Below are 48,576 nucleotides of genomic sequence, written 5' to 3' on the forward strand. Positions count from 1 at the left end.
GCCACCGTCAGCACCTACACGATCCGGACCCACACCACCCGGTCGCACACCGCCCGGACCAACACCATCCGGGCCAGCGCTCTCCAGGCCGCCACCGTCAGCACCTACACGATCCGGACCCACACCACCCGGTCGCACACCGCCCGGACCAACACCATCCGGGCCAGCGCTCTCCAGGCCGCCACCGCCCAGACCAACACCATCCGGGCCAACACCGTCAGGACCCACCCGATCAGGACCCAAAGCACCGAGCCCCACACCACCCGGCCCCACCCCACCGAGCCTCACACCCCCCAGCCCCACACCCCCCGGGCCAACCCCATCCGGCCCCCCGTGGGCCAGGCTCACGGGGGCCAAGCCCACGCGGTCCAGTCCCCCGGCATCCCGCGCCACGGCACCCGCCCCCACGCCGTCCGGTCCGGGGCAGGGCTCCGGGCTGCGGCAGCCGTCGCCGTTCTGGCAGGGCTCGTTCTCCCGGCACGGGGTGAGGCCGGCGTGGAACTCGCCGCACTGCTGCGGCGCGGCGCACGGGCCGGGGACGCCGTGCGGGACACCGGGCGCGACGACGGTACGGGTCGGCGGCGGGACGCCGGGGGCGTTGTCGGCGGAGGCCGCGGACGCGGCGGGCCCCGCCAGGGCGAGCGCGGCACCGGCGGCGAAGGCGACGGACAGGGCGCGGGCGGTGCGGCGCATGGGACGGACTCCTCGGCGGGCACGGCGGGACGGTCGACGGTGGTGGGTGGGTGGGTACGCCGGACACCGGTACGGCGATGCGCTGGCACGGTCCGGCGGCGTCGCGGGTACGGGGCACGGGGGCGTGCCCTCGCTGCCATCACAGCCCGCCCGGCGGCGCGGCGCGCGCGGCCGGGCCCCATTCGCGGGACATCGGCGGCCGCCCGGGTGAAGACACCGGGCGGATGCGTTTCGTGCCGGGTCGCGGGGCGTTTCCGAGGTTTTCCGTGCCCCGCGCAGGTGACTCGGTAGGCGCTGACCCAATCGTGACCGGACAGTTCCGTTCGTACCGCACCGGGAGGTCTCTCCATGAGCACCAAGGTCGCCGACCACATCCTCGAGCGCCTGCGCGCCTGGGGGGTGGACCAGGTCTTCGGCTATCCGGGCGACGGCATCAACGGGCTGCTCGCCGCGTGGGGCCGTGCGGAGGACCGGCCGCGGTTCATCCAGTCCCGGCACGAGGAGATGTCCGCGTTCGAGGCGGTGGGGTACGCGAAGTTCAGCGGCCATATCGGGGTGTGCGCGGCGACATCGGGGCCGGGCGCCATCCATCTGCTGAACGGTCTGTACGACGCCAAACTCGACCACGTGCCGGTGCTGGCGATCGTCGGGCAGACCGACCGGACCGCGATGGGTGGCTCCTACCAGCAGGAAGTCGATCTGCACACGCTGTTCAAGGACGTCGCCTCGGAGTTCGTGGAGACGGTGACGGTGCCCGAGCAGCTGCCGAACGTGCTGGACCGGGCGATCCGCACCGCCCGTGCCCGACGCTGCCCGACGGCCCTGATCATCCCCGGTGACGTGCAGGAACTGGACTACTCGCCGCCGACGCACGAGTTCAAGATGGTGCCGTCCAGCATGGACATGAGCGACTACACGGCGACCCCGACGGACGAGGCGCTGCGCCGGGCGGCGGATGTGCTGAACGAGGGCGACAAGGTGGCGGTCCTGGTGGGGCAGGGCGCGGCCGGTGCTGTCGCGGAGGTGCGGGAGATCGCCGAGCTGCTCGGCGCGGGCGTGGCGAAGGCGCTGCTCGGCAAGGACGTGCTCAGTGACGAGCTGCCGTATGTCACGGGGCCGATCGGGCTGCTGGGCAGCCGGCCGTCGTACGAGCTGATGCGGGACTGCGACACGCTGCTGACGATCGGCTCGTCGTTCCCGTACACGCAGTTCATGCCGGACTTCGGCAAGGCGCGGGGGGTGCAGATCGACATCGACCCGCACATGATCGGCATGCGCTTCCCGTACGAGGTGAATCTCGTCGGTGACGCGAAGGCGACGCTGCGCCGGCTGATCCCGTTGCTGAGCGGTGACCGGGGCGGGCGCGAGTGGTACGACACGGTGTGCGCGAACGTGCGGCGCTGGCACGAGGTGATGGACCGGCGGGCGGGTCTGTCGGCCGATCCGATCAATCCGGAGTACGTGGCCCGGGCGCTGGATCCGCTGCTGCCGGAGAACGCGATCCTGACCTCCGACTCCGGTTCGGTCGCCAACTGGTACGCGCGGCACATCACGATGCGGCCGGGCATGCGCGGTTCGCTGTCCGGGACGCTGGCGACGATGGGGCCGGGCGTGCCGTATGCGATCGGTGCGAAGTTCGCGCATCCGGACCGGCCGGTGTTCGCGCTGGTCGGCGATGGCGCGATGCAGATGAACGGCCTGACGGAGATGATCACGGCGGCGAAGTACCAGGACCGCTGGTCGGATCCGCGGCTGGTGGTGGGGGTGTGGAACAACCAGGACCTGAATCAGGTCACGTGGGAGATGCGGGCCATGGAGGGCGCCCCGTCGTTCCTGCCGTCGCAGGAGATCCCGGACGTGCAGTACGCGGCGTTCGCCCGCTCGCTGGGACTGACCGGGATCCGGGTGGAGAAGCCGGGGGACGTGGAGGCGGGCTGGCGGGCGGCCCTGGAGGCCGACGGGCCGTGCCTGATCGAGTTCCTCACCGACCCCGCCGTACCGCCGGTTCCGCCGCACGCGACGTGGGAGCAGATGGAGGCGACGGCCGCGTCGATCCTGAAGGGCGACGCCGACCGGGGGTCGGTGATCAAGCAGGGGCTGAAGGCGAAGATGCAGGAGTTCCTGCCGGGCAAGGACAAGGGCTAGCCCCCTGTGGAGGAAGTCATGCAGCGAGGCAGTGACCGGCTGAGCGTCCACCGGGACGACGAGATGAAGCACGAACTGAAGGGACTGCTGAGGTCCGGGCATCCGACGCGGGTGGAGGAGTGGCACGACCCGGAGCCGGCGGCCGACGACGATCCGGAGGTGTGGAGCGGACCCGTGGGCGGCCTGGGGTCGCCGGCGTCGCTGGAGCGGGTGCGGTCGGAGCTGACCCGTGTGCTCAGCCGTGGCTCGTTCCCGGCGACCGCCCGTGACGTGGCGCGGATGCTGCGCCGGCACAATGCGCCGGCCGGAGTGGTCGACGCGGTGGCGAGGCTGCCGCACTCGGCGCGCTACGAGAATGTGCAGCAACTGGCCGAGGCGCTGGCGGGCGGCGCGTGAGGCGGGGCCAGGCGGCGGAGATCGCGCGGGACGCCGGTTGCGACGTCGACGTGGCGACCACGCGGTTTCTGCTGTACGGGCTGCTGCCCGGCTGGTTCGTGCCCGGGCTCGCGGACTGGGTGATGCACCGGCACACCCGGATCGAGGACACCGCGGGCACCAAGGAGTCCCTGCTGCACGCGCTGATGATGGCCGAGGTCGGGCTGCCGATCGCGCTGACCCTGCGCTACCGGATCAATCCGCGGCTACTGAGCGTGTTGCTGGGGGCCGCGGCGGTACACGAGACGACGGCGTGGTGGGACGTGCGCACGGCCGTCGCCGGCGACCGGCAGGTCAGGCCGGCCGAGCAGCACATCCACAGCTTTCTGGAGTCGCTGCCGTTCGGCGCGCTCGCCTCGCTGATGTGCCTGCACGCCGACCAGGTGCGCTCGCTGGTGCGGGGAGGGCGCGGGGATCCGGACGCCTGGCGGCTGCTGCCGCGCCGGCGTCCGTTGTCGCCCGGCTATCTGACCGGCATCGGCCTCGCGATCGGCCTGTGCGTGCTGCTGCCGTACGGCGAGGAGCTGCTGCGCTGCCGGCGGGCGGCCCGGGAGAGGCGGAAGGAGAGTGAGGAGTCATGCGTGTCGCGTTTCTCATGGCGCCCGAGGGTGTCGAGCAGGTCGAGCTGACCGAGCCGTGGAAGGCGGTCTCCGACGCCGGGCACGAGCCGGTGCTGGTGTCGACGAAACCGGGGAGGATCCAGGCGTTCGACCATCTCGACAAGGCGGACGCCTTTGACGTGGACGAGGTGGTGGGCGAGACGTCGGCGGGGGCGTTCGGCGGTCTCGTGCTGCCGGGCGGGGTGGCCAACCCGGACTTTCTGCGGATGGACGACAAGGCCGTCGCGTTCGTGAGGGACTTCTTCGACCGGAGCCGTCCGGTCGCCGCGATCTGTCACGCGCCGTGGACGCTGGTGGAGGCGGACGTCGTACGGGGCCGGGTGCTGACGTCCTGGCCGAGTCTGCGGACGGACATCCGCAACGCGGGCGGCACCTGGGTGGACGAGCAGGTGAAAATCTGCGACCGGGGTCCCAACCAGCTGGTGACCAGCCGCAAGCCGGGCGATCTGAAGGCGTTCTGCGACGCGTTCCTGCACGTGTTCGCCGGGGAGCCCGGCTGACCTGCGGCGTTGCGCGCCCGGGCCGGGTGGTTCGTCTCAGGTGCCGGACGCCTCCGGAGTCGCCTCCTCGCCGCACCGCCGGTCGCGGGCGCCCTCCCGGGTGCGGCCCGCGCTGACCAGGCGGCGCGGGTTGCGGCGCAGATACTCGCCCTCCAGCTGCGCCATGCGCTCGTTGTGGGTCCGCAGCGCGTCGTTCGAGCCGTACAGGAGGGTGTCATGGCGCGTGCGGTGGATCGTCTCCAGCTCCTTCATGAGCTGCTGGTCGTCCAGTCGGCTGGGGTCGACTCCGGTCATGTGGTGCCCCGCTCGTCGTATCCGTTCAGTCCATGGAGCTCGCGTTCCTGATTCCACTGTACGAACATCCCGGGTCCCGGGCCTCCGCATACGCCGACACCTCGTCGCACACGGGGCTCACGGGCACAGCGGGAGCACCACGACGGACGGCCACACGCGGAACGACCCGCGCCCCCCGGGGAGAGGCGATCCGGCCAAGCCGGCCGGCAGGCCCTAGCGGGCCCGCTCCACCCTGCGTTCGTCCCAGACCGGTTCCGCGGTCTCGCGGACGCGGCCGTCGCTGCCGAAGACCAGGTAGCGGTCGAAGGAGCGGGCGAACCAGCGGTCGTGGGTGACCGCGAGGACCGTGCCCTCGAAGGCCTCCAGGCCCTCCTGCAGGGCCTCGGCCGACTCCAGGTCCAGGTTGTCCGTCGGCTCGTCCAGCAGCAGCGCGGTGGCGCCCGCCAGCTCCAGCAGCAGGATCTGGAAGCGGGCCTGCTGGCCGCCGGAGAGCCGGTCGAAGGACTGCTCGGCCTGCAGGGTCAGCTCGTAGCGGCGCAGCCGGGACATGGCGGCGCCGCGGTCCTGGGAGTGCTCCTTCCACAGGATGTCCAGCAGGGTGCGGCCGCGCAGTTCGGGGTGCGCGTGGGTCTGCGCGAAGTGGCCGGGTACGACGCGCGCGCCCAGCTTCCACTCCCCCGTGTGCGCGACGTCCTCGCCGGCCAGCAGCCGCAGGAAGTGCGACTTGCCGGAGCCGTTGGAGCCCAGGACGGCGACCCGTTCGCCGTAGAAGACCTCCAGGTCGAACGGCCGCATCAGGCCGGTCAGTTCAAGTCCCTGGCAGGTGACGGCCCGCACGCCGGTACGGCCGCCCTTCAGGCGCATGGTGATGTCCTGCTCGCGGGGCGGCTCCGGGGGCGGGCCGGCCTCCTCGAACTTGCGCAGGCGGGTCTGGGCGGCCGCGTACCGGGACGCCAGCTCATGGGAGACGGAGGCTGCCTGTCGCAGGCTCAGCACCAGCTTCTTCAGCTGGGCGTGCTTCTCGTCCCAGCGGCGGCGCAACTCCTCGAAGCGGGCGAAGCGTTCGCGGCGGGCCTCGTGGTAGGTGGCGAAGCCACCGCCGTGCACCCAGGCGTCGGCGCCGGCCGGGCCCGGCTCCACGGAGACGATCTTCTCGGCGGCGCGGGCGAGGAGTTCACGGTCGTGGGAGACGAACAGGACCGTCTTGCGGGTCTCCTTGAGCTGCTGTTCCAGCCAGCGTTTGCCGGGCACGTCGAGGTAGTTGTCCGGCTCGTCCAGCAGCAGCACCTCGTCGGTGCCGCGCAGCAGCGCCTCCAGCACCAGCCGTTTCTGTTCACCGCCGGAGAGGGTGCGCACCTGGCGCCACTGGGCGCGCTCGTACGGCATGCCGAGGGCAGCGGTGGTGCACATGTCCCACAGGGTCTCGGCCTCGTAGCCGCGCGCCTCGGCCCAGTCGGCGAGGGCCTGCGCGTAGCGCATCTGGGCGGCCTCGTCGTCGACGGTCATGACCGCGTGCTCGGCCTCGTCCACCGCCTTCGCCGCCTCGCGGATGCGGGGCGGGGCGACGGACACGAGCAGGTCCCGTACGGTCGTCTCGTCCCGTACGGAGCCCACGAACTGGCGCATCACGCCGAGGCCGCCGCTGACGGTGACGGTGCCGGCGTGCGGCTTCAGCTCGCCGGAGATCAGCCGCAGCAGGGTCGTCTTGCCGGCGCCGTTCGGCCCGACCAGCGCGACGGCGGCCCCTTCACCGACCCGGAAGGACACGTCCCCGAGCAGCGTCCTCCCGTCGGGGAGGTGGTACTCGAGATGTGCGGCTTCCAGATGTCCCATGGTGCGGCATTCTCCGGGGTGGCGTGCGGCGGCGGCAAACGGATATCCAGCGGTTCCGGTCGCGCGCCGGCCGACAGCGTCCGCGGCAGGGTCCTGTTCGGTGGCTCGGAGGCGGGCTGATCCGGGAGGGAGACCCTAGCCCGCCGTGTCCACCCGCTCCCCCGTCGGGCCCGGCTCGCCCGCCGGTTCCACCACGGCGCCCTCCCAGGACAGGGCCTTCCAGCCGTCGGACGGGGAGCCCTCCAGGGCGACCACGCCGGTGTTGGACAGGGGGTGGGCGGCGGCGAAGGGGACGTCGACGTTGTCGGCGCGGGCGGCGGTCCACAGGCGGATCGCGGCGCCGTGGCTGACCATCGCGACGGTGCCGGCGCCGCTCGCGGCGGCCTCGGCTATGACGGCGTCGTACCGGGCGAGCGCCTCCTCGCCGCTCTCCCCGCCGGGGATGCGCAGCGCGGTGTCGCCGGCCGCCCAGGCGAAGATCGTGCGCATGTACGCGCGGCCCTCGGGGGACTCGCCGGGCAGCATCTCCAGGTCGCCGGCGGACACCTCGCGGATGCCGTCGCGGACGATCACCTCAAGGCCCCGGGCGGCGGCCAGCGGGGCGGCGGTGAGCCGGGTGCGCCGCAGTGTGGAGGCGTAGAGGGCCTCGATGTCCTCGTCGGCGAGCGCCTGCGGCAGTGCGGCGGCCTGTGCCTCGCCGAGCGGGGTCAGCGCGGGGCCCGGCACGGCGGTGTCCAGAAGGTGGTGCAGGTTGGACGGGGTCTCACCGTGACGGACGAGGAGCAGGCGCATCCGGGGGAACTCCTTACGCGCCGGTCGGGCACCCGGCGCAGACAGGCACAAGAAACGGGCACTTCAGGGTAACCGCACCCCATGAGCCCAGACCTGGACCTCACTGCCCGCCCGACGGGCCACGACCCGCTGCGCCCGCTGCTGGATCTGGACGGCCGGCTGTTCGAGGCGGCCGCCGCCTGGCACTGGCCCGGCGCCGAGCGGGTGCTGCCCCGCCTCAGCCGCGGCGCGAACCACGGGGTGCTGTGGTTCGCGACGGCCGCCGCGATGGCCGTGACCCGCACCCCGAGGGCCCGCGGGGCGGCCGCCCGGGGTCTGGCCTCCCTCAGCGTGGCCTCGCTGGCCATCAACACCGTCGGCAAGCGCTCGGTGCGCCGGGCGCGGCCGGTGCTGGACCCGGTGCCGCTGGTGCGGCAGCTGAAGCGGCAGCCGATCACCACCTCGTTCCCGTCCGGGCACGCCGCGTCGGCCGCCGCCTTCGCGGCCGGGGTGGCGCTGGAGTCCCCGGCGTGGGGCGCGGCGGTGGCGCCGGTGGCGTTCTCGGTGGCGGCCTCCCGGGTGTACACGGGGGTGCACTTCCCGAGCGACGTGCTGGCCGGGGCGGCCCTCGGGGTGGGCGCGGCCTTCCTGGTGCGCCGGCTGATGCCGACCCGCGCCCAGGTACGCGGGCGGGCCCGGCAGTATGCCGAGGCGCCCGCGCTGCCGGAGGGCGACGGTCTGGTGATGGTCGCCAACGAGGGCTCGGGCACTGCGGACCGGGTCCGGGCGCTGCACAACGCGCTGCCGAGGGCGGAGATCGTCACGTGCGCACCGCAGGAGGTCGGCGACGAGCTGGCGAAGGCGGCGGTCCGCGCCCGGGTGCTGGGCGTGTGCGGCGGCGACGGCACCGTGAACACGGCCGCCCGGATCGCCCTGCGGCACGATCTGCCCCTCGCGGTACTGCCCGGCGGCACCCTCAACCACTTCGCCTACGACCTGGGCGTGGAGGACGAACGTGATCTGGCCCGCGCGGTCCGGCACGGCGAGGCGGTCCGGGTGGACGTGGTCCGGTACCGGACCGGCGACGGCGAGGGCCTGTTCCTGAACACGCTGAGCCTGGGCGTCTATCCGGAGCTGGTGCGCGAGCGGGAGCTCCCCCATGCTCGGCTGCGCTCGCGCGGGGGGACCCCCAGGTCGCACCGGATCGGCGGCTGGCCGGCCGGGCTGCTGGGCGCGCTGCGGGTGCTGCGCGCGCACCGGCATCCGCTGGAGGTGGAGCTGGGCGGCGAACGGCGTCCGCTGTGGCTGCTGTTCGTCGGCAACGGCGTCTACCACCGCATGGGTCTCGCCCCGGGCCGGCGTACCGATCTCGCGGACGGGCTCCTGGACGTGCGGGTGGTGCACGGCAGCCGCCGGCCCGCGCTGCGGCTGCTGGCCGCGGCCGCGGCGGGCCCGCTGACCCGGTCACCGGCGCACGCCGCGGTGCAGGTCGAGCGGCTCCGGCTGACCGGGCTCGCACCGGGCACCCCGCTGGCGTACGACGGCGAGGTCACGGCGGTGTCGGGCGAGGTGACCCTGGAGAAGCTGCCGGAGGCGCTCACGGTCTACCGCCCTCTGCGCAGCGCACCTTGACGGTTGGTCAGGCACTCTCGACTGACGCAGCGTCAGTCCAGTATTCAAAACGCGGGTCTCATCATTCGGCATGCGCGCGTACGGTGGAGGCGTACCGGCGGTGACGAGGGTCGACGAGGGTGAAGGGGAACAGCCATGCCGAAAGCGCGGGAGACGGCCGTCTACACACACGGGCACCACGAGTCGGTGCTGCGGTCGCACACCTGGCGCACCGCCGAGAACTCGGCGGCCTATCTGCTGGGTTCCCTCAAGCCCCACATGCGGATCCTGGACATCGGCTGCGGTCCCGGCACCATCACGGCCGACCTGGCGGCTCTGGTCCCGGACGGCCGGGTCACCGGCGTCGACCACGCGCCGGGCATCCTGGAGCAGGCCCGGGCCACCGCGGCCGGGCGCGGTCTGGCCAACGTGGACTTCGCGGTCGCCGACGTGCACGCGCTGGACTACCCGGACGACACCTTCTGCGTGGTCCACGCCCACCAGGTGCTGCAGCACGTCGGCGACCCGGTGCAGGCGCTGCGCGAGATGCGCCGGGTGACGAAGCCGGGCGGGTTCATCGCCGTACGCGACGCGGACTACGCGGCGATGACCTGGTACCCGGCGGTGCCGGGCCTGGACGACTGGCTGGACCTGTACGAGCGGGTGGCCCGTGCCAACGGCGGTGAGCCCGACGCGGGGCGCCGGCTGAAGGCGTGGGCGCTGGCGGCGGGGCTGACCGACATCACCGCCACCTCCAGCACCTGGACCTTCGGCACCCCTCAGGAGCGGGCCTGGTGGAGCGGTCTGTGGGCCGAGCGCACCCTGGCCTCCGCCTATGCGGAACGGGCGGTGCAAGGGGACCACGCGACCGAGGAGGAGCTGCGGGCCGCGTCGCGGGCGTGGCGGGAGTGGGGCCGGTGTGCGGACGGCTGGTTCGCGGTCCTGCACGGGGAGATTCTGTGCCGTAAGGAAGCCTGATCCGCGGATTTCGGGAAACCCGGTCAGCAGGAGGTTCGAATTATGGTTCCCATCCTGCTCGTACTGCTTCTGGCACTGATTCTGTTCGGGGTCGGATTCGCGGTGAAGATTCTCTGGTGGATTGCCCTGGCAGTGCTGGTCGTCTGGCTGCTGGGCTTCCTCGTCCGCAGCACGACCGCCGCCGGCGGCAGGGGCCGCTGGTACCGGTGGTGAGTCCCATGGTCACGGAGTGACTCCCATGATCACGGCGCCACTTCCACCGTGAACGAATAGGCGGCCCAGGGTCCGGTGAGTTCCACCCGGATTCCGGGTGCCTCGCCCTTCGTGTGATCCACCAGTTCCACGAATTCCTCGGAATGGGCGCGGGGCACCAGATAGGCGGCGTTGAGAAGGTTCCGGCCGGGCACGGAATTCTGCGGGGCGTGCAGCCGGGAATCCTCGGCGTGCCGGGAAAGCCGCTCGTGCAGCTGCCGGGCGTACGCCTCGGCCTGTTCCTCTTCCGGGGCCGAGGGTGCGGTCTCCGCGGGCTCCAGATATACCTGCACACCCCACTCAACCCGGCCCTCCAGCCGGTCCAGGGCGCTGCGGAAGTCGTTCTCGCGCGCCTCGATCATCATCCGGACCCCGCAGTCGTCGGGGGAGACGGTCGCGAGCCGGAGCGGCAGCGGGGTGGTCACCGTGGTGAGCGCGTCGATCACGCCCTGGTGGGCGCGGGCGGTCGCGGCCCGCCAGTCGGGGTCCTCCAGGTGGGCCTGCAGCGCCTCCTCGTCGAAGTCGGCCGCCGGGACCGTACTGACGACCGCGATCAGGTCGCGGTGGCGCAGCAAGGCCGGCGGCGCGCCCCCGACGCCCGTGAGCTCGGCCTGCAAGGGCGTCCCGAAGGGGCGGCAGACGGCGTAGACGTAACGCAGTCCGGTCATGGTGCCTCCTTCGGCGTGCCTAGACCCGGTCCTCCTGCGGCCCCCATCCAGCCTGGCCCGTCGACCCCGCGCGCGCCACAGGTTGCCGGTCCTGTCGGACAGGCCGGACGTTCAGGTGCGGGTGTCCGCGAGGCGCCGCCGGGCCGGACCCAGCGCGCGGCCCCGGCCCGGCAGGCCGCCCCAGGGGTCGGTGCGGGCCTGCTCGACGGCGTCGGCGATGGTCCAGCGGCGGGCGTCGAGGCCGGGGTCGTCCAGCTGGTCCCAGGCGAGGGGTACGGCCACGGGGGCGCCGGGGCGGGCGCGGACGGTGTAGGGGACGACGGCGGTCTGCGCGTAGGCGTTGCGCTGCACATCGAGGTAGAGACGGTCGCCGCGGTCCTCCTTGCGGGCGGCGGTGGTCAGCCGGTCCGGATGCCGGGATTCCGCCGACTCCGCGACGTCGCGGGCGAATTCGCGGACCTCGTCGAAGTCGTGCCGGCCGTTCAGCGGGACGACGAGGTGCAGCCCGCGCGAGCCGGTGGTCATCGGGAGGGCGGGCAGCCCCAGTTCGTCCAGCAGCTCCCGCAGCCACAGGGCCGCCTCGCGCACCTGGGAGAAGTCGTCGCGGGGCGGGTCGAGGTCGAGGACCAGCCGGTCGGGATGGTCGACGCCGCCGGCCCGGTCGGTGCGCGACAGCCAGCGGTGCAGGGTGATGCACGCCTGGTCGGCCAGGTAGAGGAGGGTGGCGGTGTCGTCGCACACGGCGTGCGTGACCGTACCGCCCTCCTTGGCGACCTCGGCGCGCGTGATCCAGTCCGGATAGTGCTCCGGGACGTTCTTCTGCATGAACCGCTCGCCGTCGATACCGTCCGGATGCCGCTCCAGCATCAGCGGACGGCCCCGCAGATGCGGCAGCATGTGGGGAGCCACGGACCGGTGGTAGTCGGCGAGATCGCCCTTGGTGTACTCCTTGGCGCCCCCGCCGCCGGGGAAGAGGACCTTCCCCGGCCGCTGGATCCGCACCGTGCGGCGGCCGGCCCGTATGGGCCGCGTGTCGTCGCTCATCGCACGACCGCCTCCTCGACCAGCAGTTTCGCCGCCGCCGTGATGCCGGCGGCGTCGATGCCGGCCGCGTGCAGCTGTTCGTCGGGCGCGGCCGAGCCCGGCATGGTGCGCACCGCGAGCCGGACCAGCCGGGGCACGGGCCGGCCGTCGCCGAAGGCCTCCGCGACCGCGTCCCCGAGGCCGCCCTCGGCGTGGTGGTCCTCCACGGTGAGCAGACAGCCGGTGTCCTCGGCGGCCCGGTGCAGCGTGTCCGCGTCGACGGGCTTGACGCAGTACAGGTCGATCACCCGCACCGGGATGCCGTCCTCGGCGAGCCGGTCGGCCGCGGCCAGCGCCTCGGGCACGGTGACCCCGGCCGCGACGACCGTCAGCCGGTCCTCCTCACTGGTGCGCAGCGTCTTGCTGCCGCCGACCGGGAACTCCTCGTCGGGGCCGTAGAGCACCGGTGTCTTGCCGCGGGAGGTGCGCAGATAGCGGATGCCGTCGAGGCCGGCCATGGCCGCGACCAGCCGGGCGGTCTGGTTGGCGTCGCACGGATACAGCACGGTCGAGCCGTACACGGCACGGAACATCGCCAGATCCTCCAGGCCCATCTGCGAGGGCCCGTCCTGCCCGATCGCGACACCGGCGTGCGAGCCGACCAGGTTGACACCGGCACCGCTGATGGACGCCATGCGCACGAAATCGTGGGCGCGGGTGAGGAACGCGGCGAACGTCGAGGCGTATGGCAGCCAGCCCCGCGTGGCCATGCCGACGGCCGCGGCGACCAGCTGCTGCTCGGCGATGTAGCACTCGAAGAACCGGTCGGGGTGGGCCTTGGCGAACTCCTCGGTGCGGGTGGAGTCACCGACCTCGCCGTCCAGGGCGACGACATCGCCGCGGGCGGTGCCCAGCGCGGCGAGGGCCGCGCCGAAGGCGTCCCGGGTCGCGACCTCGTCGTCCTTGTCGTAGCGCGGGAGCTGGAGCACCTCGGTGGTCAGGTCGCGCAGCGCGGCGGCGGCCGGCGGCTCGTTGACGCGCACGTGCAGCGCGCGCGGTCCGCCGAGTTCGGCGATGGCCTCCTCGGGGTCCGCCAGCGGCTTGCCGTGGTGGCCCTCGAGGTCCTCGACGGCGGCGACGCCCTTGCCCTTGAGGGTGCGGGCGAGGATCACGACGGGCTGCCCGGTGGTGGACAGCGCCTCGCCGTAGGCCCGGTCGATCTTGTCGACGTCATGGCCGTCGATCTCGATGGTGTGCCAGCCGAAGGCCTGGAAGCGGCGGGCGTAGGCGTCCAGGTCGTGGCCGTGCCGGGTGGGACCGCGCTGGCCGAGCCGGTTGACGTCCACGATGGTGATCAGGTTGTCCAGGTGCTCGTGCCCGGCGTGCTCGGCGGCCTCCCACACCGAGCCCTCCGCCAGCTCGCTGTCGCCGCACAGCACCCACACCCGGTAGCCGACGCGGTCCAGGCGCTTGCCGGTGAGGGCGATGCCGACGCCGACGGGCAGGCCCTGGCCGAGGGATCCGGTGGCCGTCTCCACCCAGGGCAGCCGCCGGGGCGTGGGATGTCCTTCGAGCCGGCTGCCGAGCTTGCGGAAGGTGAGCAGCTCGCCGTCCTCGATGGCGCCGGCCGCCTTGTACACGGCGTACAGCAGGGGTGTGGCGTGGCCCTTGGACAGCACGAAGCGGTCGTTGGCGGGGTGTTCGGGGCGTTCGAAGTCGTAGCGCAGATGGTTGGCGAGCAGCACGGCCATCAGATCGGCGGCGGACATCGAGGACGTGGGGTGCCCGGATCCCGCGGCAGCGGAAGCCCGCACACTGTCCACGCGCAACTGCTGTCCCAGTTCGGCGAGTTCGTCGGCGTTCATGAGTCTCCTTGCACAGAGTCGGTGCGGTCACGGCCCGCGGGGTCACGTGGCGGCGGGGTCCGGGGGGTCGGTGCGCTTGACGGGGCCGGGGGCGGGATGGTCTGCGCGCCCGGCGGCGGGGAGTGCGCTCGCGCGTCCCGGTTCTTCCGTCCGTTGCGGCTGTTCCGGCCCGCCCGGTACGCGTGGCAGCTCCGGGGAGGCCGTGTCCAGCGGGACCGACCAGGCCCGTACCAGGCCCAACTGGACGCCCTGGCGCGGTAGTACGGCGTCCAGCAGCCAGTCGGCGGCCACCCGGACGCGGTTGCCGGGCAGCGCGGCCAGGTGGTAGCCGCGGGTGACCGCGCCCGCCGCGGGGCCGGACAGCGGAATGCCGAACGGGTTGGCGGCGGCCCGCACCCCGCCGAGGTCGACCGCGAAACCCAGGTCGCGATGACGGTACGGCCGCCGGCGCCGCCCGAGGCCGAGCGAGGCGGCCACGTTCTCCCCGGCCACCTTGCCCTGCCGCCAGGCGTGCTGGGCCGTCATCGGAGTACTGCGCCTTTCCGGGGGAGACCCCCCGGCCCCCCCGCCACCCGGCCGGTCCAGGTCGGGTACGGCGGCCGCGTCCCCGCAGCCGAACACCTCGGGCCGCTCGGGCACCCGAAGATACGGGTCCACGATCAGGCGGCCCCGCTCCAGGGGCTGCCCGACCGCCTCGACCAGCGGATCGGGACGCACCCCGACACACCACACCAGGGTCCGCGAGGCGACGAACTCGCCGTCGGTGAGCAGCACCCCGTCGTGCGTGGCCTCCTTCACCGACGTGCCCATCCGCACATCGACACCGCGGGCGCGCAGCACCCGGTCGGCCGTGCGGGACAGCCGCTCGTCCATCTCCGGCAGCACGCGCCCGGCCACGTCCAGCAGCAGCCAGCGGGGCCGCACGCCGCCGGGCAGCGGGTCGCGGTGGGCCAGCCGGTCGGTGAGCAGCTGCATGTGCGCGGCCACCTCGGTGCCGGTGTAGCCGGCGCCGACCACGACGAAGGTGCAGCGGGCCGCGCAGACCTCCGCATCGTCCTCCGTGGCGGCCAGCTCCACCTGCCGGGTCACGTGGTCGCGCAGATACAGCGCCTCCGGCAGCCCGCGGAACCCGTGTGCGTGCTCGGCGACCCCGGGGATGGGCAGCAGCTTGTTGACGCTGCCGACGGCCAGCACCAGCCGGTCGTAACCGAGGGTGCCGGTGCCGCCCTCGGGGTCGGTGTAGTGGACCGTACGGCCGTCGAGGTCGACGTGGTCCGCCTCGCCGAGCACCAGCCGCACCCCGCGCAGGGTGCCCGGCAGCGACACGGTGACTCTGCGGGCCTCCAGGATGCCGGCGGAGACCTGGGGCAGCAGCGGCAGGTACAGGAAGTAGTCGGTCGGGTTCAGCAGGGTGATGTCGGCCCGGTTCCGGGTCAGGCGGGCCAGGGTGCGGGCGGCCCGGTACCCGGCGAAACCGGCGCCGACGATCACGACGTGAGGTCGGCTCACGGTGCGCCTCCGGCGGTGTGGCTCGTCCGAGGCTTTCCGCGTAACCGGGGCCGGGGCACCCAAACGCCCGGCGGGTCACCCGTACGCCGGTCGGAGCACCCGAACGCCGCGCCGCGCCCGCGGCACCGGCTGTCCGACCCGGACCCGGTCGCACCGGACCGGTGAACGGCGCCCTGTCCCGGGCGGCGGAACCGCCGATCGAGACGGCGGTGACCCGCCCGGCCGTGCGGATGCACCCGGCGGTGCCGACGCGGGGCCGCGTCCGTGACGCCGGAGGAGGAGATGGGGCGGGTCCTGGTACGTCGCTCGGTCGGCCGAGGGCTCAACTAGGCTCGGCCGCATGGAAATTCTGGGCGCCTCCCTGCGTATCTGCGTCGACGACCTCGACAGCGCGGTCCCCTTCTACGAGCGTCTGGCCGGTGGCAGAGCCCTGCGGTTCGAGCGCGGTGGGGTCCAGGTGGCCGCGATCGGCTCCTTCCTGCTGATGAGCGGGCCGCAGGAGGAGCTGGAGATCCTGCGCAAGGTGGCCGCGACCATCGCGGTGGAGGACGTCGAGGAGGCCCACCGGCTGCTGACGGAACTCGGCGCCCGGATCATCGCGGGGCCGGTGCCGACGCCGGCGGGCCGGAATCTGCTCGCGATGCATCCGGACGGGTCGGTCTTCGAGTACGTCGACCAGCGGGCCTGAGCCGGCAGGTCAGGCCGGGTCCGGCCGCATCCGGAAGTCGTAGCCGGCGGGCAGTGGCTCGTCGGTGAGCCGGGACCACAGCCGGCCGAGCACCTCCTCGCCCTCCCGCAGGTCGGCGACCTCGAACCCCGCGTCGAAGACGGCCCGCGCCGCGGCGGGCCGTCCCTCGGCGAGCAGCAGTTCGGCCTCCAGGAGCCGGAACCGGCCGCGCCGGCGGACGGCGGGCAGCAGCCTGTTCCACACGGCGCGGGCGTCGGCCGTCCGCCGCACCCGCAGCAGCGCCCGCAGGGTTTCCCGGCCGAGTGCGGCCATGGCGGCCGTCCAGGTCTCGCCGTCGTCACGCCGCTCGCGGCACAGGTCGTCGAAGGCGTCCGCGTACCGTTCGGCGGCTCGCTCATGATGGCCGGACTCCTGGTCGGCGACGGCCAGGCAGCGCAGCAACGGCCACAGGGAGGGGGCGAGCGGGAGAGCCCGCTCCCAGCTGCGGACGGCCTGGGCGCGGTCGCCGGTGTGCCACTGGGCGACACCGAGGTGGTACTCGGTATACGGGGTGGCCGGGGCGGTCTCCAGCATGTCCCGCCAGTGCGGGGCGACGAGGGTCTCGCCGGGCGGCCGTACCCGGCGCGGTTCGGGCAGGGAGCCGGTGCGCAGCAGGGTGCGCCAGGGCGCCTGGGCCTCGCCGAGGGTGGACTCGGGGAACGGGGTGCCGGGCAGTTTCCAGTCGGCGCGCAGGACTTCGAGCGCGCCCCAGCCGGAGCCGGTGGCCAGGACCTCGCCGGGTTCGGTGTCGGCACACGGCCGCCAGGCCGCGTGGGCCTCGTCGACGCGGGCGCGGGGCAGGGCGGACTCCAGGCGTTCCTCGGCGCCCCGGACCACCTGGGCCCACTCCCCCTCGGGGAGCGCGTCGAGCGGGCCGTACGCCTCCAGCCAGGACACCTCGCTCTCCGCCTCCAGGCGGACGTGTTCCAGCTGGGTGCGGGCGAGCCCGGCCTGGATCTCGCAGTAGCCGCCGCTGCCGGGCTCGGTCAGCCACTCCTGCCAGCGCCGTCCGCCGGGCCGGTGGCCCCACACGAAGAGCTTGCGGCCGCGCAGGGTGTCGGTGGAGGTCTGCACCAGCCCGTGCCCGTCGGCGTCCAGCGCGGCGATCCAGCGGCGGCGGCCGTCCGGCACCTCGTAGAAGTAGTCGGCGGCGTAGGGGCTGTTGAGGGGGTGGGTGCGGTCGATGCCGTCGTACGACGGGACGGGCACGCGGCGCAGGCGGCGCTCGTAGCCGAAATGCCAGGCGTGCTCGGCGGGGGCCAGGACCCGGACCTCCTCCGGCACCGCGATGTTGGACCACCAGTACGTCGGCACCGGCCGCTCGTGCGGGTTGCGGACGCGGACGCCGACGTAGAGGAAGTCGGAGCCGTCGGGCAGCCACAGGTCCACCTGGAAGGGCAGGTCGCGCAGCCGCTCCCACTCCCACAGGCGCAGCATCTCCCCGCCGTCGGGGGCGGAAACGCGGGCGGCGTGCAGGGGTGCGCAGGAGAGGGTGGTGTGGCCGGTGGCGCCGATGTTCCATTCGATGCCGCCGGAGTACCAGGCGCCGTTGAGGGCGAAGTTGGCGGGCTGGAACACCGGGTTGCGGTAGAGGAGTTCGCGTCCGGTGGGCAGGTGGAGCAGGGAGGCGATACGACCGCCGAGGCCGGGCAGGACGGTGGCCCGCAGCCGGTCGTTCTCGATCACCAGGGCGTCGAGGGCGCGGGGCTCGCGGGTTCTGTCGTAGCCGTCGCGGACGCGGACCGGGAGCAGGCTGTGCAGCGGCTCGTACCCGAGCTGGCGGGCCATGTCGCCGGGCATGCCGTCCCGGTCGCGGTCGTCGATGCGGTGGACCTCGTCGAGGGGGCGCAGCGGTGGCAGGGGGTTGTCCGAGCCCAACCGCGCGGCGGGCAGCGTCAGTACCTCACGTCGGATCCTCGTCACGATCACCATGGAACCCGGGGTGCGCCGAGTCGGCCAGGGGATGCGCCGGTCAGGATTGCGCAAAGGGTGTGTTCAGGCTTGGGTGCTGCGCATCTCGGCGGTGAGGGCCCAGCGTTCGTGGTCGCGCCAGGCGCCGTCGATGTGGAGCATGGCCGGGGAGAAGCCCTCCAGCCGGAAGCCGGCGCCGCGTGCCAGGGCGACGGAGGCGGTGTTCTCGGGCTGCACGTTGATCTCCAGCCGGTGCAGCCCCAGCGGTCCGAAGGCGTACCCGATGACGAGGTCGAGGCCCTCGCGCATCAGGCCGCGCCCGGCGGCGTGCGCGAAGGCGCCGTAGCCGAGGGCACCGCACTGGAAGCCGCCGCGCACGATGTTGTTGATGTTGATGAAGCCGGCGATGTCCCCGCTGTCCTTCTCGCACACCAGGAACCCGGCCTTGGTCGGGTCCTCGATCAGCCGGCCCGCGTAGGCGGCGTAGGTCTCGTCGGTGTCCGGCGGGAACAGCCAGGGCCGGTGCAGGTCCTTGCTCTCCCGGGTCCGCGCGGTGAACTCGGGGCCGTCCTCGAGGGTGAAGTGCCGGATGGCCACGCGGGGGCCCTCGGCGAGGTAGTGGGGTGCGGTGTGCGGCATCCGGTCAGCTTACGGCGCCCCGCCGGTGCCGTCTCGTGTGAAACGGCCCGGTCGGGGGCGCCGTCCGGGCAGGGCGGTCGGTGTCCGGAGCCGGTTCAGCCGCCGACGACCGGGAGCCGCAGCACCCCGGTGTCCCCGGGCGCGCTGACCACGGTCACCGGCTTGATCCCCCGGTTGCCGACGTAGGCGTCGTCGCTCGCCGCGATCACGAACCGCAGCCGGTGCCCGGGCGCGTACCGGTGCACGATGCCCGGCAGGGTGACGGTGAACTCCTTGGTCACGTCGGGCACCCGGACCGGTGCGACCAGCCGGTGCACCAGCGTCTGGGTGCCGTCGGGGGCGACGTCGTAGAGCTTGGCGAACAGCACCAGCTTGTCCGCGGCGTCGGAGGATTTCTGGGTGCGCTCGGCCGTCGGGGAGACGACCCTGAGGGTGACCTGCGGGGCGCCGACGACGTCGAGGTTCCGTGTCAGCGTCGCGCCGGTCCAGGCGAGACAGGTGCCCGAGGTGTCGTACGGCGCCGGATCGGGCAGGCCGGCGGTTTGGGCCAGGGAGCTCTCCGAATGGCTCGTGGGGAGGAGCTGGTTGGTGTATCTGCGGCTGCCGCGGGCCACTTTGGCGCGGGTGTCGACCAGCTTGCCGTCTCCGGAGAGGTAGAGGGTCCGGCTGAGGGCGGGGACCCGGTCGGCGGTGGCGTAGGTGTGGGCGGGGTCGGTGATCCAGTCCCGGTAGTAGGCGAAGGCGGGGCCGGTGCCGGTGCTCCCGTTCTTCCTCAGGTAGCGGTCGAACCAGGCGAGGATGCGCCGGCCGACATAGCTGGCCTCCAGGTTGCCCCGGGAAAGGTCGAGTTCACCGGCCGCGGGGTCGGTGAGGCCGCCGCTGTGGCCCCAGGACTGCCAGATCAGCGCGGCCGGGGTGCCCTGGGCCCTGAGCGTGCGGTAACTGGCCGTCGCCTCGTTGAGGTTGAACAGGGTGTCGGCCTGGCCCTGGACGAGCAGGGTGGGCGCCGGCACGCGGGACAGGTAGCTCGCCGGGGAGACGCGGCGGGCGTAGGCGAGCAGCCGGGCGGTGCGATCGGCCGGGTAGCTGCCGGAGTTGAGCGTGTGCACGGTGTCGCAGGCGTCGGAGACGAAGTGCAGACAGGTCAGCGAGTTGATCCGGGACGGGTCGAGGTTCGGCGTGGTCAGTGGCTGGGTCTCGCCGATCAGGTAGAAGCCGTTGGTCCACTGCCATTTGAAGGCGCCGGGGACATCGCGGGCGCCGACGGCGTTGTTCGGGTCCAGGGAGTAGGCGAGGTCGTTCCAGGTGATGATCGGCACCAGGGCGTCAAGCCGGGGGTCGGCCGAGGCGGTGGCGGTCTGGACGGCGCCGCCGTAGGAGCCGCCGATCATGCCGACGCGGGGGTCGCCGGGGGCGTCGAGGGTGACGAAGTCGGCGCGGGTGCCGTCGTCGGCGGAGCGCTTCCCGCCGAGGAAGTCGACCAGCCGGGAGGCTGCCGCGCCGTCGATGCGAGGGTCGTCGAGGGAGATCAGGCAGCCGGTGTGGCCGAAGCCCAGGCCGGAGTAGACGAGGAAGACGTAACCGCGCTCGGCGAAGGCCTTGCCGATGACGTCGGTGGAGCCGTCGGACTTGCTGCCGCCGAAGCCGTTGGTGGCGAGCACGGCGGGCGCGGGGTGCGCGTGGTCCACTCCGGCGGGCCGGTACAGGTCGGCGTCGACCCCGCAGCTGCGGCCGCCGGCCCGCACGCTGAACGTCAGCGGGGTGACGGTGTACCGGCCGCCGGCCTGGACCGGGCCGGCGGTGAGGGCGAGGGACGCGGTGAGGGCCGCGCCGAGGAGGGCGGCGAGGGCGGCACGGGATCGGGGCACGCGGCGGGGCACGGGGACCTCCACACTGAGGCACGCGGATACCGACCAGTAGGTACTGGCCGAGAGCATGCTCTGACATGTGTCAGGTGCTGGTCAATCACCCGCATGTGTGGTTTCTTGACGGGGACTCAGTAGCCGCCGGTCAGCGCAGCGCGGGCTCGTCCAGCGTCAACGTGCCGGAATCGGCATCCAGTTCGGCGGCTATCCCGAACGGGACCGTCAGCGCGTCGTCACAGTGCCCGAACCCCAGTTCCTCGACGACGGGCACACCGAGTCCGCCGAGCCGGTCGGCGAGGACCGCGCGCAGTCGCTCGTACGGGCCGCAGTCGCGCCAGGATCCGAGCCCGATCCCGGCGACCCCGTCGAGCCAGCCGGAGCGCAGCAGCTGGGTCAGCAACCGATCCACGCGGTACGGCGCTTCGCCCACGTCCTCCAGGAGCAGCAGCCCGCCCCGGGCGCCGGACCGGCCGGACGGGGTGCCGAGGTCGGTGGCCAGCAGGCTCAGACAGCCGCCCAGCGTCACCCCCCTGGCCCGTCCCGGTGCCAGCGCCGCCCCGGCCGAGGCGAGCGTCCGCACCGTCTCCGGAGCGAACAGGGTCGCCCGCAGATGCTCCTGCGCGCGGGCGCTCTTGATGAAGTCGACCCCGGCGGCGGCCGGTCCGTACAGGCTGACCAGGCCGAGCCGGGTGGCGAACGCCTGGTGCAGGACGGTGATGTCGCTGAAGCCGACGAACACCTTGGGTCCGGCCGCGCGCATCGCCTCCCAGTCGAGCAGGTCGACCATGCGCTGGGCGCCGTATCCGCCCCGGGCACACAGCACCGCGGCCACGGACGCATCGCACCAGGCCCGCTGCAGATCGGCCGCGCGGTCGGCGTCACTGCCCGCGAGATGGCCCAGCTCGCCGTGTGTGTCGAGCGCGTGGGGTGCCACCACCGGGTCGAGGTCCCAGCCGCGCAGCACGTCGAGCCCCGTCTGGAGCCGTTCCTCGGGCACCGGCCCGCTGGTGGCCACGACGGCCACCCGGGCTCCCGGGGCCAGCCGCTCGGGCCGTGTCGGTTCCTTCACGTGTGCAGCTCCAGTCCGGGGGCACCGGGCACATCCAGCCCGAACACCTGGGCGTACAGGGAGAGTTCGGCCTCCAGGGCGCGCACCATGGTCTCGGCCCGCCGGAACCCGTGCCCCTCCCCCTCGAAGGTCAGATAGGCGTGCGGCACTCCCCGGCCCTGGACGCGGGCGAGGAAGAGTTCGCACTGCGCGGGCGGGCAGATCACGTCGTCCAGGCCCTGGAGCAGCAGGAACGGCACGGTGATCCGGTCGGCGTGCGCGGCCGGCGAGCGCTCGGCGTACCGGGCCGGCACCTCGGCGGGCGGTCCGATCAGCGACTCCAGGTAGCGGGACTCGAAGTCGTGGGTCTCCGGGCCCCAGGTGGCCAGGTCGAGCACCGGGTACTCGATCGTGCCGCAGGCGTAGACGTCGGTGGTGGTCAGGGAGGCGGCGGTGGTCCAGCCGCCCGCGCTGCCGCCGCGGATCGCGAGCCGGTCCGGGTCGGCGGTGCCCTCCTCGGCGAGGGCGCGGGCGACCGCCGCGCAGTCCTCGACGTCGACCACGCCCCACTGCTCGCGCAGCCGCTCGCGGTAGGCCCGGCCGTATCCGGTGGAGCCGCCGTAGTTCACCTCGGCGACCCCGATGCCGCGTGAGGTGAAGTAGGCGATCGTCAGGTCCAGCACGAGCGACGCCCGGCCGGTCGGACCGCCGTGCGCCCAGATGACGTAGGGCGCAGGCTCGCCGTCGGGCGCGGTCCGTTCGGGATGGTGCGGCGGATAGACGTGGGCGTGCACCTCACGGCCGTCCGGTCCGGTGAAGGTGCGGATCCGCGGCTCGGGATAGTACGCGGGGTCGACGGCGTCCCGGTGCCGTGCGCCGATGGCGCGGGCCCGGCCGGTGGCGGTGTCCAGCTCGACCACTTCGCCCGCGGAACGGGGGCTGGCGCCGACGCCGACGACCCTCCCGCCGTGGACGGCGAGGGTGGAGCCGAACTCGGTCCACGGTCCGGCGATGTCGACGATCTCTCCGGATTCCGTATCCAATATCCCGAGTACGGTCGACCCCCGACCGTGTACGACCGCCACCAGACCGTTGTCCAGCGGCGCGAACCAGCGCAGCCCCGGCTTCCACAGCGGGCCGGCGAACTCCTCCTCGCGGGGGCACAGCGGGGTGCCGTCCCGGTACAGGTTCCACCAGCCGCTGCGGTCGCTTGCATACAGAAGACGGTTGTCCGCAGACCATTCGGCCTGCGCGATCGACTCCTCCGGCCCGCCGGCCACCGTGTGGACGGTATGCAGTGTGCCGTCGGCACCGATCTCACCGACGAGCAGTTCCGTCCCGTCCCACGGCATGCGCGGGTGGTCCCAGCCGAGCCAGGCCGCCCGGCGGCCGTCGGGCGAGACCCGGGGACCGGTGACGAACCGGTGCCGGCCGTCGGTGAGTTCGCGTACGGCGGATCGGTCCTCGGCGGCGGATCCGTCCAGCGGTACGGCCGCCAGGACCCGCCGTACGTCCGAGGGGCCGTCCCCGGTGAACTCCTCCAGCACGCACCACACCTCGCCGCGCGCGAGGTCCAGATGGGGGTCGGTCCAGCGTAGTCCCCCGCCCACGGCGGAGACGGGGGTCAGCGGGCGCGGCTCGCCGCCACCGGGCTCGTACCGGTACAGCCGCTGGTCGGCGAAGTGCGTGAACACGACGAGTGGTTCGCCGCCCCGCACCGCTCCGGTCCAGGGGCGGCCGCCGTACTCCACCACCCGGTTGCGCACGTTCCACGGCGCGGGCAGGACGGCCTCCTCGGCGCCCTCGGCCGTGCGCCGCACCAGCGCCCGCCGGCCGCCCTCGGCCGGGCGGGGCTCGGTCCACCACACCTCGTCCCCGACGAAGCCGACCCACTCCGGCTGTCCGTCGTGCGCGGCGGCCATGGCCGCGTCGACCGGCGACGGCCACGATCCGTACGGCGACGTCCGCACCTTCTCCCCCATCCCCTAGGCCGTGCGCAGGAAGCGGTCGAGCACCCGGACGCCGAAGTGCAGCGCCTCGACGGGCACACGCTCGTCCACGCCGTGGAACAGCGCCTGGTAGTCGAGGTCCTCGGGCAGCTTCAGCGGGGCGAAACCATAGCCGGTGATACCGAGCCGGGAGAACTGCTTGGCGTCCGTGCCACCGGACATGCAGTACGGCACCACGTGCCCTTCCGGCGCGAACTCCCGCACGGCGGCCCGCATCTTCGCGAAGGTCGGCGAGTCCACCGGCGCCTGCAGGGCCACCTCGCGGTGTGCGAACTCCCAGCTCACATCGGGGCCGGTCAGCTGGTCGAGGGTGGCGGTGAACTCCTCCTCGGAGCCCGGCAGACAGCGCCCGTCGACGTAGGCGACCGCCTCGCCGGGGATCACGTTCAGCTTGTAACCGGCGTTCAGCATGGTCGGGTTGGCGCTGTTGCGGACGGTCGCCTCCACCAGCGCCGCCGCCGGGCCGAGCTTCTCCAGCAGCCGGTCCACGTCCCGGAAGTCGGGTTCGATGCCGTACAGGGCGGCGAGTTCGGTGAGCGCGGCCCGGACGGTCGGGGTGAGCCGGAGCGGCCACTCGTGCGCGCCGATGCGGGTGACGGCGGCGGCGAGCCGGGTCACCGCGTTCTCCTTGTTCACCTTGGAGCCGTGTCCGGCCCGGCCCCGTGCGGTGAGCTTCAGCCAGCCGGTGCCCCGCTCCCCCGCCGCGATGGGGTAGAGCTGCCGGCCGGCGCCGTCGTGGAAGGTGAAGGCCCCGGACTCGCTGATGCCCTCGGTGCAGCCCTCGAACAGCTCGGGGTGGCTGTCGGCGAGGAACCCGGAGCCGTCCTCGGCGCTGGCCTCCTCGTCGGCGGTGAACGCGATGACGAGGTCCCGGCGGGGCCGTACGCCCTGCCGGGCCCAGGAGCGGACGACGGCGAGGATCATCGCGTCCATGTTCTTCATGTCGACGGCGCCCCGCCCCCACACCACCCCGTCGCGGATCTCGCCGGAGAACGGGTGCACGCTCCAGTCGGCCGCCTCCGCCGGCACCACGTCCAGGTGACCGTGCACCAGCAGCGCGTCGGCGGACGGGTCGGTGCCCTCGATCCGCGCGACGACGTTGGTGCGCCCCGGCGTCCGCTCCAGCAGCACCGGTTCCAGGCCCGCGCCGGCCAGCCGCTCCGCCGCGTACTCCGCGGCCGGCCGCTCCCGGCAGTCCCCGCCGCCCCGGTTGGTGGTGTCGATGCGGATCAGTGCGGAGGTGAACTCCACGACCTCGGCCAGGGCCGTTTCGTCGGCCTGCTGGTCAGCCATACTGCTCCTCCACGGCGGCGGAGACGATCGTGGTGACCGCCTTGAACGTCCTGATCCCCTCGTACATGGTGGCGCTGGTGTACGCCACTTTCCGCTCCCCGATCCGCGCGACCCCGGGCACCACGGTCGCGGCCATCGCCAGGTGCTCGGCGTCGAACTCCACCACGACCGTGAACGGCCCGGCCTCGACGGGTGCGTGACGCACCGCCAGCCGGGCGGCCTCCTTGGCGGCGGCGCGGATGTCGGACGCGGTACGGGCCGGGGTCCGGCACACCGCCGCATACCGGGACACATGATCCTTGACGGCGACCTTCAGCGCCTCGGGCGCGTACCCGAGCGCGTCCTCGCAGGCGAGGTCGTCGCCGGTGACGAGGACGACGGGGACGCCGTACTCGGCGACGACGTGCGCGTTGAGCAGCCCCTCGCTGGCGCGTACGTCGTCGAGCCACACCCCGGTGATCTGGTTGGCGAGGTAGGTGTGGGCGAGGACGCCCTCCATGCCGGCGCCCGCGTGGTAGCCGACGAACGCGATGCCGTCGACGTCACCGTGCTGCACGCCCTCCACCATGGACAGCGTCTTGTGCCGCCCGGTGAGCATCTCGACCCGCTCGTCGAGCCGCTCCAGCAGCAGGTTGCGCATGGTCCAGTGGGCCTCGTTGACGAGCACCTGGTCGGCGCCGCCGTCGAAGAAGCCCTGCACGGCGGCGTTCACGTCCGAGGTGAACATCGCCCGGCACCGCTCCCACTGCGGCGTCCCCGGCAGCACATCGGCCGGCCAGGTGACACCCGTGGCACCCTCCATGTCGGCACTGATGAGGATCTTCATGCTGGGTCACGTTACGCGCCGAGCCGGACACCGGCCAGGAAGAGGGCCGCAAGCCCTGGCCGGAAGTCGGCGGCGGTGCGGCCGCCGGTCCTAGAGTCGAAGGCCCAGGTGATCTCTGCGAAAGGACTCGACTCCAGTGGCGGACAAGCGGGTTGTCATCGTGACCGGCGCGGGCACGGGCATCGGGGAGGCCACGGCCCGGCTGCTGTGCGAAGGGGGGCACCACGTGGTCGTCACCGGTCGCCGAGCCGAACCGCTGCACCGCCTCGCGCGGGAGACGGGGGCGCTCGCTTATCCGTCCGATGTCGGTGAGCCGGACGCGGCCGAGGGGCTCGTCCGGGCGGCTCTTTCCGCACACGGGCGCATCGACGGGGTGGTGCTGAACGCGGGGATCGGGCGCGGCGGAGCCGTGGGGGACCTGACGCTGCGGGACTGGGAGGAGGTGATGCGCACCAATGTCACCGGCCCGCTGCTCCTGCTGCGTGCGGCGATCGGGCATCTGCTGGAGTCCAGGGGGGCGGTGGTCGCCGTCGCCTCGGTCTCCGCACTGCGCAACGGCACGAGCAACGCCCCGTACGCCACGTCCAAGGCGGCCCTGCTCCAGCTCTGCCGTTCCGTGGCCGTGGATTACGGGCGCCGGGGAGTGCGGGCCAACATCGTGTGCCCCGGCTGGGTACGGACCGAGATGGCCGACCGGCGCATGGCGCGCTTCGCCGAGCAGGCGGACCTGCCGGGCGGGGGCGTGGACGCCGCCTATGCGGAGGCGACCCGGCCGCTGCCCCAGGGACGGCCGGGTGAGCCGCGCGAGGTCGCGGAGGCGATCGGCTGGCTGCTGTCCCCGGCGGCGTCGTACGTCAACGGAGCGGTGCTCACCGTGGACGGCGGTGCGACCGCCCTGGATCCGGGGACCCTCGCGTTCGACTTCCACATCGCACCACGCGCCGACGAGGACTCCGCAGCTCCCCGGTGAGCGGCCCCGACGGCGAGGTCCCCCCTCGGGGCCGCTTGTCCGCAGGCCTATGCGCCGGCGAGGACGAACCAGCGGGCCGGCAGGTCGATGCGGGTGCCGTCGGCCAGGTTCTCGGTCTGCGGCAGGGTCGTCCCGCCCTCGGCGAGGACCTTCAGACCGGCCTCGCCGAGCAGGCGCGGGATCTCCTCGTCGTCGGCGTCGGCGGGCTTGAGCCCGTGGTGGAAGACGCGCCGCAGCTTGGGCCCCGGGCCGCCCTCCTGGGATGCGGCACGCCTGAGCACGTCCCGGGAGCCGGAGGTGAGTTCGACGACGAACGCCCGGCCCTCGGTGCCGATGATCTCGGCGACGGCGGCGGCGACCGCTGGCCGCGCCTCGGGTTCGCTCTGGTGGATGACGGCCCGCATGTAGACGTTGGCGTCGCCGAGCCGCTCGTGCAGGGCGCGTACGGCGCCGGAGTCGGTGAGGTCGAGCTGCTGGAACTCCACGACGTCGTCCGCCGTGGTGCGGCGGGCGTGCTCGACGGCGGCGTGCGAGAGGTCGACGCCGACGGCGCGCGCGAACCGGGTGGCGAGGAAGCGGGTCTGGGTGCCGTTGCCGCAGCCGAGGTCGACGATGGTGCGCGCCGGGTCCGCGTGGGGCAGCAGCAGGGCGCTGTGCGGTTCGGCGGTCAGGGCGGGATCGGAGTCCCAGATCGCCTCGCCCGTCTCGTCGGATGTCTCGCTCCAGTAACTCTCCCAGGCCTTACGGTAGTTGTCCGAGACGTTCATGGTGATCTCCCCACGGTTCCGGTTCCGTGATCGGGATATCGCGGGGGCATGCGGCGGGGCAAGGGGCGGGAGGCCACCTTCACCGGATGTACGGACCTCCGGCGAGGGCCTGTTCGAACCAGACGGTCTTGCGGTGCCCGCTGGCGCTGGCGCCCCATTCCCGGGCCAGCCGGCTGACCACGCGCAGGCCGCGGCCCGACTCGTCGTAGGGGCCGGCGCTCAGCATCGCGGGCAGGGCGGGTTCGTCGTCGGTGACCTCGAACAGCAGCGCGTCGGTGCGGACCACGCGCAGCCCGACCGGCTCGCTCACGGCGTGCCGCACGGCGTTGGTGACGACTTCGCTGACCAGCAGCTCGGCGGTCTCCACGGCCTGCGGCAGGCCCCACTGCAGCAGCTGTTCGCGGACCAGCCGGCGGGCCCGGGAGGCCTCGCGCGGGTCGGTGTCGAGCCGCCATTCGGCCACGTGGTCGTCGGGGATGCCGTTGAGGCGGGCCATGAGCAGGGCGACGTCGTCCTTGCGGCCGCCGCGGGTGTTGAGGGCGCGGATGATGGTGTCGCAGGCGTCGTCCATGGAGGCGGCGGGGTGTGCGGCGGACTCGCAGAGCGCGGCGAGGCCCTCGCCGATGTCGGAGCCGCGCACCTCGACCAGTCCGTCGGTGCACAACACCAGCCGGTCGCCGGGCGAGACCGTGACCCGGGTGGCTTCGAAGGGGACGCCGCCGACGCCGATGGGCGCTCCGGTGGGCAGGTCGAGGAGTTCGCTGCTGCCGTCCTCGGCGCGGACCAGGACGGGCGGGATGTGGCCGGCGTTGGCGAGGTGCAGCTCGCCGCGGATCGGGTCGTAGACGGCGTACAGGCAGGTGGCGAGGTAGGCGTCGCCGAGCCGGCGGGCCAGGTCGTCCAGGTTGCGCAGGAGCTGGGCGGGCGGGGTCTCCATGGTGGCCATGGTCTGCACGGCCGTGCGCAACTGGCCCATCATCGCGGCCGAGTTGAGGCCGTGGCCCATGACGTCGCCGACCACGAGGGCGGTGCGCGAGCCGGGCAGTTTGATGGTGTCGAACCAGTCGCCGCCGATCCGGCCGAGCCGGGTGCCGGGCAGATAGCGGGTGGCGACGTCGCAGCCTGCCATCCGCGGGGTGACCTGCGGGAGCATGCTGTCCTGCAGGGTGTCGGCGACGTTCTCCTGGTAGGTGTACATGCGGGCGTTGTCGAGCACGAGGCCGGCCCGCGCGGCGAGTTCGGCGCCGGTGGTGCGGTCCATGTCGTCGAAGGCCGGGCGGTCCGGGCGGCGCATCAGCACCATGAAGCCGAGGACGACGTTACGGGCCTTGAGCGGCACGATCAGCAGGGAGCGGCCGCCGATGAGCGGCCTCAGGTCGCGCTTCTCGAACTCGCCGGAGATGCGGTTGGACAGCTCCTCGGTGACCCGCGGGATCAGGACCGGTTCGCCGGTGCTCATGCACCGGTAGAACGGGGTGTGTTCGGGGAAGGCGAAGGCCTCGCCGACGGGCACGGTGTCGTCCCAGCGGCCCGGTTCGTCGTTGTGCTCGACCCACACCCGGAACATCACGGTCTGCTCGTCCGGCGGGCCGTCCGGGAAGCCCTCGCCGGCAAGGACGGCCGCGCGTAGATGGGTGCCGGCGAAGTCCGCGAACCGGGGCACGGCGGCGCTGGTGACCTCGCGGATGGTCTCGCCGAGGTCGAGGGAGGAGCCGATGGCGGAGCTGACCTCGTTGAGGAACTCCAGCCGCTCGCGCACGGCGGCGTACTCCAGGTCCTGCTCGGCGCCCTCCGGGACGAGCACGGCGGCGGCCGGCGGCGCCTGCGCTGCGACGGCCTCGGTGCGCCCCCGCCCGGGGCGGCGGGGCACGCCCCAGTACGGAGTGACGGGCACTCGGTCGAACTGGCTGAACTCCAGGACCGGATAGCCCAGTTCGAGCACCTGGGAGACGATGCGGCCACTCAGGCCCGGGCCCATGTTGGGCAGGATCTCGGGCAGCCGCCGTTCGAGTTCCTCGGAGGCGGGCAGTTCGGTGTGGCGGGCGAAGCCGGGCGAGATGCGTTCGGCGGTCTCGTCGTCGTAGCCGCGTTCGTCGCGCAGCCGGGTGGCGTCGGCGGCCAGCACGAGCAGCCGGGAGGGGCCCGGGCCGACCAGCGGGTAGGCCCACCACAGCACGTCCAGCCGCTCGCCGTCGGGGGCCGGTTCGTGCGGGAAGAGCCGGGCGCGGCCCGCGGTGGCGTAGGCGGTGCGGCCGCCGAGCGAGGCCTCCAGGTCGGGGCCGGGCCCGTCGTACTCGTCGTGGGCGCCCGGCATCGGATCGCCGTGCGGGTCCTCCGGGAGGGCGCCTGAAACGGGCAGCAGATCGGCCGCGGCACGCCCGACGGCCTCCTCCCGGCCCGCGCCGAACAGGCGCCGGGCACCGCTGCTCCAGTGGGACACCAGTCCGTCGCGGTCGACGACGACCACGGCCAGCGGAATCCGGCCCGCCGCCGCGTCACCGACGCCGCGCCCGGGAGGTGTGCCCCGCTCGCTGCCACGGTCCATGGCCCAGGCCCTCTCTCCCCAAGGCTGTACGCAAACGATCTGTGCCGCCCGCCACTACGGTACGGCGACGGCCGGTCGCGATGTGTGGCAATCCTGGAATTGGTTTCACCGGATCGCGCCGACGCGCAGCTCAGCGCCCCGCGGACGCCACCGCTCGGTCCCCGCTCAGTCCTCGTGGCCCAGTTGCAGGTCCCGTTCGGTACGGCCGCCGCCCGCGACCTGGAGCACGGTGGCGACCGGCGGGTAACCGGCGGCGATGACCGTGTACTCGCCGGAGGAGAGGTCGACGAACCGGAACGCTCCGTCCGCTCCGGTGGTGAGGGTGTCGACGACGTTGCCCGCGGCGTCGAGGAGCGTCACGCGCGCGTCCTCCACGGGCCGTCCGCCGCTCGCCCGGACGGTGCCCCGGAGCACGGCGCCGCCCGCGAGTTCGATGTCCTGCCGGGCCTCCCTGGCGGCCTGCACGGTGACCGGGAGGGCGGCGGGCCGGAAGGCGGGCGCGCTGGCGGCGAGGGTGTACTCACCGGCGACCAGTTCGGTGATGACATAGCCGCCCTCCCGCCCGCTGCGGGTGGTGGCGACGACCTCGCCCTGCACATTGGTGAGGGTGACGGTGGCGTCCCGCACGGGGCTGCCGTCGGCGGTCAGCACGCTGCCGGCGAGGCGTCCGGCGCCGCCGAGGACGACGTCGAGATCGACGGGCCGTTCGCCGACGGTGACCGAGACGGCCTGCGGCTGGTGGCCGCCGGCGGCGGCGATCAGCACGTACGACCCCGAGCCCGGCGTGCTCAGCGCGTACCGCCCGTCCTCGCCGCTCGCACCGCGCCCGATCTGCTGCCCGGCGACGTCGATGAGGGTGAGCGCCGCGCGGGGCACCACGGTGCCGTCGGGGTGCTGGACCATCCCGCAGACGGGGATCTGGGCGGCGTAGGGGGAACGGGCCTGCGGGATGGGCGCGTTCACGGTCTCGGGCTCGGTTTCGGCGGTGTGGTGGGACACCAGGGGTTTCTCCTTGAGGAAGAAGGCGATGAGCAGGCCGAGGACGAGCACCGGGACGAGGTAGAGGAAGATCCGGGGCATCGCGTCGGCGTAGGCGCGGATGTAGGCGTCGCGCAGCGCCGGGGGCAGCGCATGGACGAGCTGCGGGGTGAGGGAGTCCGGATCGGGCAGCGTCGCGCCCGCGCGCGGGGGCAGCTCCTTGTGCAGCGAGGAGGTGAGCCGGTTCGCGAAGAGGGTGCCGAAGACCGCGGCGCCGACGCTGCCGCCGATCTGCCGGAAGTAGTTGTTGGCGCTGGTGGCGGTGCCGAGGTCGGCGGGCCGTACGGAGTTCTGCACGGCGAGGACGAGGACGGGCATCACCATGCCGATGCCGGCGCCGAGGACGGCCATCCAGATGCTGTAGTGCGGCCGGGGTGTGTCGACTTCGAGGCGGGAGAGCAGCCACATGCCCACGGCGGAGACGGCGCCGCCGAGGACGGGGAAGATCTTGTAGCGGCCGGTGTGGCTGATGAGCTGGCCGCCGATGACGGAGGCGCCGACGATTCCGGCCATCATGGGCAGCATCAGCAGCCCGGACTCGGTGGCGCTGGCCCCGTCGACCATCTGCAGGAAGGTCGGCAGATAGCTGGCGGCGCCGAACAGGGCGACGCCGATCACGAGGCCCACCAGGCCGCTGACGTTGAAGACGGAGTCGCGGAACAGCCGGAGCGGGATGAGGGGTTCGGCGGCGAAGCGCTCGGCGACCAGGAAGAGGACGACGGCGGCGAGCGCACCGGCGCCGAGGCCGAGGATCTGCCGGGAGCCCCACGCGTACTCGGTGCCGCCCCAACTGGTCAGCAGGACCAGGCAGGTGGAGGCGGTGGCGAGCAGCAGCGCGCCGAGGACGTCCAGGCGGCCGCGGGTGCGCGGCTTGGGCAGTTTCAGGACGACGGTGATGACGGCGAGGGTGACCAGCCCGAAGGGGACGTTGATGTAGAAGCACCAGCGCCAGGAGAGGTGGTCGGTGAAGTAGCCGCCGAGCAGCGGCCCGGCGACGGAGGCGAGACCGAAGGCGGCGCCGATCAGGCCCATGTAGCGGCCGCGCTGCCGGGGCGGGACGATGTCGGCGATGATCGCCTGCACGCCGATCATGAGGCCGCCCGCGCCTACGCCCTGGAGCGCGCGGAAGGCGATCAGCTGGTCCATCGACCCGGCCCGGCCGGCGAGCGCGGAGCCGAGGACGAAGACGGCGATGGCGAACAGGAAGACGCCCTTGCGGCCGACGAGGTCACCGAGCTTGCCGTACAGGGGCAGGCCGATGGTGGAGGTGAGCAGGTAGGCGGTGATCGCCCAGGACATCCGGTCCAGGCCGTGCAGTTCGCCGACGATCTTCGGCAGCGCGGTCGCGACGATCATCTGGTCGAGCGCCGCGAGCAGCAGGGCGAGCATCAGCCCGAAGAACACCAGCCGCACGCGGGGCGCGCCGAGCTCGGCCGCCGGTGCGGGAGCCTGCGGTGCGGCGACGGAGTCTTCCTCGGCCGGTGTCACCACCGGCTCTTGCTCCGCGAGTGTCGTGCCGCCCACGTACCGCTCCCCTCGTCACACCTGTCACAATTCCCGCGTAAGCCGTCAACTGTGAGCAACTGCGGCGAGTTACGGAATCGTTCCGGGCGAGAGGGAGATCCACTCGAACCGGTGAAGGGGCACAACACCCCCTCACCGGCGGGGGCTTGGGCCTACTTCTCGACCTCGGTGGCGAGCTTGGCGAGCACGGCGTCGTAGATCCGGCCGAGTCCCTTGGGCGCGAACGTCTTCTCGAAGAAGCCGCCGATGCCGCCGGCACCCTTCCAGGTGGTGGTGACGACGACCCGGGACTTCCCCTCACCGGCCGGGGTGACACGCCAGGTGGTGACCATGGAGGAGTTGCGGTCCTTCTCGACCAGTTCGCCGTCGGTGGGCTCACTGACCTCCAGCAGGCAGTCGCGCACCCGCTTGCTCGTGGCCTGGAGCTTCCAGTGGACGAGGGTGCCCTCGCCGTCGCCGCCCTCACGGACCTCGTACTCGCTGAAGTGGTCGGGCAGCAGCTTCTGCCGCGTGCCGCGGTAGTCGGCGAGGGCGTCGAACACCTTCTCCGCGTCCGCCTCGACGACCCGCTCCGTAGTGGCCTCGACCTGCGCCATTGCGTTCCTCCAGGACCTGATTTCTCGGGGTTGGGGAAAGCCAACCACCCCGGTGCCCGGCCGCCCAAATCGGGGGGCACCTCCAAGGCTCCCCACCAGGGATCGCACGATCATGGGAACGCATGTTCTATTCTCTGCCCAGTGCTAGCGAGGAGGGCGTCATGCGCTGGGAGAACCTCACAGGGGAGAGCGAACACGGCCGGGCCGAGGCCGCGCTGTTCGGCGCGGACGCCGTGACCACGCGCACCTTCGACACGCCCGAGTTCCGCGGGATCACCTTCCACGAGGTCCGGGCCCGGTCGGTGCTGAACCGGGTGCCGGGCGCCTCGCGCATGCCCTTCGAGTGGACCGTCAATCCCTATCGGGGCTGCACGCACGCGTGCGTGTACTGCTTCGCCCGCAAGACGCACAGCTATCTGGACCTCGACACCGGCATCGGCTTCGACACCCAGATCGTGGTCAAGGTGAACGCGCCCGAGGTGCTGCGCCGGCAGCTGGCCTCCCGCCGCTGGCAGGGCGATCACGTGGCGATGGGCACCAACGTCGACTGCTACCAGCGCGCCGAGGGCCGCTACGGGCTGATGCCGGGCATCATCCGCGCCCTCACCGAGCACGCCAACCCGTTCTCGATCCTCACCAAGGGCACGCTGATCCTGCGCGATCTGGACCTGTTGGTCCGCGCGGCCGAGGTGACGGACATCGGCATCTCGGTCTCCGTCGGCTTCCTCGACACCGAGCTGTGGCGCACGGTGGAGCCGGGCACGCCCGCACCCGAGCGCCGCCTGGACGTCGTACGCACCCTGGGCGAGCACGGCATCGGCTGCGGGGTGCTGATGGCGCCGGTCGTCCCGTTCCTGAGCGACCATCCGGACCGGCTGCGGGCCACGGTACGGGCGATCGCCGCGGCCGGGGCCACCTCCGTCACGCCCTTGGTGCTGCATCTGCGGCCCGGCGCACGGGAGTGGTTCATGACGTGGCTCGCCCAGCACCATCCGCACCTGGTGCGGCGCTACGAGCGGCTGTACGCGGAGGGCGCCTACGCACCCAAGTGGTACCAGCGCCGGATCACCCGTCAGGTGCACGAGCTGGCGCAGGAGTACGGTATCGGGCCCACCCACCCGGGCCTGGCCCGCCGGATCACCCCGGCGGAACCTTCCAGCGCGTCCGAACCGACCCAGCTCACGCTCCTGTGAGAAGGCCGCCCGCCTTCGAGTGAGAGTGCCGCCCGCCCTCGAGTCAGGGCGTTCGAGGGCTTCGGGCAACCCAAACGGGTCAACTCTGCCTATAAGGCGTTCTTCAGGGCGCCGATTTCGGGACGATGCGGCGAAAGACACGACCCTCGCGGTCCGCCGACACCTCCGTCCCGGGAGAACGCATGAGAACACGCGCAGCCGTGCTGTGCGCAGCCGCCGCCGTGCTCGCGGGCTCGGTCACGGCCCTGCCCGCGCGGGCGGCCCCGGTCGCCCCCGCCGCCCGGCTCGCCTGGACGAAGTGCGGCACGATCGACAGTCCGTCGCTGCAGTGCGCCTCCGTGACGGTGCCGCTGGATCACGCGAACCCGTCGGGCCGGCAGATCACGCTCGCCCTCACCCGCGTCCCGCACACCGCGCCGACCTCCCAGGGCCCCCTGCTGGTCAACCCCGGCGGGCCCGGCGGCAGCGGCCTGACGCTCGCCGGATTCGTCGCCTCGGCGCTGCCCAAGAGCGTCGCCGCGCAGTACGACGTCATCGGCTTCGACCCGCGCGGGGTCGGCCGGAGCAGCCCTGCCCTGGACTGCGCGCCCGGCCACTTCAAGACCGTGCGCCCGGACACCGTGCCCGCCACGGCCGCGCTGGAGCGGACCAACCTCGCGCGCGCGCAGTCCTTCGCCGCCGCCTGCGGCCACAAGTACGCCGACCTGCTGCCCTACATGGACACGGTCAACGCCGCACAGGACCTGGACGCCATCCGCGTGGCCCTCGGCGCGCCGCGCATCAGCTACTTCGGCTACTCCTACGGCACCTATCTCGGCGCGGTCTACGCGAAGCTGTACCCGCAGCGGATCCGGCGCCTGGTGCTGGACTCGATCGTCGACCCGACCGGCGTCTGGTACACGGACAACCTCGACCAGGACCAGGCCTTCAACGACCGCCACCGCGCGCTGATGGCCTGGATCGCGCGGTACGACTCCACGTACCACCTCGGCACGGACCCCGCGAAGATCGAGGCCGCGTGGTACGCGATGCGGGCGGCGCTGGCGAAGAAGCCGGCCGGGGGCAAGGTGGGCGCCTCCGAACTGGAGGACACCTTCATCCCCGGCGGCTACTACGACGGCTACTGGCCCTACCTCGCCGAGGCGTTCGCGGCGTACGTGCGCGACAAGAACACCGAGCCGCTGGTGGCGGCGTACGAGAAGTTCGGTGCCGCGGACGGCTCGGGCGACAACGGCTACAGCGTCTACTCGGCGGTGCAGTGCCGTGACGCCTCCTGGCCCGTCAGCTGGAACTCGTGGCGCGCCGACACCTGGGACATCTACCGCAAGGCACCCTTCATGGCCTGGAACAACGCCTGGTACAACGCGCCGTGCGCGTTCTGGCCGGCCGAGAGGCGCCAGCCGCTGAGCATCGCCAACGCCGAGCTGCCGCCGGTGCTGCTCTTCCAGGCGACGGACGACGCGGCCACGCCGTACCCGGGCGGTGTCACGGTCCACCGGCTGCTCGCCGACTCCAGCCTGGTGGTCGAGGAGGGCGGCGGCAACCACGGCATCACGCTGAGCGGCAACGCCTGCCTGGACACGTACCTGGCCTCGTATCTGACGAACGGCAGTGTCCCGCGCAGTGCGGGCACGAGCGTCGCGGACGCGGTCTGCGAGAAGTCACCGGATCCCAAGCCGCTGGCGGCGAAGGCGTCGCCATCGTCGACGCGCGGCGAGGACCTGCACGCCCTGCTGGGCTTCCGCCGGTAGGACGGTCCTGGGCCGGCAGGACGACTCCGCGACCCGTCGGGGGCGTTGTCAGTGGTGTGCTCCACCATGGAGCCATGACCGAACCGACGCGCATCCCCGCCCCCGACGGCGTGGCCCCCGCCGCCCAGTACAGCCACGTCGTCTCGGCGACCGGCCGCTTCGTCGCCGTCTCCGGCCAGCTCGCCCTCGACGAGCACGGCAAGCTGGTCGGCGAGGGCGACCCCGCGGCCCAGGCCCGCCAGGTGTTCGAGAACCTCCGGCGCTGCCTGGCCGCGGCCGGGGCCGGCTTCGAACACGTGGTGAAGCTGACGTACTTCGTCACCGACACCGCCCACCTCCCGGCGATCCGCGCGGCCCGGGCCGCCCACATACCCGACGACCGTCTCCCGGCGTCCTCAGCCGTGCGGGTCGCCGGGCTGGTGGCACCGGAGTTCCTGATGGAGATCGAGGCGCTGGCGGTGGTGGGCGAGTGACCCCCACCGCCAGGGGCTGACGCCGGCTGCGGGCTGACCGGCCGTCACATCACCTCCTTGTGCTGGTCCTTCTGCCGGCCCTTCTGTTGGTCCTTCTGCTGGGGGATCCGCGCCAGCGCCCGTACCGCCGCCTCCGCGAGGGTCGGGTGGGCCAGGGCCTCCTTCAGGACGCGGCGGGCGCGGGGGTCGCCAAGGGTGCCGAGGCCCTCCACGCAGGCGAGGGCGACCCGGCGGTAGGGGTCGTGCGGGCGGAGCCGGCGCTCCAGGGTGGTGATCAGCGCGGGCACGGACTCGGGGGCGCGGAGGTCGGTCAGGAGCCGTACGGGGTGCAGGGCGTAGGCCACGCGGAGTTCGTTGGTGGCGAGGGCCGCCGCCGCGCGGGCCGTGCGGGGGTCGCCCAGGCGGGCGAGGGCGTAGGCGGCGGAGGCGCAGCGCGGGGGGTCGCGGTGGTTGAGGAGGAGCACCAGGGACTCGAAGGCGCGCCGGTCGCCGGTGAGGCCCAGCCGGAACGCGGCCAGTTCCCTGGCCCACAGCGGCTGTCCGGGCACGGTGAGCACCTCCGCGAGTTCGTCGTGGTCCTCGGTCGCCAGCAGCCGGTCGAACGCCGCCGAGCCGCGCGACTCCTGCCGTAAGCGCTCCGTGAGTGATCGCAACTCTTCGTCCACAACGTCCAGCGTAGGCGGGTGGCGAGGCCGGGGGGAGCTACATCACAAAGTCCGGTCGGACTCAGGTCTGGCGCGCTCGTTACTCGCCGGTTAAGCTCAGACGAGCGAGTTACCCACTCGCGTTTCCGCTGACGACGGTTTGGTGACGCAGCCGTCGTCGGGGGTCCCTCCCACGCCGCCCTTGAGGCAGTGGGGGAGCGGTCGGTTCGGTACGACGTGTACCGCTGTTCGACCCGGCTCCGGGACAGGGCCGGTCGGTTTCCCTGCCGTTCGCGGGCGTGTGCACGCCCGTGGCACCGGCAGCACCGGGCGTGTGCGCTCGCAGCCCGGCAACACCCGCACTCCTTTCCGCCCCGCGGTGCGCCCCTCGGCGCACCCGGCGCGCTCCTCGTCGTCACCCTCATTCCTGGAGTCCCGCGATGGCCACTCCCCTGTCCCCCCAGTCCGGTACCTCTCAGTCCCCGCTCAAGACGATCGCCGTCGTCGGCCTCGGCACCATGGGCACCGGTATCACCGAGGTCCTCGTGAAGGCCGGCCGCGAGGTGATCGGCATCGACATCAGCGAGGCCCGGACCTCGCGGTCCGTCGCCGCCCTGGAGGCCTCCACCGCCCGTGCCGTGGCGCGTGGCCGGCTCACCGAGCAGGAGCGCGCCGACGCCCTCGCCCGGGTGCGCACCGGCACCGACCTCTCGGCGGCGGCCGACGCCGACCTCGTCATCGAGGTGGCTCCGGAGTCGTACGAGATCAAGCAGCAGATCTTCCGCGAGCTGGACGGCATCGTCCGCCCCGAGACGATCCTCGCGACCGGCACCAACGCCCTGTCCGTCACCCGTCTCGCCGCCGACTCCGCCCGCCCCGAGCGCGTGCTCGGGCTGCACTTCTTCAACCCGGCGCCGGCGATGCGGCTGGTCGAGGTGGTCTCCTCCGTGCTGACCTCGCCGCAGGCCGTCGCCGCGGTCACGGACCTCGCGATCGAGCTGGGCAAGGAGCCGGTCGCGGTCGGCGACCGCCCCGGATTCGTCGCCGACGGCCTGCTCTTCGGCTACCTCAACCAGGCCGCCGCGATGTACGAGGCGCGGTACGCCTCCCGCGAGGACATCGACGCGGCGATGCGGCTCGGCTGCGGCCTGCCGATGGGCCCGCTCGCCCTGCTGGACCTGATCGGCATCGACACCGCGCGTACGGTCCTGGAGGCCATGTACGCCGAGTCCCGCGACCGGCTGCACGCCCCGGCCCCCATCCTGAAGCAGCTCAGTGAGGCGGGTCTGACCGGCCGCAAGTCCGGCCGCGGCTTCTACACCTACGAGGCGCCGGGCAGCGCCACGGTCGTGCCGGACGCGCTGACCCCGGCGGCGGACGGCGCGGCGGCCCAGGGCCGCGAGGTCCGCTCGGTGGGCGTCGCCGGCTCCGGCACCATGGCCTCGGGTATCGCCGAGGTGTTCGCCAAGGCGGGCTACGACGTCGTCCTGGCCGCCCGCAGCGAGGAGAAGGCCCAGGCCGCCAAGGCCCGGATCGGCAAGTCCCTCGCGCGCTCCGTGGACAAGGGCCGGCTGACCGCCGAGGCCGCCGCGCAGATCCTGGACCGGATCGCCCCGGCCGGGTCCTACGACGCCTTCGGCGACGTCGACCTGGCCGTCGAGGCGATCGCCGAGGACCTGGAGATCAAGCGGCAGCTGTTCACCACGCTGGACAAGGTCTGCAAGCCCGGCGCGGTCCTCGCCACCACCACCTCCTCGCTGCCCGTCGTCGCCTGCGCCCGCGCCACCTCGCGCCCGCAGGACGTGATCGGCATGCACTTCTTCAACCCGGCGCCGGCCATGAAGCTGGTCGAGGTCGTCCGTACGGTGCTGACGGCCGACGACGTCCACGCGACGGTTCGCGAGGTCTGCGCGAAGATCAAGAAGCACGCGGTGGACTGCGGCGACCGCGCCGGCTTCATCGTGAACGCGCTGCTGTTCCCGTACCTGAACAACGCCATCAAGATGGTCGAGGAGCACTACGCGTCGCTGGACGACATCGACGCGGCGATGAAGCTCGGCGGTGGCTACCCGATGGGTCCGTTCGAGCTCCTGGACGTCGTCGGGCTCGACGTCTCGCTCGCGATCGAGCAGGTCCTGCACCGCGAGTTCCGCGACCCCGGCCTGGCCCCGGCCCCGCTGCTGGAGCACCTGGTGGCCGCGGGCTGCCTCGGCCGCAAGACCGGCCGCGGCTTCCGCGAGTATGCCCGCCGCTGACGGCGCCGGCGACTGGTCCCGCACGGAGACGGACTGGGGCGGACTGCTCGACCCCGCGGACGCACCCCCGCCCTCCTGGGGCGGGGGAGGCTCCCTGGGCGGGGGAATCCCCTCACCCGCGCACCGAACTGCGCACATGCAGTACGTTCGGGTCATGTCCCAGCCCGCCAAGTCCTCCCGTACACCAGCTACGCCCGACGCGCCGGAAAGTGCCGCAGGCAGTCGCGCCGCCGCCCAGCGGCTCAAGATGCGCCGAGAACTGGCGGCCGCAGCCATGGAGCTGTTCGCGACCAAGGGGTACGAGGCGACCACCGTCGACGAGATCGCGGCCGCCGCCGGGGTCGCCCGCCGCACCTTCTTCCGCCACTTCCGCTCCAAGGAAGAGGCGATCTTCCCGGACCACGACGACACATTGATCCGCGCCGAGGCCGTCCTGAACGCCGCCCCCGCGCACGAGCACCCGCTCGACACCGTGTGCCGGGGCATCAAGGAAGTCATGAAGATGTACGCGGCCGCGCCGGAGATCTCGGTCGCCCGCTACAAGCTCACCCGCGAGGTGCCCACCCTCCGGGAGGCCGAGATCGCCTCGGTGGCCCGCTACGAACGCCTCTTCACCCGCTATCTCCTCGGCCACTTCGACGAGCATGCGCACGCCGACGACGCCAATGACGACCCGCTGCTGGCCGAGGTGGCCGCCTCCGCCGTCGTCACCGCCCACAACCATGTGCTGCGGCGCTGGCTGCGGGCCGGCGGCCAGGGGGACGTCGAGGCGCAGCTGGACCACGCCTTCGCGATCGTGCGGAAGACCTTCGGCACCGGCATCGGCGCCGGGCGCACCTCCACGTCGCGGCCGGCCGGCGCCGCGGCCCCGGCGACGGTCTCCGCGCACGGCGAGGTACTGGTCACGGTAGCCCGGACCGATGCCCCGCTGGACGAGGTCATGCGGACCATCGAGGAGGCGCTGAAGGAGCGCTGAGCGAGGTTCCGAGCGCTCCGAGCCCGCTCCCCCGCTGTGATGACGGCCACCCCACGGGGTGGCCGTTTTGCCATGTCAGGGCCCGTTTTCGAGCAGATTTCAGAGCCCGTTCGATCGATCATCGCTCATTTGTTACGTAAAGATTTCACCTGAGCCAAACTTCTGGCACTCAGTGCCTTGTCACCTGACACGCGGTGTCATACGTTGATGGTGTCCGGGCGGCCGGCGAGCAGAGACCGTTCGCTCGCCGGCTGTCCCCAAGGGGCTCACGGCCCCAGCGCCCGGACGCCTGCGTCACAGGCAACCTCCCGCGCCACAAAGCGCTGCCGAAGCACCACCGCCGAACCGACGGCACCAACCAAAACCCTCAGCAGCACTCATCGCAGCACCGACGAACCCTCAGCGCCCCCTCCCTCAGGGGCGCTCACCGCCGGAGGCAACACCGTGACCGTGAAGGACATCCTGGACGCGATCCAGTCGAAGGACGCCACGTCCGCCGACTTCGCCGCCCTGCCGCTCCCCGAGTCGTACCGCGCGATCACCGTGCACAAGGACGAGACGGAGATGTTCGCGGGCCTCGCGACCCGCGACAAGGACCCGCGCAAGTCGATCCACCTCGACGAGGTGCCCGTGCCCGAGCTCGGCCCGGGCGAGGCCCTGGTGGCCGTCATGGCCTCCTCGGTCAACTACAACTCGGTGTGGACCTCGATCTTCGAGCCGCTGCCGACGTTCGGCTTCCTGGAGCGCTACGGCAGGGTCAGCGAGCTGACCAAGCGGCACGACCTGCCGTACCACATCATCGGCTCCGACCTCGCGGGCGTCGTCCTGCGCACCGGCCCCGGCGTCAACGCCTGGAAGCCCGGTGACGAGGTCGTCGCCCACTGCCTGTCCGTCGAGCTGGAGTCCTCCGACGGCCACAACGACACCATGCTCGACCCCGAGCAGCGCATCTGGGGCTTCGAGACCAACTTCGGCGGCCTCGCCGAGATCGCGCTCGTCAAGTCCAACCAGCTGATGCCGAAGCCGGCGCACCTCAGCTGGGAGGAGGCCGCGGCCCCGGGCCTGGTCAACTCCACCGCCTACCGCCAGCTGGTCTCCCGCAACGGCGCCGGCATGAAGCAAGGCGACAACGTCCTGATCTGGGGAGCGAGCGGCGGCCTCGGCTCGTACGCCACCCAGTTCGCCCTGGCCGGCGGCGCCAACCCGATCTGTGTCGTCTCCAGCGACCAGAAGGCGGACATCTGCCGGTCCATGGGCGCCGAGGCGATCATCGACCGCAACGCCGAGGGCTACAAGTTCTGGAAGGACGAGCACACCCAGGACCCGAAGGAGTGGAAGCGCTTCGGCAAGCGCATCCGCGAGCTCACCGGCGGCGAGGACATCGACATCGTCTTCGAGCACCCCGGACGCGAGACCTTCGGCGCGAGCGTCTACGTCACCCGCAAGGGCGGCACCATCACCACCTGCGCCTCGACCTCGGGCTACATGCACGAGTACGACAACCGCTACCTGTGGATGTCCCTGAAGCGGATCATCGGCTCGCACTTCGCCAACTACCGCGAGGCCTGGGAGGCCAACCGCCTCATCGCCAAGGGCAAGATCCACCCGACCCTGTCGAAGGTCTACTCGCTGGAGGAGACCGGCCAGGCGGCCTACGACGTCCACCGCAACCTGCACCAGGGCAAGGTCGGCGTGCTGTGCCTCGCGCCCGAGGACGGCCTGGGCGTGCGCGACGAGGAGATGCGCGCCAAGCACATCGACGCCATCAACCGCTTCCGCAACGTCTGAGAGCCATAGATGACAGAGCGTCAGAAGGACCGTCCGTGGCTCATGCGGACGTACGCCGGCCACTCGACGGCGGAGGCGTCCAACGAGCTGTACCGGCGCAACCTCGCCAAGGGGCAGACCGGTCTGTCGGTCGCGTTCGACCTGCCGACACAGACCGGCTACGACCCCGACCACATCCTCGCCCGCGGCGAGGTCGGCCGGGTGGGCGTGCCGGTCGCGCACGTCGGTGACATGCGCCGTCTCTTCCAGGACATCCCCCTGGAGCAGATGAACACCTCGATGACGATCAACGCCACCGCCATGTGGCTGCTGGCGCTCCACCAGGTCGTCGCCGAGGAGCAGGGCGCGGACATCACCAAGCTCCAGGGCACGACCCAGAACGACATCGTCAAGGAGTACCTGTCCCGGGGCACCCATGTGTTCCCGCCGGGGCCGTCGCTCCGCCTGACGACGGACATGATCGCGTACACGGTCTCCCACATCCCGAAGTGGAACCCGATCAACATCTGCAGCTACCACCTGCAGGAGGCCGGGGCCACGCCGGTGCAGGAGATCGCGTACGCGATGTCCACCGCGATCGCCGTCCTCGACGCCGTGCGCGACTCCGGCCAGGTGCCGCAGGAGCGCATGGGCGACGTGGTCGCCCGCATCTCCTTCTTCGTGAACGCGGGCGTCCGCTTCATCGAGGAGATGTGCAAGATGCGGGCGTTCGGCCGCATCTGGGACAAGGTCACCCGCGAGCGGTACGGCATCGAGGATCCCAAGCAGCGCCGGTTCCGGTACGGCGTGCAGGTCAACTCCCTCGGCCTGACGGAGGCCCAGCCGGAGAACAACGTCCAGCGGATCGTGCTGGAGATGCTGGCCGTCACGCTGTCCAAGGACGCACGCGCGCGTGCCGTGCAGCTGCCCGCCTGGAACGAGGCGCTCGGCCTGCCCCGGCCCTGGGACCAGCAGTGGTCGCTGCGCATCCAGCAGGTCCTCGCCCACGAGAGCGACCTGCTGGAGTACGCGGACATCTTCGAGGGCTCGCACGTCATCGAGGCGAAGGTGAACGCCCTGGTCGAGGAGTCCCTCGCCGAGATCGACCGGATCCAGGAGATGGGCGGCGCGATGGCCGCCGTGGAGTCCGGTTACCTCAAGGCGCAGCTGGTCTCCTCGCACGCCGAGCGGCGGGCCCGGATCGAGTCCGGCCAGGAGAAGATCGTCGGCGTCAACATCTTCGAGACGACCGAGCCGAACCCCCTGACGGCCGACCTGGACACCGCGATCATGACGGTCGACCCGGCCGTCGAGGCCCGGGTCATCGCCTCGCTGCGGAACTGGCGCGACACCCGCTACCAGCCACCCTTCAACCACCCGCGCCCCTGCAAGGCGCTGGAGCGGCTGAAGGAGGCCGCCAAGGGCACCGAGAACCTGATGGAGGCCACGCTGGAGTGCGCCCGCGCCGGGGTCACGACCGGCGAGTGGGCGGCCGCGCTGCGCGAGGTGTTCGGCGAGTACCGGGCGCCCACCGGGGTCTCCTCCGCGCCGGTGGCGGTCGCCGCGGAACCGGGCTCCGCGCTCGCCGAAGTCCGGGCCAAGGTGGACACCACCGCCCGCGAACTGGGCGTCGCCCGCTTGCGCTTCCTGGTCGGCAAGCCGGGCCTGGACGGGCACTCCAACGGCGCCGAGCAGATCGCCGTACGCGCGCGTGACGCCGGCTTCGAGGTGGTCTACCAGGGCATCCGGCTGACGCCCGAGCAGATCGTGGACGCGGCCCTCGCGGAGGACGTGCACGCGGTCGGACTGTCGATCCTGTCCGGCTCGCACGCCCAGCTGGTGCCGGACGTGCTCCAGCGGCTGCGTGTGGCCGGTGCCACAGATATACCGGTGATCGCCGGTGGCATTATCCCGAATGGTGATGCCGAGCAGCTCAGGGCCGCCGGAGTGGCTGCCGTCTTCACCCCGAAGGACTTCGACATCACGGGAATCATCGGCCGCATCGTCGACGAGATCCGGAAAGCGAACAAGCTCGACCCTCTGGAGGTCCCCGCATGACCACCCCTGTCAACCGCCTTCGCCCGCGGCGCTCCTGCCTGGCCGTACCGGGCTCGAACCCCCGCTTCCTGGAGAAGGCGCAGGGCCTCCCCGCCGACCAGGTCTTCCTGGACCTGGAGGACGCGTGCGCGCCGCTCGCCAAGCCCGAGGCGCGGCACACCATCGTCAAGTTCCTCAACGAGGGCGACTGGACGGGCAAGACGCGGGTCGTGCGCGTCAACGACTGGACGACCGAGTGGACGTACCGCGATGTCGTCACGGTCGTCGAGGGGGCCGGCCAGAACCTCGACTGCATCATGCTGCCGAAGGTGCAGACGGCCGAGCAGGTCGTCGCGCTCGACCTCCTGCTCACCCAGATCGAGAAGACGATGGGCTTCGAGGTCGGCAAGATCGGCATCGAGGCGCAGATCGAGAACGCGCAGGGCCTGAACAACGTCAACGCGATCGCGCAGGCCTCGCCGCGCGTCGAGACCATCATCTTCGGCCCGGCCGACTTCATGGCCTCCATCAACATGAAGTCGCTCGTCGTGGGCGAGCAGCCGCCCGGCTACCCGGCGGACGCCTACCACTACATCCTGATGAAGATCCTGATGGCCGCCCGCGCCAACAACCTCCAGGCGATCGACGGCCCCTACCTGCAGATCCGCAACATCGACGGCTACCGCGCGGTCGCCCAGCGCGCCGCGGCCCTCGGTTTCGACGGCAAGTGGGTGCTGCACCCGGGCCAGGTCGAGGCGTCCAACGAGATCTTCTCGCCCTCCCAGGAGGACTACGACCACGCCGAGCTGATCCTGGACGCGTACGACTACTACACGTCCGAGGCGGGCGGCAAGAAGGGCTCCGCGATGCTCGGCGACGAGATGATCGACGAGGCCAGCCGCAAGATGGCCCTGGTCATCTCCGGCAAGGGACGCGCCGCCGGCATGCAGCGCACCAGCAAGTTCGAGATTCCCGCCAGCTAAGGAGCCCTGAGCGCGATGCAGTTCGGACGCACCTACGAGGAGTTCGAGGTCGGGGCGACGTACAAGCACTGGCCGGGCAAGACGGTCACCGAGTACGACGACCACCTGTTCTGTCTCCTCACCATGAACCACCACCCGCTCCACATGGACACCAACTATGCGGAGAAGACGACGGACTTCGGCAAGAACGTCGTCGTCGGGAACTACATCTACTCCCTCCTGCTCGGCATGTCCGTCCCGGACATCTCCGGCAAGGCGATCGCCAACCTGGAGATCGAGTCGCTCAAGCACGTGGCGCCGACCTTCCACGGCGACACGATCTACGGCGAGACGACCGTCCTCGACAAGTGGCCGTCCAAGTCGAAGAACGACCGCGGGATCGTCTACGTCGAGACCAAGGGCTACAAGCAGGACGGCACCCTGGTGTGCGTCTTCCGCCGCAAGGTCATGGTGCCCACCGAGACGTACATCAAGGAGCGCGGCGGCGAGCAGCCGGGCCGCCCGGAACTGAAGCAGCAGGAGAAGTAGGCCATGGCCCGTCTCGCCCAGACCGCCGGTCTGACCGACGTCCAGCAGGAGATCCTCTCCACCGTCCGGGACTTTGTCGACAAGGAGATCATCCCTGTCGCGACCGAGCTGGAGCACCGCGACGAGTACCCGCAGCAGATCGTGGACGGCCTGAAGGAGCTCGGACTCTTCGGTCTGATGATCCCCGAGGAGTACGGGGGCCTGGGCGAGTCGCTGCTCACCTACGCGCTGTGCGTGGAGGAGATCGCCCGTGGCTGGATGTCGGTGTCCGGCATCATCAACACCCACTTCATCGTCGCGTACATGCTCAAGCAGCACGGCACGCAGGAGCAGAAGGACCACTTCCTGCCCCGCATGGCGGCCGGCGACATCCGCGGCGCCTTCTCGATGTCCGAGCCGGGCCTCGGCTCCGACGTGTCGGCGATCACCTCCAAGGCGGTCAAGGACGGCGACGAGTACGTCCTGAACGGCCAGAAGATGTGGCTGACGAACGGCGGCACGTCGTCCCTGGTGGCCGTGCTCGTGCGCAGTGACGAGGGCCACCCCGAGGGCACGGCCCCGCACAAGTCGATGACGACCTTCCTGATCGAGAAGGAGCCGGGTTTCGGCGAGGTCCGCCCGGGGCTGACCATCCCCGGCAAGATCGACAAGATGGGCTACAAGGGCGTCGACACCACCGAGCTGATCATGGACGGCCTGCGCCTTCCGGCCGATCGGGTGCTCGGCGGCGTCACCGGCCGGGGTTTTTACCAAATGATGGACGGTGTCGAGGTCGGCCGGGTCAACGTGGCGGCCCGCGGCTGTGGCGTCGCCCAGCGCGCCTTCGAGCTCGGTGTCCAGTACGCCCAGCAGCGGCACACCTTCGGCAAGCCGATCGCCCAGCACCAGGCCATCCAGTTCAAGCTGGCGGAGATGGCGACCAAGGTCGAGGCCGCGCATGCGATGATGGTCAACGCGGCACGCAAAAAGGACTCCGGCGAGCGAAACGACCTCGAGGCCGGGATGGCGAAGTACCTCGCCTCCGAGTACTGCAAGGAGGTCGTGGAGGACGCCTTCCGGATCCACGGCGGCTACGGCTTCTCCAAGGAGTACGAGATCGAGCGCCTCTACCGCGAGGCCCCGATGCTGCTCATCGGTGAAGGTACCGCCGAGATCCAGAAAATGATCATCGGTCGCAGATTGCTCGAAGAGTATCGATTCCAGGGCTGATTGTCCGGATACGGGGTGTTTTCTTCGAGAAGAAGATCACACCCCGTAGACGGTGTTCGGCCGCCGACTCGACTGCCTGGCTTGCCCAGTTGTAGGCCGCGACCGGTACGATCCCCGGAAAGCCGCCGTCCCCCGTCTTGCGCGGCATCATCCGCTACGAAGGTCATCCATGCCCCACAGCCAAACCTCTGCACCTCGCGACAGCCGAGCCGGCGTACGCCTCGCGCGCGGAGCATCGCCGTGGCTTCTCCCGACCGTCGCCACCGCAGCCCTCAGCCTGGCCCGCGCCCGCCGCTCCGGTGCGGCCAGGGCCGTGGCCGTGCCCGCCACCGCGCTCGCGGCGGGCATGCTGTGGTTCTTCCGCGACCCCGAGCGCGAGATCGGCTCCGGCCGGGTGATCTCGCCCGCCGACGGTGTGGTGCAGAGCATCATGCCGTGGAAGGACGGGCGCACCCGCGTCGCGATCTTCATGAGCCCGCTGAACGTCCACGTCAACCGCGCGCCCCTCGCGGGCACGGTGACGTCCGTCGAGCACATCCCCGGCGGCTTTGTTCCGGCTTTCAACAAGGAGAGCGAGAACAACGAGCGCGTAGTCTGGCATTTCGACACCGAACTCGGCGACATCGAGATGATCCAGATCGCCGGCGCGGTGGCCCGCCGCATCGTCCCCTACATCCCGGAGGGTACGAAGGTCGAGCAGGGCGACCGAATCGGTCTGATCCGCTTCGGCTCGCGTGTCGACCTCTACCTGCCCGAGGGCGTGGAGGTCGCGGTCGAGGTCGGACAGAAGACCGTGGCTGGGGTGACTCGCATTGACCGTGATTGATCCGGAGACCCAGGCGGGCTGGGTGCCCGAGGCCGACGAGGTGGACGACGAGGAGGAGATGCCCCTCTCGCTCCGCCTGTCGATAGCGGACACCCTCACCCTGGGTAACGCGACGTGCGGCTTCATGGCGGTGTACTTCACCACCACCGGCATCCTGATCCCGCACCTGACGGGCAACGACGAGTCCGCGGGCATGGCGCGGCACAGCGCCGCCACGGCCGTCATCCTGATGCTCTGCGCGGCCGTCTTCGACCTGTTCGACGGGCTGGTCGCCCGGAAGCTGCGCTCGTCGCCCATGGGCGCGGAGCTGGACAACCTCTCCGACCTGATCAGCTTCGGGCTCGCGCCCGCCTACTTCGTGCTCGTCTACGGCATGGTCGCGGACGACGCGCACCAGAGAATGGCGGCGCTGGGGGCAATCGTGGTGCTCCTGGCGGTCGTGCTGCGCCTGGCGCGCTTCTCCTGCGTGACGATGAAGGACGGCATGTTCCAGGGCATGCCCTCGCCGTTCGGCGCGCTGACGGTCGTCTCGATCGTGCTGCTGGAGCTGCCCTTCGTGGCGACACTGCTGGCGATCCTGGGTACCGCCTGGCTGATGGTGAGCCGGGTGGAGTACCCGAAGCCGAGGGGGCGGCTGGCCGGCGCGATGCTGGCCTGGATCGTCCTGTCCATGGGCCTGCTGGCCGCCTGGGCCTTCGACGCGCCGAGCGGGCAGCTGCTGCTGCAGACGGGCTGTGCGCTGCAGCTGGTGATGGGCGCGGTGATTCCGTTGTTCGCCACCGCTCGGCGGGTGAACAACTTCCGCGACAACCGGCGGGAGGCGCGGGCGACGCAGCTGCCGTAGCGGCGCTTTGGCAGGGGGCCCCGGACCAGCCAACGGTCCGGCCCGAGGGCACCGTCCTCGCGCTGTACACCGACGGGCTGGTGTGGTCCCGGGAGCGGGACCCGGACACGAGCCGGGAGCTGCTGCACGAGGCGC

At 72.1% G+C, this 48,576-nt stretch carries 39 protein-coding genes and 1 pseudogene; 21 read left to right on the forward strand and 19 right to left on the reverse strand.

Translation table 11 applies throughout. The features are described from left to right. Positions 1-1,041: 1,041 nt before the first annotated feature. From ACWC0C_RS38895 to ACWC0C_RS38910, 4 genes are read left to right on the forward strand one after another with little or no spacing between them, the layout of a single operon-like run. Positions 1,042-2,838, forward strand: a complete 1,797-nt coding sequence (locus ACWC0C_RS38895) for a thiamine pyrophosphate-requiring protein (protein ID WP_450869139.1) — start codon at positions 1,042-1,044, stop codon at positions 2,836-2,838. An 18-nt stretch (positions 2,839-2,856) separates the two neighbouring features. Further along, positions 2,857-3,234: a DUF2795 domain-containing protein gene (locus tag ACWC0C_RS38900; protein ID WP_449197702.1), complete on the forward strand. Its 378-nt coding sequence runs from the start codon at positions 2,857-2,859 to the stop codon at positions 3,232-3,234. Then, the gene (locus ACWC0C_RS38905; RefSeq protein WP_450869141.1) at positions 3,231-3,902 is read left to right on the forward strand and encodes a diguanylate cyclase; all 672 of its coding nucleotides are present in this window, start codon (positions 3,231-3,233) and stop codon (positions 3,900-3,902) included. The genes ACWC0C_RS38900 and ACWC0C_RS38905 overlap by 4 nt, the downstream gene beginning before the upstream one ends. Further along, positions 3,851-4,393 (forward strand): type 1 glutamine amidotransferase domain-containing protein, encoded by a 543-nt coding sequence (locus ACWC0C_RS38910; RefSeq protein WP_449197704.1) that lies wholly within the window; start codon positions 3,851-3,853, stop codon positions 4,391-4,393. The genes ACWC0C_RS38905 and ACWC0C_RS38910 overlap by 52 nt, the downstream gene beginning before the upstream one ends. A gap of 36 nt (positions 4,394-4,429) precedes the next feature. Here ACWC0C_RS38910 and ACWC0C_RS38915 read toward each other — a convergent pair. From ACWC0C_RS38915 to ACWC0C_RS38925, 3 genes and pseudogenes are all read right to left on the reverse strand, one after another. Beyond that, positions 4,430-4,716: pseudogene (locus tag ACWC0C_RS38915) on the reverse strand (DUF6158 family protein). 184 nt (positions 4,717-4,900) lie between these two features. Continuing rightward, positions 4,901-6,520 (reverse strand): ABC-F family ATP-binding cassette domain-containing protein, encoded by a 1,620-nt coding sequence (locus ACWC0C_RS38920; RefSeq protein WP_449197705.1) that lies wholly within the window; start codon positions 6,518-6,520, stop codon positions 4,901-4,903. A 135-nt stretch (positions 6,521-6,655) separates the two neighbouring features. Further along, positions 6,656-7,312 (reverse strand): histidine phosphatase family protein, encoded by a 657-nt coding sequence (locus ACWC0C_RS38925; RefSeq protein ID WP_450869143.1) that lies wholly within the window; start codon positions 7,310-7,312, stop codon positions 6,656-6,658. An 81-nt stretch (positions 7,313-7,393) separates the two neighbouring features. Here ACWC0C_RS38925 and ACWC0C_RS38930 point away from each other — a divergent pair, with 81 nt between their 5' ends. From ACWC0C_RS38930 to ACWC0C_RS38940, 3 genes are all read left to right on the forward strand, one after another. Then, entirely contained in the window at positions 7,394-8,923 is a 1,530-nt protein-coding gene (locus tag ACWC0C_RS38930) for a phosphatase PAP2 family protein (RefSeq protein WP_450869145.1), read from the forward strand. Between the two features lie 135 nt (positions 8,924-9,058). Further along, on the forward strand, positions 9,059-9,880 hold the full coding sequence (locus tag ACWC0C_RS38935; protein WP_450869147.1) for a class I SAM-dependent methyltransferase: 822 nt from the start codon (positions 9,059-9,061) through the stop codon (positions 9,878-9,880). A gap of 42 nt (positions 9,881-9,922) precedes the next feature. Beyond that, positions 9,923-10,093 (forward strand): hydrophobic protein, encoded by a 171-nt coding sequence (locus ACWC0C_RS38940; RefSeq protein WP_449197709.1) that lies wholly within the window; start codon positions 9,923-9,925, stop codon positions 10,091-10,093. A gap of 29 nt (positions 10,094-10,122) precedes the next feature. On the opposite strand, the gene ACWC0C_RS38945 is transcribed toward ACWC0C_RS38940, so the two are convergent. The 4 genes from ACWC0C_RS38945 to ACWC0C_RS38960 all read right to left on the reverse strand — a co-directional run bounded on the left by ACWC0C_RS38945 (position 10,123) and on the right by ACWC0C_RS38960 (position 15,197). Further along, positions 10,123-10,800: a GvpL/GvpF family gas vesicle protein gene (locus ACWC0C_RS38945; RefSeq protein ID WP_450869149.1), complete on the reverse strand. Its 678-nt coding sequence runs from the start codon at positions 10,798-10,800 to the stop codon at positions 10,123-10,125. Between the two features lie 111 nt (positions 10,801-10,911). Further along, positions 10,912-11,844 (reverse strand): non-homologous end-joining DNA ligase, encoded by a 933-nt coding sequence (gene ligD / locus ACWC0C_RS38950; protein ID WP_450869151.1) that lies wholly within the window; start codon positions 11,842-11,844, stop codon positions 10,912-10,914. Then, a complete protein-coding gene (locus tag ACWC0C_RS38955; RefSeq protein WP_449197712.1) occupies positions 11,841-13,688 on the reverse strand; it encodes a transketolase in 1,848 nt (615 codons plus the stop codon). Before ACWC0C_RS38955 ends, ligD begins: the two co-directional genes overlap by 4 nt. A gap of 42 nt (positions 13,689-13,730) precedes the next feature. After that, positions 13,731-15,197: an NAD(P)/FAD-dependent oxidoreductase gene (locus ACWC0C_RS38960; protein ID WP_450869153.1), complete on the reverse strand. Its 1,467-nt coding sequence runs from the start codon at positions 15,195-15,197 to the stop codon at positions 13,731-13,733. Between the two features lie 340 nt (positions 15,198-15,537). On the opposite strand from ACWC0C_RS38960, the gene ACWC0C_RS38965 reads away from it, so the two are divergent. Next, on the forward strand, positions 15,538-15,885 hold the full coding sequence (locus ACWC0C_RS38965; RefSeq protein ID WP_450869155.1) for a VOC family protein: 348 nt from the start codon (positions 15,538-15,540) through the stop codon (positions 15,883-15,885). Between the two features lie 9 nt (positions 15,886-15,894). Here the strand turns inward: ACWC0C_RS38965 and ACWC0C_RS38970 are convergent, their stop codons facing one another. The 7 genes from ACWC0C_RS38970 to ACWC0C_RS39000 all read right to left on the reverse strand — a co-directional run bounded on the left by ACWC0C_RS38970 (position 15,895) and on the right by ACWC0C_RS39000 (position 25,515). Then, the gene (locus tag ACWC0C_RS38970) at positions 15,895-17,856 is read right to left on the reverse strand and encodes a DUF5107 domain-containing protein (RefSeq protein WP_450869156.1); all 1,962 of its coding nucleotides are present in this window, start codon (positions 17,854-17,856) and stop codon (positions 15,895-15,897) included. Positions 17,857-17,919: 63 nt separating this feature from the next. Then, entirely contained in the window at positions 17,920-18,474 is a 555-nt protein-coding gene (locus tag ACWC0C_RS38975; protein WP_449197716.1) for a GNAT family N-acetyltransferase, read from the reverse strand. Between the two features lie 95 nt (positions 18,475-18,569). Beyond that, on the reverse strand, positions 18,570-20,354 hold the full coding sequence (locus ACWC0C_RS38980; RefSeq protein WP_450869159.1) for a CocE/NonD family hydrolase: 1,785 nt from the start codon (positions 20,352-20,354) through the stop codon (positions 18,570-18,572). 130 nt (positions 20,355-20,484) lie between these two features. Beyond that, positions 20,485-21,408, reverse strand: coding sequence for a S66 peptidase family protein (locus ACWC0C_RS38985; RefSeq protein WP_450869160.1), 924 nt, complete (start codon positions 21,406-21,408; stop codon positions 20,485-20,487). Next, a complete protein-coding gene (locus ACWC0C_RS38990) occupies positions 21,405-23,369 on the reverse strand; it encodes a dipeptidyl-peptidase 5 (protein ID WP_450869161.1) in 1,965 nt (654 codons plus the stop codon). Before ACWC0C_RS38990 ends, ACWC0C_RS38985 begins: the two co-directional genes overlap by 4 nt. Positions 23,370-23,372: 3 nt before the next feature. Next, positions 23,373-24,689 carry a M20/M25/M40 family metallo-hydrolase gene (locus ACWC0C_RS38995; RefSeq protein WP_450869162.1) on the reverse strand — a complete coding sequence of 439 codons (1,317 nt, stop codon included), beginning with the start codon at positions 24,687-24,689 and terminating at the stop codon, positions 23,373-23,375. Continuing rightward, complete coding sequence (locus tag ACWC0C_RS39000) at positions 24,682-25,515, reverse strand: M55 family metallopeptidase (RefSeq protein ID WP_450869164.1); 834 nt, start codon at positions 25,513-25,515, stop codon at positions 24,682-24,684. Before ACWC0C_RS39000 ends, ACWC0C_RS38995 begins: the two co-directional genes overlap by 8 nt. 136 nt (positions 25,516-25,651) lie before the next feature. Here ACWC0C_RS39000 and ACWC0C_RS39005 point away from each other — a divergent pair, with 136 nt between their 5' ends. Then, positions 25,652-26,485 (forward strand): SDR family NAD(P)-dependent oxidoreductase, encoded by an 834-nt coding sequence (locus ACWC0C_RS39005; protein ID WP_450869166.1) that lies wholly within the window; start codon positions 25,652-25,654, stop codon positions 26,483-26,485. Between the two features lie 47 nt (positions 26,486-26,532). On the opposite strand, the gene ACWC0C_RS39010 is transcribed toward ACWC0C_RS39005, so the two are convergent. From ACWC0C_RS39010 to ACWC0C_RS39025, 4 genes are all read right to left on the reverse strand, one after another. Then, positions 26,533-27,252: a class I SAM-dependent methyltransferase gene (locus tag ACWC0C_RS39010; protein ID WP_450869168.1), complete on the reverse strand. Its 720-nt coding sequence runs from the start codon at positions 27,250-27,252 to the stop codon at positions 26,533-26,535. Between the two features lie 79 nt (positions 27,253-27,331). Next, positions 27,332-29,797 (reverse strand): SpoIIE family protein phosphatase, encoded by a 2,466-nt coding sequence (locus tag ACWC0C_RS39015; protein WP_450869170.1) that lies wholly within the window; start codon positions 29,795-29,797, stop codon positions 27,332-27,334. 165 nt (positions 29,798-29,962) lie between these two features. Further along, positions 29,963-32,359 carry an MFS transporter gene (locus tag ACWC0C_RS39020; protein ID WP_450869172.1) on the reverse strand — a complete coding sequence of 799 codons (2,397 nt, stop codon included), beginning with the start codon at positions 32,357-32,359 and terminating at the stop codon, positions 29,963-29,965. A 152-nt stretch (positions 32,360-32,511) separates the two neighbouring features. Next, a complete protein-coding gene (locus tag ACWC0C_RS39025; protein WP_449197726.1) occupies positions 32,512-32,955 on the reverse strand; it encodes an SRPBCC family protein in 444 nt (147 codons plus the stop codon). 161 nt (positions 32,956-33,116) lie between these two features. Between ACWC0C_RS39025 and ACWC0C_RS39030 the strand changes: the two genes are divergently transcribed. The 3 genes from ACWC0C_RS39030 (at position 33,117) to ACWC0C_RS39040 (ending at position 36,372) form a co-directional block, all read left to right on the forward strand. Further along, positions 33,117-34,148 carry an Rv2578c family radical SAM protein gene (locus ACWC0C_RS39030; protein ID WP_450869174.1) on the forward strand — a complete coding sequence of 344 codons (1,032 nt, stop codon included), beginning with the start codon at positions 33,117-33,119 and terminating at the stop codon, positions 34,146-34,148. 182 nt (positions 34,149-34,330) lie between these two features. After that, positions 34,331-35,899: an alpha/beta hydrolase gene (locus tag ACWC0C_RS39035; RefSeq protein WP_450869176.1), complete on the forward strand. Its 1,569-nt coding sequence runs from the start codon at positions 34,331-34,333 to the stop codon at positions 35,897-35,899. Positions 35,900-35,973: 74 nt separating this feature from the next. Next, on the forward strand, positions 35,974-36,372 hold the full coding sequence (locus ACWC0C_RS39040; protein ID WP_449197824.1) for a RidA family protein: 399 nt from the start codon (positions 35,974-35,976) through the stop codon (positions 36,370-36,372). A 44-nt stretch (positions 36,373-36,416) separates the two neighbouring features. On the opposite strand, the gene ACWC0C_RS39045 is transcribed toward ACWC0C_RS39040, so the two are convergent. After that, positions 36,417-37,037: an adenylosuccinate lyase gene (locus tag ACWC0C_RS39045; RefSeq protein WP_450869178.1), complete on the reverse strand. Its 621-nt coding sequence runs from the start codon at positions 37,035-37,037 to the stop codon at positions 36,417-36,419. A 419-nt stretch (positions 37,038-37,456) separates the two neighbouring features. Here ACWC0C_RS39045 and ACWC0C_RS39050 point away from each other — a divergent pair, with 419 nt between their 5' ends. From ACWC0C_RS39050 to pssA, 9 genes are all read left to right on the forward strand, one after another. Next, entirely contained in the window at positions 37,457-39,271 is a 1,815-nt protein-coding gene (locus ACWC0C_RS39050) for a 3-hydroxyacyl-CoA dehydrogenase family protein (protein ID WP_450869180.1), read from the forward strand. 154 nt (positions 39,272-39,425) lie between these two features. Then, positions 39,426-40,247 carry a TetR family transcriptional regulator gene (locus ACWC0C_RS39055; RefSeq protein ID WP_449197827.1) on the forward strand — a complete coding sequence of 274 codons (822 nt, stop codon included), beginning with the start codon at positions 39,426-39,428 and terminating at the stop codon, positions 40,245-40,247. A 450-nt stretch (positions 40,248-40,697) separates the two neighbouring features. Continuing rightward, positions 40,698-42,035, forward strand: a complete 1,338-nt coding sequence (gene ccrA / locus ACWC0C_RS39060) for a crotonyl-CoA carboxylase/reductase (protein ID WP_450869193.1) — start codon at positions 40,698-40,700, stop codon at positions 42,033-42,035. Between the two features lie 9 nt (positions 42,036-42,044). Next, the gene (locus ACWC0C_RS39065) at positions 42,045-44,072 is read left to right on the forward strand and encodes a protein meaA (protein WP_450869183.1); all 2,028 of its coding nucleotides are present in this window, start codon (positions 42,045-42,047) and stop codon (positions 44,070-44,072) included. Continuing rightward, complete coding sequence (locus ACWC0C_RS39070; RefSeq protein ID WP_450869184.1) at positions 44,069-45,034, forward strand: HpcH/HpaI aldolase/citrate lyase family protein; 966 nt, start codon at positions 44,069-44,071, stop codon at positions 45,032-45,034. The genes ACWC0C_RS39065 and ACWC0C_RS39070 overlap by 4 nt, the downstream gene beginning before the upstream one ends. A gap of 15 nt (positions 45,035-45,049) precedes the next feature. After that, positions 45,050-45,562 carry a MaoC family dehydratase gene (locus ACWC0C_RS39075; protein WP_019757884.1) on the forward strand — a complete coding sequence of 171 codons (513 nt, stop codon included), beginning with the start codon at positions 45,050-45,052 and terminating at the stop codon, positions 45,560-45,562. 3 nt (positions 45,563-45,565) lie between these two features. Beyond that, entirely contained in the window at positions 45,566-46,771 is a 1,206-nt protein-coding gene (locus ACWC0C_RS39080; protein ID WP_388765985.1) for an acyl-CoA dehydrogenase family protein, read from the forward strand. Between the two features lie 169 nt (positions 46,772-46,940). Beyond that, positions 46,941-47,597 (forward strand): phosphatidylserine decarboxylase, encoded by a 657-nt coding sequence (locus tag ACWC0C_RS39085; protein WP_449197831.1) that lies wholly within the window; start codon positions 46,941-46,943, stop codon positions 47,595-47,597. Between the two features lie 22 nt (positions 47,598-47,619). Then, positions 47,620-48,441, forward strand: coding sequence for a CDP-diacylglycerol--serine O-phosphatidyltransferase (pssA, locus tag ACWC0C_RS39090; protein ID WP_449197887.1), 822 nt, complete (start codon positions 47,620-47,622; stop codon positions 48,439-48,441). Positions 48,442-48,576 lie beyond the last annotated feature (135 nt).

The organism is Streptomyces sp. NPDC001709, assembly GCF_053596375.1.

Bases quoted from the DNA above. Each gene is read 5' to 3' on its own strand.
- ACWC0C_RS39050 (WP_450869180.1), top strand. From the start codon at position 37,457: ATGGCCACTCCCCTGTCCCCCCAGTCCGGTACCTCTCAGTCCCCGCTC.
- ACWC0C_RS39000 (WP_450869164.1), bottom strand. From the start codon at position 25,515: ATGAAGATCCTCATCAGTGCCGACATGGAGGGTGCCACGGGTGTCACC.
- ACWC0C_RS38935 (WP_450869147.1), top strand. From the start codon at position 9,059: ATGCCGAAAGCGCGGGAGACGGCCGTCTACACACACGGGCACCACGAG.
- ACWC0C_RS39070 (WP_450869184.1), top strand. From the start codon at position 44,069: ATGACCACCCCTGTCAACCGCCTTCGCCCGCGGCGCTCCTGCCTGGCC.
- ACWC0C_RS38970 (WP_450869156.1), bottom strand. From the start codon at position 17,856: ATGGTGATCGTGACGAGGATCCGACGTGAGGTACTGACGCTGCCCGCC.
- ACWC0C_RS39010 (WP_450869168.1), bottom strand. From the start codon at position 27,252: ATGAACGTCTCGGACAACTACCGTAAGGCCTGGGAGAGTTACTGGAGC.
- ACWC0C_RS39085 (WP_449197831.1), top strand. From the start codon at position 46,941: ATGCCCCACAGCCAAACCTCTGCACCTCGCGACAGCCGAGCCGGCGTA.
- ACWC0C_RS39055 (WP_449197827.1), top strand. From the start codon at position 39,426: ATGTCCCAGCCCGCCAAGTCCTCCCGTACACCAGCTACGCCCGACGCG.
- ACWC0C_RS38945 (WP_450869149.1), bottom strand. From the start codon at position 10,800: ATGACCGGACTGCGTTACGTCTACGCCGTCTGCCGCCCCTTCGGGACG.
- ACWC0C_RS38940 (WP_449197709.1), top strand. From the start codon at position 9,923: ATGGTTCCCATCCTGCTCGTACTGCTTCTGGCACTGATTCTGTTCGGG.
- ACWC0C_RS38925 (WP_450869143.1), bottom strand. From the start codon at position 7,312: ATGCGCCTGCTCCTCGTCCGTCACGGTGAGACCCCGTCCAACCTGCAC.
- ACWC0C_RS38900 (WP_449197702.1), top strand. From the start codon at position 2,857: ATGCAGCGAGGCAGTGACCGGCTGAGCGTCCACCGGGACGACGAGATG.
- ACWC0C_RS38930 (WP_450869145.1), top strand. From the start codon at position 7,394: ATGAGCCCAGACCTGGACCTCACTGCCCGCCCGACGGGCCACGACCCG.
- ACWC0C_RS38995 (WP_450869162.1), bottom strand. From the start codon at position 24,689: ATGGCTGACCAGCAGGCCGACGAAACGGCCCTGGCCGAGGTCGTGGAG.
- ACWC0C_RS38920 (WP_449197705.1), bottom strand. From the start codon at position 6,520: ATGGGACATCTGGAAGCCGCACATCTCGAGTACCACCTCCCCGACGGG.
- ACWC0C_RS39080 (WP_388765985.1), top strand. From the start codon at position 45,566: ATGGCCCGTCTCGCCCAGACCGCCGGTCTGACCGACGTCCAGCAGGAG.
- ACWC0C_RS38990 (WP_450869161.1), bottom strand. From the start codon at position 23,369: ATGGGGGAGAAGGTGCGGACGTCGCCGTACGGATCGTGGCCGTCGCCG.
- ACWC0C_RS38965 (WP_450869155.1), top strand. From the start codon at position 15,538: ATGGAAATTCTGGGCGCCTCCCTGCGTATCTGCGTCGACGACCTCGAC.
- ligD (WP_450869151.1), bottom strand. From the start codon at position 11,844: ATGAGCGACGACACGCGGCCCATACGGGCCGGCCGCCGCACGGTGCGG.
- ACWC0C_RS38975 (WP_449197716.1), bottom strand. From the start codon at position 18,474: ATGCCGCACACCGCACCCCACTACCTCGCCGAGGGCCCCCGCGTGGCC.
- ACWC0C_RS39030 (WP_450869174.1), top strand. From the start codon at position 33,117: ATGCGCTGGGAGAACCTCACAGGGGAGAGCGAACACGGCCGGGCCGAG.
- ACWC0C_RS39065 (WP_450869183.1), top strand. From the start codon at position 42,045: ATGACAGAGCGTCAGAAGGACCGTCCGTGGCTCATGCGGACGTACGCC.
- ACWC0C_RS39040 (WP_449197824.1), top strand. From the start codon at position 35,974: ATGACCGAACCGACGCGCATCCCCGCCCCCGACGGCGTGGCCCCCGCC.
- ACWC0C_RS39015 (WP_450869170.1), bottom strand. From the start codon at position 29,797: ATGGACCGTGGCAGCGAGCGGGGCACACCTCCCGGGCGCGGCGTCGGT.
- ACWC0C_RS39035 (WP_450869176.1), top strand. From the start codon at position 34,331: ATGAGAACACGCGCAGCCGTGCTGTGCGCAGCCGCCGCCGTGCTCGCG.
- ACWC0C_RS38895 (WP_450869139.1), top strand. From the start codon at position 1,042: ATGAGCACCAAGGTCGCCGACCACATCCTCGAGCGCCTGCGCGCCTGG.
- ACWC0C_RS39025 (WP_449197726.1), bottom strand. From the start codon at position 32,955: ATGGCGCAGGTCGAGGCCACTACGGAGCGGGTCGTCGAGGCGGACGCG.
- ACWC0C_RS38955 (WP_449197712.1), bottom strand. From the start codon at position 13,688: ATGAACGCCGACGAACTCGCCGAACTGGGACAGCAGTTGCGCGTGGAC.
- ACWC0C_RS39075 (WP_019757884.1), top strand. From the start codon at position 45,050: ATGCAGTTCGGACGCACCTACGAGGAGTTCGAGGTCGGGGCGACGTAC.
- ACWC0C_RS38910 (WP_449197704.1), top strand. From the start codon at position 3,851: ATGCGTGTCGCGTTTCTCATGGCGCCCGAGGGTGTCGAGCAGGTCGAG.